The organism is Streptomyces sp. NPDC006458 (assembly GCF_040612135.1).
Classification (GTDB): Bacteria; Actinomycetota; Actinomycetes; order Streptomycetales; family Streptomycetaceae; genus Streptomyces.
Window position 1 is genome coordinate 113,140 of the sequence record NZ_JBEXPR010000016.1, and the last position, 56,927, is coordinate 170,066.

The 56,927-nt window shown below is 70.4% G+C and carries 49 protein-coding genes, 1 tRNA gene and 1 pseudogene (1 of these 51 running past the window's edge); 27 read left to right on the top strand and 24 right to left on the bottom strand.

Annotated features, from left to right (window positions below; genetic code table 11):
* The 10 genes from ABZZ79_RS22475 to ABZZ79_RS22520 all read left to right on the top strand — a co-directional run.
* Positions 1-1,156, top strand: the 3' portion of a protein-coding gene (locus tag ABZZ79_RS22475) for an MFS transporter (protein ID WP_356691311.1). It extends 233 nt beyond the left edge of the window; 1,156 of the gene's 1,389 nt are visible here — the last part of the coding sequence; its start codon lies off the left edge, out of view; it ends in the stop codon at positions 1,154-1,156.
* A 113-nt stretch (positions 1,157-1,269) separates the two neighbouring features.
* On the top strand, positions 1,270-2,757 hold the full coding sequence (locus tag ABZZ79_RS22480) for an NUDIX domain-containing protein (RefSeq protein WP_356691313.1): 1,488 nt from the start codon (positions 1,270-1,272) through the stop codon (positions 2,755-2,757).
* Positions 2,754-4,055, top strand: a complete 1,302-nt coding sequence (locus tag ABZZ79_RS22485; protein WP_356691315.1) for a methyltransferase domain-containing protein — start codon at positions 2,754-2,756, stop codon at positions 4,053-4,055. Before ABZZ79_RS22480 ends, ABZZ79_RS22485 begins: the two co-directional genes overlap by 4 nt.
* Positions 4,052-4,921 carry a methyltransferase domain-containing protein gene (locus ABZZ79_RS22490; RefSeq protein WP_356691317.1) on the top strand — a complete coding sequence of 290 codons (870 nt, stop codon included), beginning with the start codon at positions 4,052-4,054 and terminating at the stop codon, positions 4,919-4,921. The genes ABZZ79_RS22485 and ABZZ79_RS22490 overlap by 4 nt, the downstream gene beginning before the upstream one ends.
* Positions 4,918-6,363, top strand: a complete 1,446-nt coding sequence (locus ABZZ79_RS22495) for a phosphotransferase (protein WP_356691319.1) — start codon at positions 4,918-4,920, stop codon at positions 6,361-6,363. Before ABZZ79_RS22490 ends, ABZZ79_RS22495 begins: the two co-directional genes overlap by 4 nt.
* Complete coding sequence (locus ABZZ79_RS22500) at positions 6,360-7,400, top strand: GNAT family N-acetyltransferase (RefSeq protein WP_356691321.1); 1,041 nt, start codon at positions 6,360-6,362, stop codon at positions 7,398-7,400. The genes ABZZ79_RS22495 and ABZZ79_RS22500 overlap by 4 nt, the downstream gene beginning before the upstream one ends.
* On the top strand, positions 7,397-8,050 hold the full coding sequence (locus tag ABZZ79_RS22505) for a M15 family metallopeptidase (RefSeq protein WP_356691323.1): 654 nt from the start codon (positions 7,397-7,399) through the stop codon (positions 8,048-8,050). The genes ABZZ79_RS22500 and ABZZ79_RS22505 overlap by 4 nt, the downstream gene beginning before the upstream one ends.
* 43 nt (positions 8,051-8,093) lie before the next feature.
* On the top strand, positions 8,094-10,409 hold the full coding sequence (fxlM, locus tag ABZZ79_RS22510; protein WP_356691325.1) for a methyltransferase, FxLD system: 2,316 nt from the start codon (positions 8,094-8,096) through the stop codon (positions 10,407-10,409).
* Between the two features lie 40 nt (positions 10,410-10,449).
* Entirely contained in the window at positions 10,450-11,208 is a 759-nt protein-coding gene (locus ABZZ79_RS22515) for a PIG-L deacetylase family protein (protein ID WP_356691450.1), read from the top strand.
* 64 nt (positions 11,209-11,272) lie between these two features.
* Positions 11,273-12,202, top strand: coding sequence for a carbon-nitrogen hydrolase family protein (locus ABZZ79_RS22520; protein ID WP_356691327.1), 930 nt, complete (start codon positions 11,273-11,275; stop codon positions 12,200-12,202).
* A gap of 190 nt (positions 12,203-12,392) precedes the next feature.
* Here the strand turns inward: ABZZ79_RS22520 and ABZZ79_RS22525 are convergent, their stop codons facing one another.
* The 4 genes from ABZZ79_RS22525 to ABZZ79_RS22540 all read right to left on the bottom strand — a co-directional run bounded on the left by ABZZ79_RS22525 (position 12,393) and on the right by ABZZ79_RS22540 (position 17,142).
* Positions 12,393-13,229: a sugar nucleotide-binding protein gene (locus tag ABZZ79_RS22525; protein WP_319656493.1), complete on the bottom strand. Its 837-nt coding sequence runs from the start codon at positions 13,227-13,229 to the stop codon at positions 12,393-12,395.
* 67 nt (positions 13,230-13,296) lie between these two features.
* Positions 13,297-13,872 carry a MarR family transcriptional regulator gene (locus tag ABZZ79_RS22530; protein ID WP_319656488.1) on the bottom strand — a complete coding sequence of 192 codons (576 nt, stop codon included), beginning with the start codon at positions 13,870-13,872 and terminating at the stop codon, positions 13,297-13,299.
* Positions 13,856-14,632: a hypothetical protein gene (locus ABZZ79_RS22535; RefSeq protein WP_356691329.1), complete on the bottom strand. Its 777-nt coding sequence runs from the start codon at positions 14,630-14,632 to the stop codon at positions 13,856-13,858. The genes ABZZ79_RS22530 and ABZZ79_RS22535 overlap by 17 nt, the downstream gene beginning before the upstream one ends.
* On the bottom strand, positions 14,629-17,142 hold the full coding sequence (locus ABZZ79_RS22540) for a hypothetical protein (RefSeq protein WP_356691331.1): 2,514 nt from the start codon (positions 17,140-17,142) through the stop codon (positions 14,629-14,631). The genes ABZZ79_RS22535 and ABZZ79_RS22540 overlap by 4 nt, the downstream gene beginning before the upstream one ends.
* Positions 17,143-17,912: 770 nt before the next feature.
* Between ABZZ79_RS22540 and ABZZ79_RS22545 the strand changes: the two genes are divergently transcribed.
* The gene (locus ABZZ79_RS22545; protein WP_190148894.1) at positions 17,913-19,163 is read left to right on the top strand and encodes a Fic family protein; all 1,251 of its coding nucleotides are present in this window, start codon (positions 17,913-17,915) and stop codon (positions 19,161-19,163) included.
* A 176-nt stretch (positions 19,164-19,339) separates the two neighbouring features.
* Here ABZZ79_RS22545 and ABZZ79_RS22550 read toward each other — a convergent pair whose 3' ends face one another.
* From ABZZ79_RS22550 to ABZZ79_RS22605, 12 genes and pseudogenes are all read right to left on the bottom strand, one after another.
* Positions 19,340-20,554 (bottom strand): hypothetical protein, encoded by a 1,215-nt coding sequence (locus ABZZ79_RS22550; protein WP_356691333.1) that lies wholly within the window; start codon positions 20,552-20,554, stop codon positions 19,340-19,342.
* A complete protein-coding gene (locus tag ABZZ79_RS22555) occupies positions 20,551-21,642 on the bottom strand; it encodes a ParA family protein (protein WP_356691335.1) in 1,092 nt (363 codons plus the stop codon). Before ABZZ79_RS22555 ends, ABZZ79_RS22550 begins: the two co-directional genes overlap by 4 nt.
* A 1,239-nt stretch (positions 21,643-22,881) precedes the next feature.
* Positions 22,882-23,571 (bottom strand): hypothetical protein, encoded by a 690-nt coding sequence (locus tag ABZZ79_RS22560; protein WP_356691337.1) that lies wholly within the window; start codon positions 23,569-23,571, stop codon positions 22,882-22,884.
* Entirely contained in the window at positions 23,568-24,095 is a 528-nt protein-coding gene (locus ABZZ79_RS22565; RefSeq protein ID WP_356691339.1) for a hypothetical protein, read from the bottom strand. Before ABZZ79_RS22565 ends, ABZZ79_RS22560 begins: the two co-directional genes overlap by 4 nt.
* Before the next feature lie 63 nt (positions 24,096-24,158).
* Complete coding sequence (locus tag ABZZ79_RS22570) at positions 24,159-24,611, bottom strand: hypothetical protein (RefSeq protein ID WP_356691341.1); 453 nt, start codon at positions 24,609-24,611, stop codon at positions 24,159-24,161.
* 83 nt (positions 24,612-24,694) lie between these two features.
* On the bottom strand, positions 24,695-24,955 hold the full coding sequence (locus ABZZ79_RS22575; RefSeq protein WP_356691343.1) for a hypothetical protein: 261 nt from the start codon (positions 24,953-24,955) through the stop codon (positions 24,695-24,697).
* 66 nt (positions 24,956-25,021) lie between these two features.
* A complete protein-coding gene (locus tag ABZZ79_RS22580; protein WP_356691345.1) occupies positions 25,022-25,519 on the bottom strand; it encodes a hypothetical protein in 498 nt (165 codons plus the stop codon).
* A 318-nt stretch (positions 25,520-25,837) separates the two neighbouring features.
* Entirely contained in the window at positions 25,838-26,425 is a 588-nt protein-coding gene (locus tag ABZZ79_RS22585; RefSeq protein ID WP_356691347.1) for a hypothetical protein, read from the bottom strand.
* A gap of 104 nt (positions 26,426-26,529) precedes the next feature.
* Entirely contained in the window at positions 26,530-26,955 is a 426-nt protein-coding gene (locus tag ABZZ79_RS22590) for a GFA family protein (RefSeq protein WP_037830062.1), read from the bottom strand.
* A gap of 515 nt (positions 26,956-27,470) precedes the next feature.
* Positions 27,471-28,085, bottom strand: coding sequence for a hypothetical protein (locus ABZZ79_RS22595; RefSeq protein ID WP_356691349.1), 615 nt, complete (start codon positions 28,083-28,085; stop codon positions 27,471-27,473).
* Between the two features lie 143 nt (positions 28,086-28,228).
* Positions 28,229-28,613 (bottom strand): annotated as a pseudogene (locus ABZZ79_RS22600) (DUF6354 family protein).
* Positions 28,614-28,685: 72 nt separating this feature from the next.
* Positions 28,686-29,318 carry a hypothetical protein gene (locus ABZZ79_RS22605; RefSeq protein ID WP_356691351.1) on the bottom strand — a complete coding sequence of 211 codons (633 nt, stop codon included), beginning with the start codon at positions 29,316-29,318 and terminating at the stop codon, positions 28,686-28,688.
* Positions 29,319-29,594: 276 nt separating this feature from the next.
* On the opposite strand from ABZZ79_RS22605, the gene ABZZ79_RS22610 reads away from it, so the two are divergent.
* Genes ABZZ79_RS22610 through ABZZ79_RS22620 form a run of 3 tightly spaced genes read left to right on the top strand, consistent with a single transcriptional unit; the run spans position 29,595 to position 35,142 of the window.
* Entirely contained in the window at positions 29,595-32,102 is a 2,508-nt protein-coding gene (locus tag ABZZ79_RS22610; protein WP_356691353.1) for a transcriptional regulator, read from the top strand.
* Positions 32,103-32,123: 21 nt separating this feature from the next.
* Complete coding sequence (locus ABZZ79_RS22615) at positions 32,124-32,702, top strand: terminal protein TpgA1 (RefSeq protein WP_356691355.1); 579 nt, start codon at positions 32,124-32,126, stop codon at positions 32,700-32,702.
* 37 nt (positions 32,703-32,739) lie between these two features.
* Positions 32,740-35,142: a Helicase associated domain protein gene (locus ABZZ79_RS22620; RefSeq protein WP_356691357.1), complete on the top strand. Its 2,403-nt coding sequence runs from the start codon at positions 32,740-32,742 to the stop codon at positions 35,140-35,142.
* Between the two features lie 224 nt (positions 35,143-35,366).
* Here the strand turns inward: ABZZ79_RS22620 and ABZZ79_RS22625 are convergent, their stop codons facing one another.
* Positions 35,367-36,290: a hypothetical protein gene (locus ABZZ79_RS22625; RefSeq protein WP_356691359.1), complete on the bottom strand. Its 924-nt coding sequence runs from the start codon at positions 36,288-36,290 to the stop codon at positions 35,367-35,369.
* A gap of 154 nt (positions 36,291-36,444) precedes the next feature.
* The gene (locus tag ABZZ79_RS22630; RefSeq protein ID WP_356691363.1) at positions 36,445-36,942 is read right to left on the bottom strand and encodes a hypothetical protein; all 498 of its coding nucleotides are present in this window, start codon (positions 36,940-36,942) and stop codon (positions 36,445-36,447) included.
* A 255-nt stretch (positions 36,943-37,197) separates the two neighbouring features.
* On the opposite strand from ABZZ79_RS22630, the gene ABZZ79_RS22635 reads away from it, so the two are divergent.
* From ABZZ79_RS22635 to ABZZ79_RS22645, 3 genes are read left to right on the top strand one after another with little or no spacing between them, the layout of a single operon-like run.
* Positions 37,198-38,538, top strand: coding sequence for an IS21 family transposase (locus ABZZ79_RS22635; protein ID WP_356691365.1), 1,341 nt, complete (start codon positions 37,198-37,200; stop codon positions 38,536-38,538).
* Complete coding sequence (gene istB, locus ABZZ79_RS22640) at positions 38,535-39,344, top strand: IS21-like element helper ATPase IstB (protein WP_356691367.1); 810 nt, start codon at positions 38,535-38,537, stop codon at positions 39,342-39,344. The genes ABZZ79_RS22635 and istB overlap by 4 nt, the downstream gene beginning before the upstream one ends.
* Positions 39,334-39,825 (top strand): hypothetical protein, encoded by a 492-nt coding sequence (locus ABZZ79_RS22645; RefSeq protein ID WP_356691369.1) that lies wholly within the window; start codon positions 39,334-39,336, stop codon positions 39,823-39,825. The genes istB and ABZZ79_RS22645 overlap by 11 nt, the downstream gene beginning before the upstream one ends.
* Positions 39,826-40,310: 485 nt before the next feature.
* On the opposite strand, the gene ABZZ79_RS22650 is transcribed toward ABZZ79_RS22645, so the two are convergent.
* The 3 genes from ABZZ79_RS22650 to ABZZ79_RS22660 all read right to left on the bottom strand — a co-directional run bounded on the left by ABZZ79_RS22650 (position 40,311) and on the right by ABZZ79_RS22660 (position 43,197).
* On the bottom strand, positions 40,311-40,661 hold the full coding sequence (locus tag ABZZ79_RS22650) for a DUF6300 family protein (RefSeq protein ID WP_319656778.1): 351 nt from the start codon (positions 40,659-40,661) through the stop codon (positions 40,311-40,313).
* Between the two features lie 229 nt (positions 40,662-40,890).
* On the bottom strand, positions 40,891-41,166 hold the full coding sequence (locus tag ABZZ79_RS22655) for a hypothetical protein (RefSeq protein ID WP_053679643.1): 276 nt from the start codon (positions 41,164-41,166) through the stop codon (positions 40,891-40,893).
* Positions 41,167-41,217: 51 nt separating this feature from the next.
* Positions 41,218-43,197, bottom strand: coding sequence for a hypothetical protein (locus ABZZ79_RS22660; protein ID WP_356691372.1), 1,980 nt, complete (start codon positions 43,195-43,197; stop codon positions 41,218-41,220).
* A gap of 156 nt (positions 43,198-43,353) precedes the next feature.
* Between ABZZ79_RS22660 and ABZZ79_RS22665 the strand changes: the two genes are divergently transcribed.
* The 3 genes from ABZZ79_RS22665 (at position 43,354) to ABZZ79_RS22675 (ending at position 46,561) form a co-directional block, all read left to right on the top strand.
* Positions 43,354-44,097, top strand: a complete 744-nt coding sequence (locus ABZZ79_RS22665; RefSeq protein ID WP_356691374.1) for a TIGR02391 family protein — start codon at positions 43,354-43,356, stop codon at positions 44,095-44,097.
* A gap of 222 nt (positions 44,098-44,319) precedes the next feature.
* Positions 44,320-45,879 carry a hypothetical protein gene (locus ABZZ79_RS22670; RefSeq protein ID WP_319656781.1) on the top strand — a complete coding sequence of 520 codons (1,560 nt, stop codon included), beginning with the start codon at positions 44,320-44,322 and terminating at the stop codon, positions 45,877-45,879.
* Between the two features lie 148 nt (positions 45,880-46,027).
* Positions 46,028-46,561, top strand: a complete 534-nt coding sequence (locus tag ABZZ79_RS22675) for an AAA family ATPase (protein WP_319656801.1) — start codon at positions 46,028-46,030, stop codon at positions 46,559-46,561.
* A 495-nt stretch (positions 46,562-47,056) separates the two neighbouring features.
* Here the strand turns inward: ABZZ79_RS22675 and ABZZ79_RS22680 are convergent, their stop codons facing one another.
* Positions 47,057-49,804 carry a sel1 repeat family protein gene (locus ABZZ79_RS22680; protein WP_319656782.1) on the bottom strand — a complete coding sequence of 916 codons (2,748 nt, stop codon included), beginning with the start codon at positions 49,802-49,804 and terminating at the stop codon, positions 47,057-47,059.
* Positions 49,805-49,997: 193 nt separating this feature from the next.
* On the opposite strand from ABZZ79_RS22680, the gene ABZZ79_RS22685 reads away from it, so the two are divergent.
* The 4 genes from ABZZ79_RS22685 (at position 49,998) to ABZZ79_RS22700 (ending at position 51,326) form a co-directional block, all read left to right on the top strand.
* Complete coding sequence (locus ABZZ79_RS22685; RefSeq protein ID WP_319656783.1) at positions 49,998-50,228, top strand: hypothetical protein; 231 nt, start codon at positions 49,998-50,000, stop codon at positions 50,226-50,228.
* Positions 50,229-50,509: 281 nt separating this feature from the next.
* Complete coding sequence (locus ABZZ79_RS22690; RefSeq protein WP_319656784.1) at positions 50,510-50,791, top strand: HU family DNA-binding protein; 282 nt, start codon at positions 50,510-50,512, stop codon at positions 50,789-50,791.
* 200 nt (positions 50,792-50,991) lie between these two features.
* Positions 50,992-51,195, top strand: a complete 204-nt coding sequence (locus ABZZ79_RS22695) for a cold-shock protein (RefSeq protein ID WP_319656785.1) — start codon at positions 50,992-50,994, stop codon at positions 51,193-51,195.
* A 57-nt stretch (positions 51,196-51,252) separates the two neighbouring features.
* Positions 51,253-51,326 (top strand) — tRNA-Met (locus ABZZ79_RS22700).
* A gap of 175 nt (positions 51,327-51,501) precedes the next feature.
* Here ABZZ79_RS22700 and ABZZ79_RS22705 read toward each other — a convergent pair.
* Positions 51,502-51,924, bottom strand: a complete 423-nt coding sequence (locus ABZZ79_RS22705) for a hypothetical protein (RefSeq protein ID WP_319656786.1) — start codon at positions 51,922-51,924, stop codon at positions 51,502-51,504.
* Positions 51,925-52,200: 276 nt separating this feature from the next.
* Here ABZZ79_RS22705 and ABZZ79_RS22710 point away from each other — a divergent pair, with 276 nt between their 5' ends.
* From ABZZ79_RS22710 to ABZZ79_RS22720, 3 genes are all read left to right on the top strand, one after another.
* On the top strand, positions 52,201-53,748 hold the full coding sequence (locus ABZZ79_RS22710) for a serine/threonine-protein kinase (RefSeq protein ID WP_356691378.1): 1,548 nt from the start codon (positions 52,201-52,203) through the stop codon (positions 53,746-53,748).
* Positions 53,745-54,161: a hypothetical protein gene (locus tag ABZZ79_RS22715; RefSeq protein ID WP_319656788.1), complete on the top strand. Its 417-nt coding sequence runs from the start codon at positions 53,745-53,747 to the stop codon at positions 54,159-54,161. Before ABZZ79_RS22710 ends, ABZZ79_RS22715 begins: the two co-directional genes overlap by 4 nt.
* 133 nt (positions 54,162-54,294) lie before the next feature.
* A complete protein-coding gene (locus ABZZ79_RS22720; RefSeq protein ID WP_319656789.1) occupies positions 54,295-55,821 on the top strand; it encodes a hypothetical protein in 1,527 nt (508 codons plus the stop codon).
* A 54-nt stretch (positions 55,822-55,875) separates the two neighbouring features.
* Here ABZZ79_RS22720 and ABZZ79_RS22725 read toward each other — a convergent pair whose 3' ends face one another.
* Positions 55,876-56,901: a hypothetical protein gene (locus tag ABZZ79_RS22725; protein ID WP_319656790.1), complete on the bottom strand. Its 1,026-nt coding sequence runs from the start codon at positions 56,899-56,901 to the stop codon at positions 55,876-55,878.
* Between the last annotated feature and the right edge of the window lie 26 nt (positions 56,902-56,927).

Genomic DNA, 56,927 nt, shown 5'->3' on the forward strand with positions numbered 1-56,927 from the left:
CGGGGCCCTCGCCGACCGCCACTCCAAGCGGAAACAGATGATCACCGGTGACCTGGTCAGCGCCGCCGCGCTGAGCAGCGTGCCGGTGGCGGCCGCGCTGGACCGGCTTTCCCTGACCCAGCTGATGGTGGTCGCGGCCGTGCAGGGTGCGGCGGGCGTGCTGCATGATGCCACCGCGATCAGTCTTCTGCCCAGCCTGGTCGACCGGTCCCTGCTCCAGCGGAGCAACAGCCGCATCGGCGGGCTCTTCGCCGTCGCCGCCACTGCGGGCAGCAACCTCGGCGCCGCCCTGACCGCGCTCCTCGGCCCGGCCCGGGCGCTTCTCGGGGATGTTCTGTCCTACCTCGTCAGCGCCTGGTGCACCGCCCGCATCCAGGCCCCCGAAAGCCCTCGGCCGGCAGCGGAAGGCCGCCGGCTGCACACCGAGATCGGTGAGGGCCTGCGCTACGTGAACGGCGACCACCGGCTGCGCACACTGACCCTCGTCAACGCCTCGACGTCGTTCGCTCTGGCGCTCCTCAATACCTTGTGGGGGCTGTACCTGCTCCGGTCCCTCGCGATGAGCGCGACCGCCTTCGGCGTGGTCCTGGGACTCGGAGCGCTGGGCGCGGCGGCCGGGGCTCTGACGGCCCCGTCACTCGCGGCGCGGTACGGGCCCGGTCCTATGATGCTCGCCGCGCTCGCGATCACCCCGCTCACCCAGATCCCTCTACTCCTCGCCTCCCCGGGCCTGGTCTGGCAGTTCGCCATCGGTGCAGCCCTGTTCCTTCAGCTGGCCTGCGCCGGGGCGGCGGGGACGACCCAGCGCACCATTCGCCAGGTCGTCACCGCCGACGGCATGCAGGCCCGCATGCAGGCCGTGAGTACCTGGCTCACCTCCGGTGCACGGCCGGTGGCCGCGCTCCTCGCCGGCGGGCTCGGCACCTGGATCGGCGTGCGCCCCACCCTGATCGCCGGTACCTGCCTCCTCGTCGTCCCCCTGGCGGTTCTCTACCGCTCCCCGCTGCGCAGTCTGAAGGACATGCCCAGCTCACCCGCCGTGGCTTCTCCTTCAGCCGAAGCCGTCACACCTCCGACGCAGTCGGGGCCGATCGTCCCGAATCCCGCAGTCGCCGTGGATGTGCGGCACGACCGCTCTTCGGAAGGCGGCCCGTGAACACGAACCCGGACACGGCCCCTGGCCCGGAGCCGTCATCGGCGGCCCCGCCATCGGGCGCGCCCCTCCTGCTCAGCACCAACTCCCTGCCCTTCAACGTCCGAGGTGATCACGTGCCGCCCTCCCGCTCTCATATCCGCGCGACCGTCGAGGCCTATCTCAGCCGGCATGCCGAGGAACGGGACGCTCTGGAGGGGTTGCTGACAGTCCTGGACGGCACCGGGGAGCCATCGAGCCGGGCCGCGCTGCCCGGTCACGTCACCTGCAGTGCGGTGGTCATCGACCGCGACCGTCGGGTGCTCCACATCGGACATCGGGTGACGGGGCTGCTTCTCGCTCCAGGCGGCCACGTTGAGGCGGGAGACCGTACGCTCCTGGCCGCGGCCGTGCGCGAGGTGTGCGAAGAGGCCGGGCTGCGTCCCGGCGACCTGTGCCTGACTCCGCAGTTCCTCGACGAGCCGATCGACGTGGATGTGCATGACATCGACGCCAACGCGGCCAAGGGCGAGGCCGCTCACCAGCACTTCGATGTCCGTTTCGCGTTCTACCTCACTGCCGAGCAACCGCCCGCGCTCGCTCTGCAGGACGAGGAAGTCGCCGGGGCCCAGTGGCTCCCGTACGCCGACGTGCGCTCGCCCACACTGCGGGCCAAGCTCCTCGCTGCCGAGCCGCACGGCCTGGATGGGCGCCCGGAGCCCGTCAGCGCCAACGCCCTGATCCACGACGGAGCTGGCCGGTACCTCCTTCATCTACGAGATGACCGCGAAGGCATGTGGGAGCCCTGGGTCCTGGCCCTCGTGGGAGGCAAACGGTCGCGGGACGATGCCAGCCTCGAGGCGACACTGCGGCGCGAGCTGGCAGAGGAGACGCCGGGCCTGGAACCCACGGGCCTGATGCCGTTCGCCGTCCAGGAGGCGACGAGCATCGACGGCCTTGCGGTGCCCATCAGCGTCTACGCCGGGCGCTGGAGTGGGGATGCCGCAGCGGTGGAGCTCCGCGAAGGTGTCCTGCTGACGTGGTGCACCGTGGGCATGCTCGACCGGCTGCGCCTGAGCCCCGGGCTCGGGGAGCTGATCCGGCGCCACGCGGCCGAGCACCCCGCGGCCGAGGGACCGCCGGACGACACCGATCCGCTGCCCGGCGAGGCCCCGCGGGGGACCGAGCTGCACATCGTCGGTGTCCACCTCCATCTCCAGGACGACCAGGGTCGGATCCTCCTCGGCCTGCGCCACCCGGACTCCGCCTTCGCGCCGGACACCTGGCACTTCCTGGCCGGCCACTGCGAGCGGGAAGCCGCGATCGACTGCCTGGTCCGGGAAGCGAAGGAGGAAGCAGGCCTCACCATCGCGCCTGAGGACGTCGACCTTGTGCACACGGTGCACCACGTCGACTCGCCCAACGTGCGGCCCAGGATTGCGCTCGTCTTCCAGGCCCGGTCCTGGACCGGCGACCCGGAGGTCCTGGAGCCCGACCGGTGCGTGGAGTGGCGGTGGTGGAAGCCGCAGGACCTGCCGGACGCGGTCGTGCCGTATACCCGCATGGCGATCGACGGGATTCTTCGGGGGCGCCGGTACTCCGAGCAGGGCTGGGGCGAGCGATGAGCACTCTGGACACCTGTCCCGCCGCCGGTGACCAGGCACCGGAGCGGACCGCAGGCCCAGGCCCGGTCGGGGGAGCCACGCCGGCGGGTGCGGAAGCGGATCCGGCAGCGGCGCGGGCGGCGATGGTCGCCCGGCTTGAGGAGGAAGGGTCTCTGGGGCCGGGCCCGGTTCGCGACGCCCTCCTCGCGCTGCCCCGCGAGGTGCTGATGCCGCAGGCGTACGTACGGCGCAGCGGGCCGGGCGAGGAGTCGCCGCGGTGGGATCTGCTGGACTGGTCGGCGCCGCAGGACCGCCCCGAGCTGCTCGGGCTGTTGTACGGCGGGGCCAGTGTGCTCGTCCAGCATGACGGGGAGCCGCTGCTGGGCCGGGCGCGTGGGACGCGGTCGGGGGCGTCGATCACGTCGATGTCGACGGTGATGGGCCTGACCGCCTCGCTGCTGGAGGAGCTGGATCTGCGTCCGGGGCTGCGGGTGCTGGACGTCGGGACGGGCGCGGGGGTGACCGCCGCGGTGGCCTGCCAGGTCTGCGGTGACCAGGGGGTGGTCACTCTCGACCGGGACCGGCACCTCACCGACGCGGCTGCCGCCCGGCTGGCCGACCTCGGCTTCCGGCCGCAGGTGGTGTGCGGTTCGGGCGAACAGGGCGTGCCGGGCCGGGAGTTCGACCGGATCTTCGTGTCGTACACGGTGGAGCGGGTGCCGATGGCCCTGGTCGAGCAGCTCGCGCCTGAGGGCAAACTGCTGGCGCACGTGACCAGCGCGTCCCCGTCTTGGCCCGGCCTCGCTGTCGTCGGGCGCACCGCCGACGGGCGGCTCACGGCGGAGCTGCGGGCCGTGGAGTTCGCGCACCGGGCCGGGTACGGCATGGCGCGGATCTGGCTCAGCGAGGAGTTCCGGCAGCGCATGGCCACCGAGCCGGGCACGTGGACCCAGCGGAGCATGCTGGCGCCGCCCGCGGATAGCGACCGCGGTTTCTGGCTGGCGGCCGACCATCTCCTCGGCGGTGGTCTGGTGCGGGACTTCGGGTCTGAGCACCTCGCGATCGGCGCACCCGGCTGCGGATCCTGGATGCGCGCGGAGCCGGTGGGCCACCGGCGCTGGAGCGTCACCGTCCAAGGGCCGCGGGACATCTGGAAAGAGATCCAGGACCTCACCGACAGGTGGCGAGCCGCACGCTTCCCCGACCGCTACCGGCTCTACTTCGACGCGGACGGCAAGCAGCGCGCCGCGTCCGAGTGCGGACGCCTGTCCTGGCAACTACCCGCCCGCCGCCCGCTCGATGAGGGAGCCACCTCGTGACCTACCCCGACGGGCCCCTTCCGGGCCTTTCACCGGAGCAGGAGACCATGTTCGAGGGCGCGGCGTTGACCTACGCCCGCCACCGCCCCGGCCTGCCGGACGCGGCGGTGCGCCTGCTCGCCGACACGCTGCGGGGCCGGCCGTTCCCGGTGCTGCTCGACCTGGGCACCGGAACCGGACAGGTGCCCCTCGCGCTCCTGTCCGCCGGCGCTGAACTGACGCACATCGAAGCCGTGGACGTCAGCCCGCAGATGCTGCATCAGGCCAGGCAAGTCCTCACCCCCGTGCTCGGCCACTGCACCCTCAGCCTGGTCCACGCGGCGGCCGACGCCTACGAGCCGCTCGCGACGCTGCCCGGCGAACGGGGCTCCGGCCCGGACCTGATCACCTGCTGCCGGTCCTACCACTGGATGAACGGTCCGGCGGTCCTGGAGATGGCCGACCGGGTCGCCACAGCGGGTGCCGCAGTGGCGATCATGGGCGACGGGAGCCTGTGGACCCACGACGCCGACTGGACCCGTGCGCTGCGCGAGTTGATCCAGCTCTACCTGGGCCCCGAGCGCCGGGCGGGCGCCCGCAGTTCCTACGCCGAGCCCCGCCGCTCGTACGAGGAGGACCTCGCCGCCTCGGCGTTCAACGACGTCACCGAACATCTCTTCCCGGTGACCCGCACGTGGGCGCCGCAGGAGGTACTCGGCTACCTGCGCACCACGTCCTTCGCCGGGGCTGATCTCTTCGCAGAGCGGCACCAGGCGTTCGAGGACGAGGCCCTCGCACTTCTCCACGCGCACGCGGTGGACGGGCCTCTGGTCGAGGAAGCGACGTTCAGGGTTCTGCTCGCCCGGCGCCCTGGTGGTACGCGGTGAGCGGCGGGCAGCGGCACACCGAGCCGGTGGACGTCCACCTGATCCTGCGCCGGGAGACAGCCGACGGGCCGCAGGTCCTGCTGTCGCGGCGGGCCGGGCAGGTGTACGCCGCAGGACTGTGGCACCTGCCGTCGGGGCATCTGGACGGTCCGCACGAGGACGTGGTCACCGCCCTGATCCGCGAGGCGTGGGAGGAGACCGGTGTCGTCATCGACCCGGCCGACGTGCGGTCCGCCGTGACCGTGCACCACCGCAGCCCCGGAGGCGCCAGTCGTACCGGGCACTTCTTCGAGGTCCGGCGGTGGAAGGGCGAGCCCGGGATCGCGGAGCCGGACGTCTGCGACGCGATGGACTGGGCACCCCTTACCGCCCTGCCCGTCCAGCTGGTGGCGTACTGCCGTGCCGGCCTGGACGCCTACAGTGCCGGCGTGCGCCTCGCGGTGCACTTCCAACTGCCCGGCGACAGCATCGCCTTCGACCCCGGCGCCGACCGGCTGCGCCTCGTGCCGGACGTGACCGGCCAGGCGTCTGGTGCCCGTCCCGACGCCGCGGTCGTGGAGTTCGCGGAGCGGGCGGTCGGCCGGATCGCGCAGTGGACGGATACGTCATGGGCGCGCAAGGAGAGCGGCGTGTGGCGGGTCCACGGCGTCCAGGGCGGCACCTGGTACGTGAAGGTGCACCAGAACCAGCGTTTCCACGGCCGGGAGGTGCGAGGGCTACGGACGTGGGCGCCGGAGCTGGGGGCGGCCGCGCCCCGGCTGGTCGCCGCCGACGAGACACTGCGGGCGGTGGTCCTCACTGCGGTGCCGGGCCGCCCGCTGCACGGCACCTATTTGGCACCGGGGCGGGAGAGGGCGGTCTTCCAACGGATCGGCGCGCTGGCCCGCCGCATCCACCAGTCCTCTCCCCCACGGCCCGCTCCCGCCGGCAGCGGCCCCGCCGTGGCCAAGGCCGACCGACACCTGGCCGGGGCGCGGGCGCATCTGCTCCCGGGTGAGGAGGAGTTCGTCCGCGAGCTCGTCCGCCAGGCCGAGGACCTGCAACCGCTGGAGTGGGTGGAGACCCACGGAGATTTCCAGCTCCGCAACATCCTCTACACCCCCGACGCCGCGGACGAGACGGACGACCTTGATGTCTTCGTGGCGGTGATCGACCTCGAGCGGAGTGAGCCGGGGCCGGCTGTACGGGATCTGGTCCGCCTGTCCGACGCCTGGGCCGGCCGCCCCGACCTGTTCGAGGCGTTTCTGGCCGGGTACGGCAGGTCCCTGACCGCCGCCGAGGAGGCCCGCCTCGTCATCGACGCAGCGCTCGATTCCGTGAGCGGGATCGCATACGGCGCTGCCCACGGTGACCCCGAGCTGGTCGAACGCGGCCGGCGGACGCTGGCCCGGCTGCGCGCCGAGCACCGTGCAGCCCTCTCACCGACAGGAGATGCGACGTGAACGCCGACACGGCACCCACTGCCGCGGCCGAGCCGCGCGACGCCGCCGGGCGGCCGCCGGTCCGCGCGGCAACCGCCGCTGACGCCGAGGCCATCACCAGGATGCGCTCCGAATACGTCCTGTCCTCACCGCTGACCGAGGACTGGGTCCGGCAGTGCACGGACGAGTTGGCGCCACGGCTCGCGCCGGAGGGAGACGTCCGGGCCTTCGTCGTCGACGCCCCGGACGGCACGATGGCCGCCTGCGCCCTCGGCCTGATCCACCCCGTGCTCCCGGCCCCGGCCTACCCCCGAGGCCGGGGCGCCCGCGTGCAGATGGTCGCCACGCACCCGAACTACCGGCGCCGCGGCTACGCCCGGGCCGTCGTCTCCACACTCCTCGACCACCTCGTCGACGTCGAGGACGTCACGCTGTTCGAGCTGCACACCAGCCCGGAGGCCGCGCCCCTGTACCGGGAGCTCGGCTTCAGCGGCAACCCGGCGCTGATGCGGATGACCCGCCACCGTCAACGTGCCGGTGCCGTGCCCGGCGCGCAGCCGGACTCGACGTGGGTGCCGCCGCAGCAGTACGCCGACGCCCTGCCCCGGGCGGCCGCGTACGTGTGCCTCTACGTCACCGACGAGGACGACCGGCCGCTCCAGTTGCACTCCGTCTACTCCCCCGGCCACCCCTGGCACATGATCGGCGGCGCGATGGATCTGGGCGAGCGGCCCTGGGACGCGGTGGTGCGCGAGTGCCGGGAAGAGACCGGAATGACCGCCGTAGGTCCGCCCCGGCTGCTGGCCACCGTGTACGGGCAGCCCCGGGCGCAGCGTCCGTACAGCACGCTGCAGCTGATCTTCGACGGCGGGCGCCTCACCGATGCACAGATCCGGGGCCTCACCCTCAACCCGCGCGAGCACGACGAGGCCCGCGTCCTGCCCCTGGCCGACTGGGAGGCCTTGATGCCTGCCCGGGATTTCGCGCGGCTGCGCGCCGTGGAGGAGGCCCGCCGCACCGGCGTGGCCGCATACGTCGACACCTGGGGGAACGCATGACCATCAGCAGCATCGTCTTGATGTCCGACCGGAGAGTCGCCGCGATCCCTGTCCAGGAGAGCGGCGAGGTCCTCCTCGACGCCCGCGTGCACGGCCTGATGGTCGACGACCGTAAACAGGACGCTGCGGGCGCCTGGGCCCACGTCCGCCAGGGCGTGCTCACGCGGCTCCAGCAGGCGCAGGCGCTGCTCCCCGTCGGCGTGCAGTTGCTGTTCATCGAGGGCTACCGGCCCCCGTCCCTGCAGCGCCGGTACTTCGAGGAGTACTCCGACGAGCTCGCCCGCGCCCACCCGGACTGGCAGGCCGCCGAGCTCCGGGAGGCCGCCAGCCGCTTCGTGTCACCGCCGGAGATCGCGCCGCACTCCGCCGGCGCGGCCGTCGACGTGACGCTGATCGACCACCAGGGCCGCGAGCTGGACATGGGCACGCGCGTCAACGCCTCCCCCGAGGAGTCCGAAGGCGCCTGCTACACCGACGCCCCCAACCTGAGCGCCCGGGCCCGCACGAACCGGGCCACCCTGGGCGGCGCGCTGTCCACCGCAGGCTTGATCAACTACGGGACCGAGTGGCACTGGTCGTTCGGCGACCGGTACTGGGCGCTGCAGACCCAGCAGCCAGCCGCCCTCTACGGCCCCATCGAACTGCCCTGACACCGCACCACCACCCCCGCCTTTCACGAACGAGGAGCGACCTGTGGGATACACCCGGACTGACTGGTCCGAGCACTACAACGGCGGGCGAGGCTTCCGGCGGCTCGGGGACGAGGAGAAGAGCCTGCTCGTAGAGCATGCCCCGGCACCCGAAGGGGGGCGCGCGCTCGACATCGGCTGTGGGACCGGCGAGATGTCCGTCTACCTCGCCTCGATCGGCTACACCGTCGACGGCGCGGACTTCGCCGAGGGCGCGCTCGAGCGGGCTCGCGCAGAGCACGCCGGGGTGGAGGGGGTGCGCTGGCTGAGCCTGGATGTCGAGCGCGACGACCTGGCCGCTCTCGACGAGGACGGCTACGACCTGATCGTGCTGCGGCTGTGCATCGCGTTCATCCGCGATCGCGCCCGTGTCCTTCGCCGTCTGGCCGCCCGGCTGCACGAGGGTGGGGTGCTGGTCATCATCACGCCGATCGTGGAGAACACGCCGGAGGAGCGGCGCCACATCGCCTTGGACGAGAACGAACTCGCCGCGCTCACCGACGGGTTCGAGGACGTTGAGCAGTTTGACGCGGAGGGCCTGGCGGTGCTGGTCCTGCGCGGACCGGCCGGATCGTTCAGCGCGGAGGAGAAGCTGCGGCCCGAGCCGCAGGCCGTCTTCGGTGCCGCAGTGGTGGTCACCGACACGTTCGGCCGGGTTCTGCTGGGGCGCTCAACCCGGGGCATGTGGGAGCTACCGGGCGGCCGCATCGAGACAGACGAGGCCGCACCAGCGGCCGCCGTGCGGGAGCTGAACGAGGAGACCGGGCTGACGGCGCGCGTGGAGGACGCTCACGTCATCACCGTGCTGCACGACGACCGCCTGGATGTACGCCGCGTCACCGCCGTGGTCCGCATCTCCCGCTGGGACGGTGAACTCGCTCTGCCCGAGCCACACCGCTTCGTACGCTGGGAGTTCCACGACCTGAACACCTTGGTGACCCTCGGAAAGATCTTCGCGCCCAGTACCCTGGCTCTGACCGCGGTGTGGCCCGGGGTGCTGCCGGGGCTCCCGCCGGTCCATTCCTACGCGTGCTCCGCCGCCGTCCCTCCGGTGCCCGGGGAGCCAGCCGAGGCGGTCCGGCTGCGCGAGCGGATGGCGGACATCGTGATCAGCAAGGGCTGGGCGCCCTCGCCGCAGGTCCAGGCCGCGTTGCGTGAGGTGCCCCGGCACCGGTTCGTCCCGGAGACCCGGCTGGAGACGGCCTACCACGACGACCTCGCCGTGGTGACGGTCCGGGAGTCGCCCCAGACTGCGCTCAGCTCCGTCTCCGCGGCCTGGCTGCAGGCTGACATGATCGAGCAACTCCGGCTGGAGCCTGGGATGACCGTGCTGGAGGTCGGCTCTGGCGGATACAACGCGGAACTCCTGGCCCACGTCCTCGGGGAACGCGGGCGCGTGGTGACCGTGGAGGTCGACCCGTACGTGGTGCACCGGACGCAGCGGCTGTGCGCGGAGGCGGGCAGCGGTCGGGTCACCGCCGTCCTCGGCGACGGCCGGCTTGGCGCGCCGAGCCACGTCCCGGCCAACGGGTTCGACGGGATCGTGATCACGCACAACGCGTCCGACATCGCACCAGCATGGCGAGAGCAGCTTGCCGAGGGGGCCCGGTTGGTCGTGCCGCTGGAGATGGGCGGCTACACCCGCTCCCTCACCCTGGTCCGGCGCGGCGACGTGCTGCACTGCGAGCACTGGACGTACTGCGGTTTCGTGCGGGACCGCGGTGCGGCCGCCCGTACCGCCCCCGCCGTGCGGCTGGCCGACGGCAAGGTCACGGTGCGGTGGGAGGACGGGACGCCCGCCGACACCGCCGGTCTCGACGAGGCTCTGCGCGGGCCCCGGCACGAGCGCTCCACGGGCCTGGTCGTCCGGGGGATCTTCAACTTCGAGACGTTGCAGGTCTATGCCGCGACGACCCTGCCGGGGTTCTGCCGTCTGTCCGCGCCGAAGGGGTCCACGTTCGTGGAGCAGCAGGACGCGGCCGCGATCCTGGCGGACGGCTCGCTCGCCTACTTGACCTACCGGAAGGTCAGGGATGCCCCGGAGCCGGCCGACCGCATGACGGAGTTCTTCATCCACGCCTACGGCCCAGCAGCGGAAGAGGTGGCAGAGCGCTTCGCCGAGTGCGTGCGCGTCTGGGACCGCGAGGTGCGCGAGAGCGGCTATCCGCCGATGACCGTCCACCCGGCCGCAACGCCCGACGACCAGCTGCCGCCCGGCGACGTGCTCGACAAGCCCAGCGCACGGCTTGTCCTCCAGTGGCGGGGCCGGACCCCCGCCGGCGCACTGAGCCTCTCGACCGCAGGGGGACAGCGTGCCTGACTACGACGAGTTGATCCCCGAGAAGGCGGCGTCCTCCACGATGCCGTCCCTGCTCGGCGTGTTCGCCCATCCCGACGACGAGAGCCTCCTCGCCGGCGGTGTCCTCGCCCAGCACGCCGCCGCGCACGCGCGCACCGCCGTCGTCACCATGACGTGGGCGCCCGACAGTCCGCGGGCTTCCGAACTCGCCGACGCCTTGCGGGCGCTCGGCGCGGGCGCCCCTCGCATGCTCGGATACGGCGATGCCCGCAACCCGCAGGCGGCTCCCGGCCGTCCCCGGCTCGTCGACGCGCCACTCGACGAGGTGGTCGCCGCCCTGGTCCAGCAGATCCGCTCGTTCCGCCCCGACATCGTGGTCACGCACGACGCCCTGGGCCAGCTGACCGGTCATTCGGACCACCGCCGCACCCACCAGGCCGCTCTCCTCGCCGCTCAGGAGGCGGGGCTCCCGCACCTTCACCCCGAGGCCGGCAAGCCCTGGCAACCGCGCGCCGTGTACTGCGCCACGCACCCCGAGTCCGGTGTCGGCGAACTCGGGCCGCTGCTGGAGTCCGTCGGCAAAGCCGCGCTCGCGGTGCCGGACGCGTACGCCACCACCACCGTCGACGTCTCCCCCTGGCTGGAGCAGAAGTGGCGCGCGATCCTCGCGCACCGCGGTGAGGTCGCACGCGAGCGGCCACTGCCCGGCATCCTCGCCCGCCTTCCCGAAGCCGACCGCACCCAGATCATCCAAACCGAGTACTTCACTCGCCTCACCCCCGGCCCCACAAAGGGCGACTCCGCCGCGCTAACCATCTGACACCGCAGCCCCGTGCCGACCACCCTTCACCGCCCACGAGCAAGCACTCACCGATCGGAGAGAGATGACGACGACTTCTGCACCCGACGAACGCCCCAGTGTGGCCAGGACATTGCGGCTGGCAGTCGCACAGAGCACGGTGCCGGAAGACCCCACTGATCGAGGAGCACTGCGGGCGGCCGGGCAGGAGATCCGGGCCCTGATGGTTGAGGCCGCCGAGGCTGGTGCGCGGTTGGTGCAGTTCCCCGAGGGGGCAGTCACCTATCCGAGCAAGCACGTGATGGCGGCGGGCCCGGCGGGCGAGCTGGTGCCGGCTGATTGGAGCCGTGCCGCGTGGGATGTCCTGCGCGAGGAAGCGGAGTCGATCACCGTCCTGGCGGGAAGGCTTGGCCTGTGGACGGTGTTCGGATCGATCCACCCGCTCACACCGCCGAACCGACCGCACAACAGCCTCTACATCGTCTCCGACCGCGGCCAGCTGGTCGCACGGTACGACAAGCGGTTCCTGTCGCACACCGAGGTGTCCTACTTGTACTCCCCAGGACACCAGCCGCTCGTCGTCGAGGTGGACGGGATTCGGTTCGGCTTCGCGCTGTGCATCGAGGCCAACTTCCCGGAGGTGTTCGCCGAGTACGAGCGCTTGGACGTCGACTGCGTCCTGCTGTCGGTGATGGTCGACGACGCGCCCCGGGCCCGTGTCGCCCAGGCGTACGGGACGCTCTACAACTACTGGCTCGGCTACTCCATCCCGGCCCAGTTCAGCGCTACAGTCCCGTCCGGGATCGTGGCGCCCGGCGGAAGGTGGCTGGCGCGCTGCGCCGCAGACGGACATCCTGCCCTCGCGATCGCGGACATCGACCTCGACTCGCAGGACGAAGACATCGACCTGGCCGTTCGCTGCGCCCGCCCGTGGCGGCGCACTGCGCGAGCCGGACTCTACGAGGGACGGACCCCCGTCGGGGATCCCCGCAGCGATGCACGCACAGCGTTCTGAGACCGCCCTACTGCCAGATTCCCTCGGCATCCCCACGGGCCCCTCACCAGCCCGTCACCGAACTCGCCGGCCCGGCTGGCCCGAGTCAGTAGTCAGGGCGAGGGTCTGGGGGTTGTCGTCGGTGGTGGCGGCAAGCAGGTCGCGTTGCCAGTTAAGGCAGGCGGGGAAGAGCGGGCCCCGCGCCGTCGGATCAGCGGTCAGGGTTTTGGCACCGGAGGAACTCCCGGGCTCCGCGGAGGCGGGTGGCCAGGTATGCCTGGGTGACCCGGTTGTCGAGGTGGACGCGGAGTCCACCAGGGAGGCCGCTGTCGGCGCGAAGGCCGGTCGGCAACAGCGATGCGTCAAGGCCGTCCCGCTGCGCAATGAGGATGCCGAGTTCGTGGCGAGTGACGGCGTCCGGGCCGGCGAGGTGAAAGACGCCAGCCGCATCGGACAAGGTGAGCTCCCACAGTGCGGCGGCCAGATCGCCGACGTGGACTGGGCATCGGACATCGTCCGTGAACAGGGCCCCGTCCCGCGTGCCGGCGGCCAGGGCGTGCACCATGCGTTCGTGCTCGGACTGGCCATCGCCGATGATCAGCGAGGTCCGTGCGACGACGGTGCCGTCCAGGAGCCGCACGGCGGTCTCGGCCGCCGCCTTCGCCGCCCCGTACGGCGTTACCGGGTCGGGTAGACACGTCTCGTCGTACAGGTCGTGGCGGCGGCCGGAGAAAACGGCGTCACTCGAGACGTGGACCAGGCGGATGCCCCGTTGAGCCGCGGCTTGGGCCAGGCGCATCCCGCCTTCGGCCGTGACTCCCCACTCGGATCCGCCACTGCTCGCGTTGACGACCGCCGTTGGGCTGACCGCATCCAGGACCTCCCGCAGGCTCGCAGGGTTGCGCAGGTCAAGGCGGTGCCACGTCACTCCGGCGATCTCGCCGGGGTGTGAGTGGAAGGTGGCGGCCGTCTCCCGGCCCGCTGCACGTCCCTGGCGGGCCAGCTCAGCGCCCAGGAACCCGCTGCCGCCCACAATCAGTACCGTCATGCTTTCCACGCTAGGACAGCAAGGTCCGTCCTGAGGCCGAACCGTCTGTGCCGTCCTGGTGGCGAGGTCATCCACACACCACCTCGGGTGATCCGTCGTCGGGCCAGGTCGGGCGGTACGGGTCATCGATGATCCAGCCCCGCCATGCGGTGTCGCGGAGCTCGCCCGTGCTCTCGTCGACCACCCCCTCGGGCACCAGCCGCAGCCGCGGCCTGGCGGAGCGACGACGCTCGACGGCGTGCTGCGTCCGTGCGGTGAGCCACTGCCGGTAGGAGCGCCGCTGATCGCCGTGCCGTTTACGGCGCCGTGCCCCCAGGCCGGCAGTGCCTCGGGCGAGGGCGACTTGCTCGAGCTGGTCGGCATCGGGACGAAGGCCTTCGTCGGCGGCCAGGTGGTGAGGCAGGTAGACCAGGCCGTCGGCTTCCTCGGCGAGACCGTCCTCGACGAGCTTGTCCACGCGGCGGCGCACCGTGGTGCGATGCAGGCCGGTCGCCGCGGCCAGGTGCGCAACGTCGGCTCCGTCCAGCGGGTCGAGGGCGGCGAGGATCCGGGCACCGGACGTGCCGTGGGCGTAGTGGTGACAGGCGTCGGTACCCATCACGGCGCCCAGCGCGCGGGTGCTCACCTCAAGCCCGTGGTGCACGTCCGGGACACTCCCTGCCCCCCTCTCCCCCGGGGGCTGGACGGTGTCCCGGGCGCGCACACGACTCCTGATCTTCAGGCTCTGTCGGGGGGATTCGCAGGGACCAGGTCGAGCTGTGCTCCCCGGTGCCGGCCGCGACCAGGAGCAGCCACCGGGCCGCACGCAGGCGGGCGTTGCTCGCTTCCACGGTCGAGCGGGCGCAGCCCATCAGCTCGGCCATCTGCCGTACCGAGACCTCGTGCTCGAGTCCGCCGGCCTGTTCGGCCAGCTGCAGTCGCGCGGTGAGGTTCTTGAGGTCGGTGCCGCCGCCGGGCCCTGGCCATACGACGGCTTCCACGGCGGCCCGCAGGCGGGCGATCGCCACCATGGCATCGGCCCGGCACACGATCGCGCCCGAAGTGCCCACGAACGCGCGCGCCTTGTCGAGCATCCCGGCGAGCTTGCCCTCGGCGTACCGCTCCCCCTTGCGCGAGCGCAGGGACCGCGCCCAGGCGCCGCCCACCATCGGGCGCAGCACCAGGGCCTCCCACCACTGCGCGAGGGTCCACTCCCGGCCGGGCTGGGAGACCGCGACCGCCAGGGCCATCGTCAGCCGGTAGCCGGAATCGGCGGCCGTCCTGCCCGCGTACCGGCGTTCGGTGTCGCCCTCCAGCAGCAGTCGGCGCGCCCGCCCCGACAGACCCGGCAGCCCTTCCACCCACTCGGTCAACGACGGCCGCCGAACAGGCTGGTGCGCGACGGCGCGTACGGGACGGTTCATGCCCCCACCCCCGCCTGCCCCCCGCTGCCACCCGCCGTCGAGCCCGGCAAGGCCGGGGGCCGCCGTACGGACACGGCGCGCTCCGACGGCGCGGGGCGGATCAAGCCACGGACCTGAGCGGCCGCCTGCGCATACCAGTCCGGTTTGGCATCCGCCTCGGCCACCGGCCGGGCGGCCCGCAGCGTACGCAGCCGGTCGTCCAGGAGTGCGTGCGCCGTGTTGAACCGGGCCGTCTGGGCAGCCTCTTCAGCGGCCTCGCGGGCCTCATCGAGGCTGCCGTGGAGGTGGCTGCGCCGCATCTCGGTGGCGAAGACCTTCTCGTACTCGGCCTCGGCTTGCGGCTGGTAGGCGAACCGGCTGACAGCCCGGCGCCGCAGTGCGCCCAGCTGGAGTTCCGCGGCCAGCCGCGCCGCGAGCGCCACCGACTCGGCGAAGACGCCTCCGCCCGCAGCGAGCAGGTCCGTCACCGCCTGGTCGACCGCGCCCCGCATGTCCCGCTCGGTCCGGCGAACGGCATCAAGCCGGTATGCCTCACCGCCCATGCCCCAGGTGGCCACCGCCACGTCGACGGCCTCGGCCACCAGTTCCTCGACGCGGCGCTCGTCGCGGCACCGGCCGCACAGACCGGCTGTCTCCGGTTTCCCGCACACCGTGCAGGCAAGCGCCTGCCGGGCGGCCTCCTGGGCCGCGTGCCGGGCCCGTTGCTCGGTCCACACCCGCTCACGGGCGTGCCGCTCCTGGACGGTCTGCTCGCGGCGTGCCGCCGCCGCGGCTGCCTCGCGCTGCCAGCACGCGTTCAGCTCCGCCTCGAACACCGGCCGGTTGACCCGGCCGTCGGCCAAGCTCTCCGTCGCCTTGGCGAAGGCGCGGGAGCGCAGCGCCCGGCCGTCCAGGACCAGCATCTGGCAGGCGGCGCAGTCGGCCCGGGTGTCCATCCGCCGTCCGTCGTCACACCGGCCGTCGGGACACACCGCCCGGCGCGGCAGAGCACGGCCGACCAGCCAGCCCACAGGGTCGGTGACCGGCACCGTGCCCTGCTCAGTCAACCGGCGCTTGAGCCGCTCCCGCAGAATCCGCTCGGCATCCACCTGCGGACCGCACGCCCCCGAGATCTCGCCGAGCCGCGCCCGGACCACCTTCGTGACGTACCGCCGCGTCGTCAGCCGGTCCAGCCGCCCCCACACCATGGCCACCGGCTCCAGCACACGCTCCAGCCCCTTGGGCACCTGAGCCCACACCGGCGGCGGCCCCCCCGACGCATCCCGCCACGCCTGAAGCGTCGACACCGCGGCCGACGAACCCGACTCCCCCTCCGCCAGCAGCAGATCAGGTTTCTCCCCGCGAAGCGGGTCGGCCCCGCCGTCGACGACCGTCACGTCAACGTGGAGACCATCCTGCGACGCCGCGGAGTTCCCGCCCTCGCACGCGCGTACCGGCTGACGGCAGTACCCCGACGCGGCTTCGCCGGAAAACCCGAGACCTCCAGCACCCTCACCACGTACATCAGCCACAACAGCGTGGTCGGCGTGAGGGTCTGCAGCAGCACGACTCGCCTCGAACGTCTCAAAGACGGTCTGACCTGCGAAAAGATCGCTGCCAGCGTCGTCGAGATCCCTGGGTGCAGTTCCGGAACCCTCCTCGGCGCCCTCAACGTCATCCCAGGACAGCTGCCGCCACCCATCGCCTTCCACCACAAGGACGTCGGCCTCGTCGTGCCCGGCACACCGAACGCAGCGCGCCGCATCACCGGCGGCCGAATCAGCAGATGTGGAGCTCTCGAGCTCGGCAGTGTCCGGGACCGCGGCCGCGGACCCATGGGCGGCCGCCACCGCCGGCACCACAAGTCGACCCGGTGCGACCGCCACCGCTTCCGCTGCCACGAGCCGACCCAGCACCGTCGCGGCCACCGGCACACGGCACCCCAGCATCCGCGCCAGCGTCACCGCCTCCCGGCCATGCCGAGCCACCGTCTTCGCCAACGGACCACCGACCAACGGCACCCGCCCGTCCGGCCGTGCATGCAAGGCCAGCAGAACCAGAGCCAGCCGATCCGACGCCGCACCCCTCCCCCGCCGCCCCTTCTTCACCAGCAGACCAGGAGGCGTGGCGCACTGCTCACCCCAACCCGGAGCGAACAACCCCTCCAGGAGCCGCAGCAGCGTCGCCAACTCGGCCTTCGACAACCCCAAGGGTGCGCCGACGTCGTTTCGGGCCTCCCACAGAGCCTCCACTCGATACTCGACACCGGTCGGCAGACCGTCGCCGCCCCGCAGCACACGTGCGGCGACAGCATCAACCTCACGGAGAACGCTGAGCACTTCGTGGTCGACGGTCGACTCCGACACCCCGAGCCAACGACCCAGCTCCCGTGCCGTGATCTCAACGCGGCACCTGCCGTAACTGGCCTTCGCCATCAACACGAGGATGCCGAGACGCACAACATCCTTGCGGCCGGCGAGCTTGGGATCGGCAAGCAGAGCGCGGACGGCCGTCAACAGCCGGAACTGCATGCCGCGCCCCAGCTGCAGTGGATGGCTCGGTGAGACGGAGGCCGCCGATGAGGAGTGCCTCGTGGGACCAATGGTCTTCTTTGTACTGGAACGGGCGTTATCTTCCCGCGACGCGGAGGAGCCAGATTTTGGCAATGGAAGACTAGCCCTATGGCTGGCGGCTATGATCTGCTCCAGAACTGCATAGGGATGAAGGCACAACGCAACCGACCGCTCGACCGATGGACGGAGAATTCCTGGTCAGCGGGGGTGAAGTTGAGATCCGCTTGAGGGCGGAAGGGTCAGGTCAGGTTGCCGTTGGCTTCTCCTCCCCTTGCGGCATGCGGGTGGCACCGCAGGCTGCAAGTGACGCCGACCAAGTCGGCTCGATGTGGCAGACACGGAAATGCTCGAGGTGGCGACCCCGAGCGGTGGTGATGGGTGACTTGGCGAAGTCACCCGGTGAGGCGACCCGTTGGGTCGCCTTTTCGCTTTTGCCCAGAGCCTGAAGACCGCGGTGTGACCGTGGCGACGGTCCCAGCGTGGATCCCGCCGAGGCATGGCGTGCCTCGAACCGGCTCGAAGCCCGTGAGTTCAGAGTCCCCACAGGCCGGCATCCGGCGAGAAGAGCGCGAGCCCGACTCTCCGGAACCACCCCATGCATCACACCAAACATCACGGGGCACACACTATCCTTAAATGGATCTGCTTGAGGCTGAACCTTTGGAGCGTGTCTAGTGGCAAGGTTTTCGGAACGGCCCTGGCCGTCACAGCCTGGCGCGATGCCTGGTGTGGAGGAGCAGGACCTCCGGACGTTCGCCGCGTACGAGCCGGATCTACTTCGGGGGCGCCAGCTCCGCCTGTCAGCCGAACTTGCTGCAGAGGTTGCCGAAGTGGACCGGCTGGTTCGTGCCTTCAACGACGCCGCGCCGACCAGCCCCCATTTGGAGTCTCTGGCCCGCTTCCTTCTCCGATCGGAGGCGGTGGCGTCCTCGCGCATCGAAGGCGTGGTGGCTTCCGCCCGAGCAATCGCCCACCTCGAGTTGATGCTTGCAACCAAGGCCGGCGATGATCAGCGCACCCACCGCGGCATCAGCGACAGTGCACGCGAGGTGGTTAACAACGTTCTGGCTCTACGCCGCGCTGTCACTGCGCTGTCAGAGACCGAGGCGGTAACGGTTGACGACATCAACGGCCTGCAAGCCGCCCTGATGGTGGAAACAGAGCAAGACGAGTCATCGGGTTTCCTCAGGACCGTTCAGAACTGGGTCGGTGGCAACGCCTACGGGCCCCACGGAGCGGAGTACGTGCCACCCACCCCTGAAGCGGTAGGTCCTCTCATGGACGATCTCGCCGCCTTCATCTCTGAAGATCACCCACTGCCTCTCGTCCAGGCCGCGCTAGTGCACGCGCAGTTCGAGACGATCCACCCCTACCACGATGGCAACGGTCGAACCGGGCGGGCCCTGATTCACACGGCACTCGCTAGGCAAGGCCTCGCGGTTGGACATGTCCTGCCGATCTCCATGTCTCTCTTGGCTCATGCTCGCGAGTACATCGCCGGCCTCAACGCGTTCCGATACGTGGGTGAGCCCGACAGTTCCGCCGCGGCCGTCGGCGTCGATGCGTGGATTCGTGTGTTCCTGGCCGCTACTCGCGATGCCGTCGCAGAAGCTCGGCGCTTCACCGACGAGCTAAGCCAGATGCGCAGGGCCTGGTATGCGAAACTTGCCCACTACAGGGAGGGCCAAGGACTCCGTGGGCAACCCCGAAAAGGTGCTGCAGTCGTGCGGTTGATGGAGCAGCTCCCTGGCGTGCCGATTGTGACCGCGAGGGCTACGCAGTCGTTGCTCGGCATCTCCTTTGTCTCGGCCTCGAACGCCTTGGAGGAGTTGGCTGGGGCCGGGGTCGTGCAGGTAAAGGAGGTGGAGCGCGGGACGCGTGCCTACTTGGCCACCGACGTGCTCGACTTGATCAACGGCGCCGAGCGCCGACTGACGTACACGAAGTGGGATCTTCCCGAGCTCGACGCGTGGGTGTGACAGTTTCCTTTAACCCGATGCGGCCCCGGTTAAAGGTAAAAGTGACTCTCGGTAGCGAAGGGATTGCCCGATGGGGCTCCCGACGCGCCTGGGCAGTGCACCGGCAGGCACTCGGCCCCCGCCCCACAGATTGAGGGCGGGGGCCGAGAGAGAAGCAGGCGGACTGAGTCCGACGCTTACTGAATCGTCGTGACCAGGTGCTTCTGGAAGAACTCCGACAGGTGCGTACGCTCACCAGGCAGGCCGGCTACGTACTCAGCAAGACAGGCACTGACGATCTCGAAGGGCTTCGCCTGGATCCCCTGGATCGAGTCCATGAGGTCCATCATGCGGGTGAGGCGAGCGTTGACATCTTTTCGCAGGGAGCACACGGGCCGGTAGTTGTCCATGTTGGCGCTCTCGGGATCGCTGAGGATGTACCTGCGGTAGGCAAGACCCTTCTGGGCGAGCTGCCACACGTAGTCCCGCTCGTCTTCCATGGCGTCCATGTCGATGCCATCCGGATCGAGCGGCCGCAGCACCGGCTCCAGCGCGGCATCGACGTAGTGCGCCGGAGTGAGCTTCGGACGCTGGAGCGTCAACATCTTCAAGAGAGCCATGTCGGCAGTGCGCTGGGTGCCAACCTGGTCTGCAGTGAGGCCGTAGAGGTTGATGTTGCGATTCTCGAACGGAACGGCGTTCAGCTGAGAGGCGCTGTACACGGTCAACAGCGAGGCATAGCCCGGTGCTTGCTGTGACAACTCGACCATCGCTTGCTCATTGCGCTGGCGCGGTTCGTCCGGGTTGAACGGCTCGGCGGGCCTCCGTCGGCCAGGCCGCCGGGCGGGAAGCCCGGACAAGGAAGCTGAAGCGCGCAAGGCAGGTGCCGCATGCCGGTCAACCCTGGCCAGCTCCGCCAATCGCTCGGTGGGAGCTTCCTGAGCCTCGGCTGCGGGCCGACTGGGGACGCCCTCCAACGACAGGGGGTCACTTACTGATCCGGCGCTCGGCTCCCCCGACCCGTGCACCGCCTCCCGCCCATTCTCAGCGGAATCCCTGCCGGGGTGCTCAGGCTCACCGCGGAGAGCGGCGGGACCGGGTACCGGAGCCGAAGGCACGGTGACACGGCTAGTAGTGGACGAAGGCTCAGGCCCGTCGGCAATAGGGCCGCGCTCCGTCTCTTCGCCCTGCTGCGGAGGGACAACAGCCTTAGCAGCGGTCGGTTTCGCCGCCGTCGGCGGCACGAAGGCCCGGATCGGACGGAAGTCGTCCTCGTCTTCGTCATCGTCGTCGCCCCCGAGGTTCAGGTCGGGAACGATGAGATGCTCTTTCTTGTCCGCTGCCTCGCCCCGTTTGGCGTTCGCCTTGGGCCCGGTTCCATTGCCCGTCGTGCCGGCGGTGGACTTACTCATGACGCTCCCTGCATCTGCTTCTCACGGAGTTCGGCGTTGCGCTGGCGCACCCGGGTGATCACTCCTCGTGCCAGGTTCGAGTAGTCGTCCGCGAGATTGACGGACGATTGTGCATCCACGTAGCGCCCGTTCTCGTCCCGAGGCCGGGGAACCAACTCGCCGTTCTCGTCTCGAAGTTGGCCAGTAGCCGCCAGCGCGAACTCGCGGGCGGGGCGACCGTGGTTGCGGCACAAGGTAGCGATGGAGCGGGCATCGCGTACGTACTCGTCCAGAATCAGTCCAGGGTCCATGCCAGCGTCTGTAAGCAACTTCTCGATCTTGGCACGAACGTTGGTCAGCTCCGTGGTTGCCTCGCCCTTGACCTTTCGGAAACCCAGGAAGGCGATCGCGGTGAGCTGCGCCTCAGGGTTGAGACGACGGTTGGCGCGAATAAGCCGGGTGACGGTGGACAGACCTCGCAGAGCAGCGTTGTCCGTGTTGTGAATGGGCGACACGAGATGAGTGGACGCTGCCAGGCCAGCTCGCTGGATGGCCTTGTCGCCCGGTGAGAAGTCGAGCACGATCCAGCGGTACAGGTGGGAGATCTGTGCCAGAAGAAGAGCCAGCAGGAGGTAGGCGGCGATGGCGTGAGTGTCGGCGAGCTTGTTGATGCGACCGGCGATGTCGGAGCAGTGCTTACCCGAGATCGTGGCATCCAGGAACGGCCGAACGTTCTTGACGACCTTCAGGGGGCCGTCGTGCGTGATTGCATCACGGAGGGCCTTCCCGTGGTCATTGAAGACCGTTGCGTCCAGACCCAGGTCGGTCCTTCCGTCCCCGTTGGCGTCGATCTCCATGTATAGGACCGGTAGGGCGGACTTCCCTTGGCTGTGACGGTTGGCTTGTTCCTCAGCCAACATGTAGGCCAGGTTGGTGGCCAAGGTCGTCTTTCCCTCGCCGCCCTTGCCGATGGTGGAGCCGATGACGTTCCGCAGGTATGGGCGCAGTTGCTCGACGAGCGCCGCGAGCATGGCGTCATCTGACATGTCGTCGAACTCGGCGATCGCGTCGAGGCGACTCTGCAGTTCGTTGTACTCGTAAAGTTCCAAGGCTTCTCCGCCGTCGCGAGATGGTCACGAGAACCACGCGCTGGCTAGCCCACAGTGGATGCTCTGATCCGCAATCGGCCCGCGTGTCCCTTCATGCTCGGGCGTGACCATACACGGGGCAGCAAGCTCGTGTCACGTCACGTCACATCGACGTGGCTTGCGGCGTGTTGCGACCCACAAGATCATTCTTTACCTTCCGTATTTCTCACCCCTAGGAGCCTGGAAATGCCAGCAATGTATTGACCCAAACTCTGTTTATGCACGCAGAGTATTTCGAAGACAGGTGATTATGGAGCCCTGGACCTGCCTAGGTGAGTATCGGAGTGAGTAAGTGAGTGATGTATGTGATTTTGTGAAACATGCAGGTCAGAGCCCACTTTGCCGTTTCTTGAAGGTTGGCTGGATGGCGGGAGGATGAGCTCAGGCGAGACGTGACGTCTTGTTTGGGCGGCACTCTGGCAGGTGAGCCGAGAAATTCTGTGAGTGAGGAACGGTCAAGCGGCGACGCAGCGCCTAACTCGCCGATGCTGTTGGGTGAGCTTCGCCGGTCGCCTCGAATTTCTTCACTGCCGGGGGGAGCGGTTCGTTGATGACTGCGCCTAGGAATTTGCGACTTGCAGATCCCAGGGGCTGGCAGCCACTCACATGCGTCGGCCGGTCGTGGCCGCCGTCCACCTTGTGCTGCCGTACGCGTTCAGGCTGCGGCCTGTTCTGGTTGCCCGCCGGGCAGCGGTGTTCGCGGTCCTGTGGGCGGGGACTTCGGGGTCGACGCCTTCGGTCCCTGGTCTGGAGACGGACCTCGACGCTGAGCTGGGCGGTGGCCGGCTTCGGGTTGTGCACCGTCGTCTCGGCGTTGGTCGTTACGGTGGCGATCGTGGGGTCCGCGGCGAACGCCTGCCGTCGGCACGTCGGTTGCGGCCGGTGGCGGCGGCTGAGCAGCCGGTGCTGCGTGAGCTCTTGGATGCTGCAGGCCAATGACGCGCAGGCTGTTCTGCGTGACGGGCACGTGCAGCTGCACGCGGCGGCCCACGCGTTGTGTGCCGCCGGCGGCGGGGGAGCGGCCGGTGGCAGGGCGGCGCAGGTCCGTGACCGATTCGAAGCGGCTAGCCGGCAGAAGAAGCTCTTCACCGCCTCCGGACGGGACTTTCGCTCGGTGTCTGAACGGCAGAGAGCCCGGTCCGCGCTGAACAGCGCGGACCGGGCTCTTGCGTGAGTGAAGGGGCGGACGCCTGGTGGAGGTTAGGGCGGGGTGTCGTCGTAGACGAGGTGGGCCAGGAGGAGGACCTCGGGGCGGCTGAGGAGGTCGTCGGGGTCTCCGTGGGTCCGGTACAGGGCGAGTGCTGTGTCGGCGAGGGTGAGCAGCTCGGTGCGGGAGAAGTCGTCGTCGATGTCCGGGGCGCTGGGGAGGCCGCTGTCGAGGGCCTCCGTGCTGCTCGCGAGGCGCTCCAGCAGCAGCGCGGCTTCGGGCGGCACGACCGGCTGGGGAAGGGGGTGGGCTTGGCTCAGGGTGAGGCAGGTGCGGGCCAGTGTCACCAGGTCGGAGTCGGTGAGATCGCAGCGGGCGAGGGGCACGAGCGAGGATCCGGAGAGGCCGAGCAGCCGCCACAGCCCTTGCGGTGCCCGGTCGTCGGTGGCCGGCTCGGCGGGGCCCGGGTCGTCGTCGCCCAGGGTTGTGGCGGTGAAGCGCAGCCAGAGTCGCCCGTCGCCGGTGTGCATGTCGAGGGTGTCGGGGTGGGTGCTGCCGACGTGGCCGGCGGGCCGGGCGCGCAGGAGGCGACGGGCGGCCAGGAGGACGTCCAGGCCGGGCAGTTCCCGGTGGTCGGGGTCGGCGGGTTGCGTCCAGCCGGTTTCGGTGCGGACGCGGACGGTGTAGTCGGCGTTGGGGTCGATCAGCTGGCGTGCGTTGGCGTAGGCGCGGTCGGGGGTCATGCTGGGGTCTCCTCGGCGCCGGTGCGGTGCTCGTGTTCGCCGCTGTTGTTCACCTCGACGAGCAGCAGGCCGGCCTCGTCGCGCTGGTCCTCGATGTGGATGTAGGGGACGTCGGTGGCGGGGCCCCATTGGGCGCGCCGGCGGATGAGGACGCTGACGCCGAAGACCTGGATCTCGTATACGTCGCTGGGGGTGTTGTCCTCGGGGGAGGCGTCGACCACGGTGATCGACGCGTCGCGGATGCGGTGGAGTTCGGGGTCGGCCATTGAGGTTCCAGGGGTCGTCGGCGCGGGGGTGGGGGAGTAGGTGGCGGGGTCGAGTGCGACGAGGGCGTCGGCGATGGCCGAGGCCAGGTGGGAAGGGACGAGGCTGGAGTTCTGCAGCAGCGCGAGCTTGCCGTGCGGGGTGTCGGCGCGGTCGATCGCGTCGAGCTGCTCCCGGTCCTCGGTGTCGTCGGACGCCCACTGCTGGGCTTCGGCGAGGAGGGCGTCGAGGAGGGCGGCGGCTGCGTCTGTGGGGTTCATGAGGGGCCTTGGGTTGGGGTGCCGGGCCCTGCGGGCCCGGCACCGGAAGGGCGTGGGGTGATGTCAGGGCTTGTCGGGGAGGAAGTGGACGAGGCGGATGGGGGTTTGTGGTCCGCGCTCGTTGAAGGTGCCGACACAGCCAGAGCAGGTCGCCAGGCGGGGATCTGCCGCGATGGGCTGGAGGGACTCGGCGCCGCACAGGGTCCAGCCCCTGTTTGGAGGAGCCAGCGGGGCGGTGAGGGCGCCGGGCTCCCAAGTGGTGGGGTCGGTCGTGGCCGCGATGCACGCTTCCGTGGTGGGGACGGGCGGGGCGTTGCGGACGGCGTCGGCGAGCCGGAGGAGGAGGTCGAGCACCTTGTCGCGGTTGCCGTAGAGGGCGATGCCGTCGGTGCTGTCGTAGACGGCGGCGACGATCTCGCCGGGCTCGACGAGGGCGTCGTCGGAGGTGAAGCCGGGGTAGAGCAGGACCGGTGTGGCGTTGGCGGAGACCCACTCGAATTCGGTGTTGCCGAGCATGGGAGAGCCCTTCAGGTGCGGGTGCGGGACAAGGGGGAGAGGGCGCCCGGCGCGGAGCCGGGCGTGCGTGGTTGTGGGTGAGGTCAGGGGGTGACCGGCTCGACGTGCTCGACGGTGTCGTCGAGCCAGGCGTCGTCGTCGCGGGCGAACTCCTCGTACGCGCGCTGCACGGCGTGGCGGTGGGTGTCGACGGGGAACGTGCACGCCCAGTTCGCGCTGTTGGCGAACGCAGGCCGGGTGAGGGCATCGACGGCGGCCTGGTCCTCGTCGTCGATCGGGTGGGACGCGGTGATGCTGAGGGTGGTGTTGTCTTTCGACCAGCGGCCGATCAGCAGAGTGGACATGGCGTGGCTCGCCTTCGTGGCTGCCCCGGGAGCCGGTGGTTCACCGGGCCCCGGGGACGGTGAGGTTCAGGAGGCCAGGACGACGCGGATGTGTTCGCCGTAGCCCGGCTCCGACCACCTGGTGAGGGAGTCGAGGGCGGCGGCGATGTCCGCGAAGCGGTCCCGGTCGCGGAATCCGCCGGTGACCTCTTCGGCCCTGCCGCCGTACATCTCGGTGACCTCCGCGCCGCGCCAGCCGGGTCCGCCCCAGTAGTCGAAGACCACGGCGTCGGGCATCGGGGCGTCGGGGCCGTAGTGCTGGAGCAGAGCGCGGCGCAGTGCGGCCCATCGGCGCTCGGTGTACATGCACGGGTGGAGGTCGCCGACGGGCTTGCCCTTGCGGCCCCATCCGCAGCCCTTGCAGTAGCGCTGCCCCCGGTTGTTGTAGGTGGGGCAGGCCGGGTTGCCGCAGCGCCACAGGTAGCCGGCCTGTCGTGCGAGTTCGTGGATGAGCTGGGTCTGGGGTTCGTCGGCACAGGTCACGAGGCGGGATATGACGGCGCTGGCAACTTCGGCTTCGGTCATGGGAGTTCTCCGGAAGAGGGCGTGGGGGAGCGGCGGTGCGGCTCCGAGAGGTGTGTGGGGTGGAGGGAACGTCATCCTCAACACGGTCAACATTACATATTGGAACGCGAATACGCAACAAAAAGGGGAGGGGTGAGCCCCCCGGAGTCACCCTCAGGGGAAGCGATCCACTGTGCCCGTTCTCGGCGGATTACGGGGGCATTCGAGATACCGCCGCTCAGGCCGGGAGCGAGGACGCGTACTGATCGCGGCCCGGAGCCGCCTCAACCGCCCCCGCGCGCTGCACATCGCGGGGGTGGCCGCCGGTCGACTTGGTGGTCAGGAAAGGCAGACGACGCCGAGGTGAACGGTCTGGCCGCACGGCAGGCTTCCCCGCCCGTCCAGTCCGCTGTCGGTGCGCCATGTCCGGACCTGCTCCAGCCCTGCGCCGGCGGCTGCGGCGACGCTCTCCAGGTCGTCGCCGCACGCGGCTGTCGTCAGCAGCCGGACCGTGAAGTCCTGGCCGTCGTCGTCCACCCACAACTGGGCCCCCGGCAGCAGCTCTTGGTCCAGTGCGGCCGTCCACGGGGCCAGCGTCCGCAGCAGCCCGGCCGCCGCCGACGTCGACGTCGCGCGGAGCCTGGGCGCGGCCCCGCGCACCGGAGTGTCCACAGCGGCGACCAGGACCACTTCGTCTTCCAGATCCGCCGTGATCACACCGTCGTGACGGTCGTCCGCCCGCCCGGCGACCTCGCCGCCCGTCGCCGATGCCAGCCGCGCCATGCTCACCGAGGCGGCCGGCCTTCTCGCGCATACCTCCACCTGCACGTCCCGCTCGCTCATGCACAGCCGGACCGGCTCCAGCGGGCCGCAGCCATCCAGCAGGCGGGCAACTGCTTCCACGCAGCGAGCCAGGGAGAGTGACATGGCCGCCATTCTCGCCTCCGCCAGGCCGAGGCGCTGCGTTGTCCGGCCAACGGGCGGCCCGCCCGACCAGCCCGCCTGACGCCGGGCAGGTGCCCGGTCGGCGGTCAGCTGCCCGCGGCGGCCGCCGGCCGGGTGTCGGTGACCGGCCTGAGCCACGGCACCGCGTCGTGGGCGTAGCTCTGGAACGCCGGGACGAGGTCCAAGGAGTCGTCCAGGGCGCTGAAGGTGAACGCGATGCTCGTGGCGCCGTCGTCCAGGGCGCACAGCTGGCTCCCGCAGTCGGGGCAGCGCCCGCGCCGTGTCTCCTGCGGGTAGGTGTAGAACCAGACCGGCTCCCGGCCAATCCACACAAGACCCGCCAGGGGGAAGCAGACCCATGACATCACCGGGCCGCCGCTCAGTTTCTGGCAATGCCGGCAACTGCACAGGTGGGGCGCGTCAGGAGCATCGGGCACCTCGAAACGGACGGCCCCGCACAGGCAGCCGCCCTGGCGTACGGCGGACGACGACGAAGAAACGGTGGTGGTCACGGGCTGCTCCCAGGATCGAAGACCAGCAGCGCGAACGTACGTGCTGCTCACGTACACCTCTACCGATCGGGCAGCAGTTCGGTTGCTGTCTTGCGGGCCGGTTCACCAGGACGTGTCTCTTCGGCTGAAATCCGCTGCGGGAGGCAGGCGTTACGAGCTGCGCCAGTCTTCAGGGAGGACCTCGTCGTACCAGTCGTCGGGGAGCGCGAGCAGCGCACCGGCCTACTCGACGTCTAGGTGCCAGCTTCGGGCGTGAACGAGCAGCCTGCTCGTCAGGCGGTTACGGCCCGCACGCCGACGCCGAGCGCCCGGTAGCGGCCTTCGTGCCCGAAAACCGGTTGGTGAAGGCCACGGCCTCTCCCGTCGACGCCTGCTCCCGGATTGCCGGGGCAGCTGCGTAGGCGTCGTCCATCGTGGAGAAGGCGGCGGAGCGGCCGTACCCGAACCCCAGATCTCCACGAGGAAGGGGTCGGCGGGGGAACCTTGATCCGTTCAGGAGGAAGGAAACAGGGACATTACGCGACGCTGCCGACGGCATGTCCGGAGACGTGCCAGTCCCACAACTGGTGGGCGCTGTCCAGGCTGGGGCACCAGGTGACCTTGCGTCCATTGCGACAGATTTCGCCGGCACCCGGCGCGCACCGGCACACCACCCGGAACTGCCCGGCGCGCGCGGTCACGACCGCCTGCACGATCCGGCCCACGTGCGTGCCATGGACGACATCCAGGCGGATGGCCGCGGCGAGCTGTTCCGCCGTGACCACCTCCAGTCGGTCGACCGAGTCCAGCGCCTGGCAGACACCGCCGTCAGGGAGCGTGTACGACTTCACCGCCACCCACTGCCCGAGCCGGACCACGGCGCCGACCACTGCGGCCCGCTCCTGCTCGGGGTAGCGCTGCATGACCAGGTCGCCCCGCCGGATGTGAGGGGCATCCGCCAGACGCTGGAGCGCGCTCACCGAGACCTTCGCGCTGACGCGGTCCTCGAGCCGCGCGGACTCCACGGTCCACACACCCGGACCCGGCCCGGGCTTCATCAGCTCCCACTCGCCCGGCCGGCCCTCGACCTCCACGATCTCACCGGCACTGAACATCCCGCCGTCCGGCGGAGCGTCGGGGGTCCAGAGCATGGCCTGATTAGACGTCACCACTTCTTCCCAGCTTCCTTCCGTATTCATTCGCGTGCCCTCGAAGCCGCGAGCCGTCGGCCCGGCCCGCTTTCTCGGAGGCGGGCCGGGCCGTAACTGGGCAAGCGCGCTTCGCGGGGGGCCGGTCAGTGGGCCTTCGCCGCCTCGGCGGTGAGTTCGTGGTGCACGCGCAGTGCCGCGGTCGCGTACGCCACGGGCGACGGGTTGGCACCCTGCACGTCCGTCATGGCCGCCAGGAAGCGTGCGTAGGGCCTGGTCGGCGTCGTCGACGACGTCCTCGATCAGCTTGAACGCCCGCATTGTGAAGCGCCGGATGGCCAGCGGCCGGGCCTTGCGGCCGGCCGTGCCCTGCTTGTCGCGCTCGACCACACACTCGGCGTGAGTGTCCGTCAGGGCGAGCACGCGCAGCATCCGCTCGCGGTCAACCATGTCGGGGGCCATGTCCTGCCACAGCTGCCCGACCCGGACGGGTCCGACGGCGGAGGAGACGGGGGAGGGGCTGGTGCTCATGAGGAACTCCTCAACAGGGGCGAAGGATTGGTGCCGGGCGGGCGCCCGGGGGCGAGCGGAGGAACGGGGGACTCAGGCCGCGGTCCCGGAGGCGGGAGCCTTGAGGATGCGGAGGTTCTCCGCCTGGATCTCGGCGCAGAACCGGCAGATGAGCACCCACAGCGGCATGGACAGCCCGTCGAGCTGGTCATGGAGCAGCTGGGCGGCTTCGTGCATGCCGTGCTGCGCGCGGACCACGTCCATCGAGTCCAGGCCGCGCGCGCTCCGCTCAAGGGACCGGCCGGCGCCGAGCAGGAGGTCGTGGGCCTCGCGGCTGACCGTCTCCAGCCGCAGCGGATGCGCTGGGGTGAGACGGGACGGCGGCGGCGGGGCCGGGTCGAAGGCGGTCGGGCGGGCCCCGCTGTAGCGCGTCGCCCACAGCTCGACCATGTAGACCGAGGCGGCCTGCCAGGCCGCCTCGTCGTGCTCGCCGGTGCGCTCCTGGAACGTCGCGATCGCCCGGTCGAGGAGGACTTCGGCGCGCTCCAGTACCGTGCCGTGGCCGAGGCGGAAGTCCTCTAGGGCCTTGGCGGCCTCGATCACGTGCACCTGGGCCGCGGGGGCGTGATCGGTGAGACTGCGGCGCATCAGGATGTCGCCGGCCTCCACGACGATCCGCGAGCCCGGCGCGGCGGGCTCCCCTGGTTCGGGGGACAGATAGGGCATGGCTGTCGTTCTCCTCAGGTGTCATGTCGGTCGCGGGAGGCAGATCCCGGCGGGCCAGGAGACGGGCAAGTCCCGGCGCTTGCCGCGTCGTTGCGGACACGGCCGCCCTCTCGTCTCTCTCCGGGCGGCCCGGCCAAACGATCAATGACAATACATCTTGAAATCCAATCAGGCAACAATCAAAATACATACTGGAACATCAACAAGACGCTTGCATCCGTCGGGGCAGGTGCGTTAGATTCGCGTTAGATTTGAACTCTGAGGGTGGAGGTGGAGATGGGGGGCAGCGACCCGGTAGCCGCTGTACTCGACCGGATCTCGTTCGACGGCCCGGTGCCGCCACTGCCTGACCCGGCGGAACGGGTCAGGCTGCGCGAGGCGTTCGGCTGGACCGTGACACAGATGGGCCAGGCCAACGACGTTCGCCGCGAGACGGTGTGGACCTGGGAATCGGACCCGCCCCGCACGCCGCGCGGTGAGAAGGGGCAGCGGTACGCGAGGATTCTCAACTACTTCGCCGCCGAGCTTGCTCGCGCCGGCGCGGAGGGTGGCTCCGCCACCTTGGAACCCGAGCCCGAACGCGAGCCCGAGTGGGAGCCGGATGCGGTCGCCGCGGAGGCGACTCCTCTCGAGTTCGAGTTCGACATCGAGGACCCTCCCGAGCTCGCCTGGCCGGACTCCGAGCCCGCCCCGGCCCTCGCGGAGACGGCGGTACCCGAGTTCGACGCGCCCGGCTCCTGGATCGACCTGCCTGAGGGCGTCACCCGGCTGTGCATCCGCTGCGGGCACCCGACGTCGTCCGTCGTAGACGGCCAGCCCCGCCACGTGTACCTCCAGGCCATGGCCGCCATGGGCATGCCCCGCTGCGGCACCCGGCCCACCGCTCAGGCCGAGCCCGCCTCCACCCCGCGTACCGAGACGACGGCGCCCGCGTCCGCCGTGGGCGCCCCAGCCCCCGTCGCACCGGTGGCCACCCCCGCACCGGCGCTGCCCGCTGCCGCTGCACCCTCCGTGCGTCCGCCGGCCGCGCCGCGCCGCCCGGCCACCGCTCCGGCCTCCCGCCGTACGACCCGCACGGCGAAGAAGCCGGCTGCGAAGCCGGTGCCGCCGGAGTACGCCGACGGCCCGCTGGCCGTTCTCGACATCACCGACGGCGCCCTGACCGCGTACCTCGCCGACGGCCGCACCGTGCCGTGCCCGGCCAAGTCCCTCCAGGCCCTGGCCGCGTGGGCACTGGACAAGCGGAAGATCCGCCTGGGCGCGGCAAAGGTCCATGACAACGGCTTCGACCAGGACCCGCTGATCATCCTCACCGAGGGCGCCGTCGCACACTTCGGCCTGCCCACCGACCTCGCGGACCAGGAAGACCTTCGTCTGCCGGCCGACCACAAGGCCCTCAAGAGCCTCACCAAGGCCGGATGGGAACTCACCAAGGCGGGGTTCGGCCCGTGGCCGCGGATCTTCAAGCGCCTCGACGGCAAGCGCCACTGCATCCAGCTCTTCCTCACCCCCTGGGGCGCCCTGGAGAACCGCGTCTGGGGCCAGGCCGGCGAGTTGCCCGCGGGCGACCTCGCCAGGATGCTCGGCACCTACGCCCGCCTGGTCATCACCCCCCGCGGCACCGTCGCCGTCACCGGCGAGGAACTCATGACCTCGCTGCGCCCGCCCACCAAGGCCGAATGGAGCGAGAAGGAAGGGAAGTACGTCTCGGCGAAGGTGCCCCACACCCTCCACACCCTCGTCGACCCCGCCCCGCCCGAGGCCCCCGACGAGCACCCCGTCGTCGCCGCCGACTACCCGGAGGAAGGCTCCCGGCCCGCGAGTGAGGCCCTCGACGAGGAGGCGTGCATCTGGGTCCGCCCCGCCGAGCTGATCACCGACGCCGAGCGGGCGTGTACCCACGTCGCCGCCCTAGACGTGCAGGTGGCCTTCCTGGCGGCGTGCCGCCGGCTGCACGTCGGCACCGGCCCGGCCATCCACTACCCCCGCAACCCCGACTTCGACCCCGACCTGCCCGGCTCCTGGTACCTCGACCTCTCCCACGTCGAGACCGACCCGCGCCTGCCCAGCCCCTTCACCTCCAGCGGCGTACGCCCCGACGGCCCCGGCTGGTACGCCACCCCCACCGTCTCCTACGCCGTCGAACTCGGCGCCGACGTCCGCCCGATGGAGGCATGGGTCCGGGAGACCCACAGCCCCTACCTCCAGCCCTGGTACGACACGCTGCGCGACGCCTACCTGACCGTGATGGCCGACCTCGGCGTCACCAAGGACCTCGACGACGAGGACTTCCTCGCGGCCATGGCCGTCTACAAGGACGGCGACCCGCTGCTGGTGACCCTGTCGAACGCGATCAAGGCCACCGCCAAGTCGGGCATCGGCAAGCTGCGCCAGCGCCCGAACATGGGCGTCGACCACGTCTTCGGAGACCCGTGGCCGGCCCTGAAGAGGCTGACGTGGCGGCCCGACATCCGTGCCATGATCCTGTCGAAGGCACGGACCAACATGCACCGCAAGATGCACAACCTCGCCACCACGGCGGGCCGTTACCCCCTCGCGGTCAACAACGACTGCGTCGTCTACGCCACCGACAGCCTGTCGCCGCTGCCCCTCCTCCTCGGCCCCGATGGCCAGCCGATCCGCGGCGGGTTCCGCCTCGGCGTCAACCCCGGCTCCGTCAAGCACCAGGGCTCCCAGACCATCGACTGGGCGCTGGACCTGCTCGCCGACGGAGTGAACATCGCCAACGAGATCAAGGACGCCTCGCTCGTCCGCGTGGCCTGAGACCAAGGAAACTGACTAACCGTGGGACTGATCGAAGACCGCCTGGAAGAGGCCGCCGAGACCGCCTACTCCCAGCCGATCCCCAAAAGCCTCGGCGCGCGGATCCGTTTCCTGCTGAAGCAGGAGAAGGGTGTCAGCCGTGCCGAGGCTGCCCGTGCGGTCGCTGAGAAGATCGGCAAGTCCCAGCGCACCGTCGAGCGCTACCGTGACGACAAGATCAAGACGGCGAAGCCGGAGACCGCCGCCGTCGTCGAAGCCGAGGTCAAGAAGCTCTGGCAGCCGATCGTCAAGGCGAAGAAGCTCCAGGCCGCCATCACCACCGGCGGCATCAAGGTCGACGTACGCGGCAAGTTCGGCTTCACGTCCCCCAAGGGCACCACCAACGACCCCCGCTACCGCCGCCTCACCCGCCGCCTGGACGCCACCGTCGCCGCCGCCCTCTTCGAAGCCAAAGTGGCCGGCGCCTCCGAGGAAGACCTCGCCCAGATCGTCGCCGACGGACTGCGCGACGACTACTTCACCGACGGCGGCACCCGCGCCACCTCCCTCCAGCAGGTCGAGCTGACCGGCATCGACCACATCCGCTTCAGCATCACCTGACCGCCGACCGCCCCCGGCTGAAAGGACCGGCCACCCGGTGACCGCGACCATCACCACCCCGCCGCTCAAGATCAGGCTGCGCCCGCACCAGTCCAAGGCCGTCCACGCCGCGCACACCGCGCTGCGCCACACCGCCCGGACCTCCGTCGTGATGGCCTGCGGCACCGGCAAGACATACGTCGCCGCGCGCACCGCCGCCCGCGTCGCCCCCCAGGGCACCCGGCTGGTGCTGCTGCCCACCCTGGAACTCCTTGCCCAGACCATCGACGACTGGCGCACCGCCGGCATGAGCGGCCCGGTCCTCGCCCTGTGCTCCAAGCGCCCCAACACCATGGGCGAGTCCGTCGCGTTCACCACCGACCCGGCAGCCCTGGCCGCCACCGTCCACCAGAACCCCCGCCTGACGGTGTTCGCCACCTACCACTCGTTGCACCGCGTCCAAGACGCCCACGCCCGCTTCGCCCTGCCCGCCTGGTCGCTGATCGCCATCGACGAAGCCCACCGCACCAGCGGTGACCTGGGAAAACGCTGGGCCGCCGTCCACGACGACGAGCTGATCCCCGCACACAAGCGGCTCTACCTCACCGCCACCCCCAGGATCTGGTCGGCCGGCGAGCCCGGAGACGACGAGGACGACTCACTCGTCGCATCCATGGACAACCCCGACCTGTACGGCGACACCTGCTTCCGCCTCCCGCTCGCCGAGGCCATCGACATAGACCTCCTGGCCGACTACCGCGTCGTCGTCATGGAAGTCCACGAGGCGACCATCCGCACCCGGCTCGGGATCTCCGACAAGGCCACCGAAGCCGAACTGCGCCAGGCCGCGCTCCAGATCGCCGTCCTGCGCGCCATGGCCGAGCTCGACCTGCGCCGCGTCGTGAGCTTCCACCACCGCGTTGCCGACGCCCATGCCTTCGCCGGCACCCTCCGCGAGACCGCCGCCCTCCTCTACGCCCTCGACGAGACCGGAACCAGCTGCCCCGACCCGGGCGAGCTGTGGGCGACCGGCCTCGACGGCACCCAGGACCCCGCCTACCGCCGCGAACTCCTCGACCGCTTCGACGGCCGCCCCGGCGAGTTCATCGAGCCCGCCCACCGCACCTTGATCGCCAACGCCCGCCTTCTCGGCGAGGGCGTCAACATCCCCAGCATCGACACCGTCGTCTTCGCCGACCCCAAGGAGTCGATCGTCGACACGGTCCAGGCCGTAGGCCGCGCCCTTCGCCAAAAGCCCGGCCAGGGCAAGAAGGCCACCCTCATCGTCCCCGTGTACGTCGCCCCCGGCGAAGACGCCGACGACCTCATGGGCTCCAACCTGTACCGGCCGCTCTGGCGCGTCCTCCAGGCCCTGCGTGCTCACGACGACCGCATCGCCGACCGTCTCGCCGTCCCCCAGCAGCCCGCCCACCCGGTCCCGGACGACGAGGACGAGGAGACGGGCGTGCCCGTGGACGTCGTCTTCGACCGGCCCTTCCCCGCCGACACCATCGCCCAGGCGTTCCGGCTGCGCGTCCTCCACCCCCGCGAGGCATCCTTCCGCCGCGGCCTGGAAGCCGCCACCGCCTACCAGCAGACCCACGGGCACCTCGACGTCCCCCGGCTCTACGACGACGAGAACGGCTTCGCACTGGGCCGCTGGATCAACCGGGCACGCAAGGCGTACGCGGCCGGCACCCTCAAGCCCGCCCAGATCAAGTCCCTCGAACACCTCGGCATCATCTGGAACCTCCAGACCCAGGCCGCCGAACGCGGACTCCTCCACGCCCGCAACTGGGCCAACCGCCACGGCCATCTCGCCGCCCCCACCAGCGAGATGGCCGGCGACTTCGCCCTCGGCCGCTGGCTCACCAACCGCCGAGCCGCCGCCCGCACGCGCACGGACAGCGGACTCGAACCCGACCCCACCGACACCGCGCTCACCGAGATCGACCCGTACTGGAACCCGCCGTGGCCGATCACCTGGCAGCGCCTCTACTACACCGCCCGCACCTACGCCAACGCGAGCATCACCCTCGACGACCTCCCCGCCGATTTCATCACCGACGACGACGAGCCCCTCGGCGAATGGGTCCGCACCCAGAGCACCGACTACAGCACCCTCCACCCCGAACAGCTCCGGCTCGTGCGCGAACTCGGCATCACCCTGATCGAACCCGCCGAAGACGAACCGCCACAGCCCACCGGCCGCGCCGCCCGCCAGCAGCGGCAGCTCGACCAGGGCCTGGCAGCCGTCGCCGCCTTCCGCGACCGCGAAGGCCACCTCCACATCCGCCAACGCGACACCGTCACTCTCGACGGTGACGAGTACAAAGTCGGTCAGTGGCTCAAGAACCTCCGCAAACGCTGGGACGAGCTGCCCCCCGAACACCTCCACGCCGTCACCGCCGCAGGCCTCACCCGCCACCCACAGACACCCGAGGCCACGATCAGCGGCTGAACGTCCCACCCCACCGAGGCCCGGGGTTCCGCCGGCGAAAGGGCCCCGAGCACGAGAGGCACGTATACCCACCATGCGACAGCCATCGGAGAACGCCCGCAGCATGACCGCCTCCGTCGCCCAGGCCCTCATCGCCGCAGAAGACAGCCTCATCGCTCATACGCCAGCACGCCGAGCTCATCTCGCGGACGACCTACGGCGTACCCGACGACTGGACCTGAGGTTCAGGTGAAGGCTGCGCGGTTCATTTCGGAGATGGTCTGGCGGCGGCGGTCATCGAGTGTGCGTCCCCACTTGGTGTTGGAGTAGTACACGAACCGTCCGGTGGCGGGTTCCCGGAAGTCGATATTGCATCCGACGGCTGTGTGCGTGTGGTCGCACAGGCAGGTGCAACTCTTGTCGTCGACTTCCCAGCCGAGTCCGGTGGGGCCGTTCCCAAGGAGCCGAATGAGGTCCGGGCACGGAGGACCGTCGGTCGTCTCCAGGCGGAAGTTCCCGCCGATGGCGCTCCAGGCGTCGGTGCTGTTGATCGAGCCGGGGCCGGCGGTCGCCCGGATTCGGCGAAGCAAGGGTGAGAAAAGCGAGGCGGGTTCGAAGGACGAGGCTGCGGTGGCGGCGTAGGCGGCGCGTTCCACAGGTGTCCAGTCCGGCTCGCTTTGGAGCAGGTCGTAGTCGGCGGTGAGCCGGTCGACGATGCGTTGCCACCACCACGGATTGAACCCGGTCAGCATGATGCGGGCTGGCATTCCAGGCCGGTGAAGGCAGATCTGGCTGCCTTCACGACGAAAGCGGAGGCCGGCCACGCCGCCGACCTGGTCCCGGGGGTCCAAGGCATCTTCGCTGCTCAGGCGGGGGAGGAGGAACTCAGCCCAGTAGTGGACGACGTACGGCTCGTTGACGACCCGGATCGTCAGTTGATCTTCCTTGGGTCGGACGCGGACGATGCCCAGGGGGTGCTCGGAGAGGCCGCCGATCTTGCAGCATGCAAGGAAGACCGCGGTCTCCAGCTGCGCCTGCTCCGGGTGACGGGCTGCGGGGATAGGGAGCGCTTGGCCGCTTTCCCCGAGGAGTGTGCAGAGGGCCTGGTGGGATTCGCCGGTGCTGCGGCGGCGGTCTTCGGTGAAGGCCAAGGCGGCCAGAGGGGGCATGATCGCTTTTCCGCGCCGGACCGGCCCCCTGATGACGCTCTTTGAAATCGGCCACCCCCTGCTCAGGGGTGGCCCCACACCTGCTCGCGATTCCCCAGTCTGGAGTGAGATGACCTCCGTGGGGCAGGGGGCCGGTTTGTTCCTCGGCCGATGATCAGGGCTGGTTCGCGATCCGCCGGCCGAGCTGTTCGAGGAACTCCTGCAAGCTGGACGCGGCGACCTCGAAGTCGTCAAACCAGGAGGCGGTGGTGGACTTCCAGACTTGTCCGCTGTCTCCGATCGCAAACAGATGGCCCCCGCCGTCGCTGGCGAAGACCAGTGCGATTGATTCGCCGTCGATCGGAGCGGGGCCGTACTCGCGGAAGTGTTCCGCAGCCGTCGCAGGTGAGTGGATGAAGTACCCGTTGTCGACATCGGGCAGGGAAGCCTCGCTGATCACCCAGTAGAGCGTGGTCAGGTCGGATGGGATCGGTGTCAGGTCCACGAGTGCGTCCGTCGCCTGGTGGCTGTCGTCGGTTGCAAGCGTCACGGCGTTGTGACCGGGCGGGAAGCCGTGCGTCGGGAGGAAGGACTGCATCAGCTTCGTCAGCGCCGCGTCGGCCTGTTCCCGCCAGGACCGGACCCACTCCGCGTCAAGCCGTTCACCAGGCACGTTTCCCCCTCGCATGCGAATGGGACCCGCCGGCGCGAGCCCGGAAGAACATATCGGAGGGCTCAGCATGGAGTGCGATGGGAACCGCGCTCTTCCGATCCGCGGCTCCTGGGTCGGCCAAACCTGCTCAGGCGATCTCCCCACTCATCGTGTGATCTTGCCCGGCGTGTCGAACTGGGATCGGTGTGTCGTGGAGAGCCTGCGTGCGCAAGTTCGGCCTGGTCGGGGGCCTGGATGCTCACGCGGGAGGAAGACGTGGATGCTCATGCACTGCGTCGTCAGGGTTGGACGATCTCGGCGATCGCACGTCATCTGGGACGTGACCGCAAGACGATCCGTGCCTATCTGAACGGCGACCAGGTCCCTGGCCAACGACGGCAGAGCCCGGACGCCTTCGTGCCCTTCCTGCAGTACTGCCGGCAGCGGCTCGCCGATGACCCGCACTTGTGGGCCTCGACCCTGTTCGACGAGGTCAGGGGCTTGGGCTATGAAGGCGGCTACTCGACCTTCACCCGTGCGCTTCGCCGCTACCAGGTCCGCCCGCACTGCGAACCGTGTCACGCCGCCACGGGCCGGAACGTCGCGGTGATCGCGCACCCGCCGGGCGAGGAGATCCAGTTCGACTGGCTGGAGCTTCCGGACGCGCCCGAGTCGTGGGGAGTGGGCGAGCACGCTCACCTGCTGGTCGGGGCACTCGCGCATTCGGGCCGGTGGCGGGCGGTGCTGGCGGAGTCCGAGGACCTCCCGCACCTGGTCCAGGCCCTCGACCAGGTGGTCCGCAAGCTGGGCGGGACCGCAAGGCGGTGGCGCTTCGACCGGATGGCCACGGTCTGTTACCCCTCCAGCGGGCAGGTCACCGCATCGTTCGCTGCTGTCGCCAAGTACTACGGCGTCGGAGTCGACATCTGCCCGCCTCGTCGCGGCAACCGCAAGGGCGTCGTCGAGAAGGCCAACCACTCGGCAGCCCAACGCTGGTGGCGCACGGTTCCCGACGCGCTGACCGTCGTCCAAGCCCAGTCTGGCATCGACAAGCTCGCCGTCCGCATGGATGAACGCCGCCGGTCGGTGGACGGGATCAAGGTCACCGTCGGTGAACTCGCTGCCGCTGAAATGCTGCTCGACGTCCCGGTCCGACCGTTCCCGGCCGAGCTGGAGGTCGAGCGGACCGTGAGCCCGCAGTGCCTCGTTTCCTTCGACGGGAATCTGTATTCCGTCCCGCCGGGACTCGCCGGCGCCCAGGTCAGGGTCCTGCACCGGCTTGGTGAGAGCCACCTCGACATCGCCACCGCCGGGCGGGCCGTGGTTGCCCGCCACCGCCGGGCGCCGCGCGGCGCCGGCCAGACAGTGCGGGATGCCGGACACGTCGTCGCCCTCGAACGCGAGGTCCTCGCCTCCTTCTCGGACCGGGCTCCCTGCAAGAACAAGGTCCGCAGGCCGCCCTCCGAGGCCGCGCGGGCGGAAGCTGAGCGGCTGCGCGGCCAGCAGGCCGCCGCTGGTGATCCTGCCGAACGGGTCGTGATCGACCTGTCCCACTATGCCGCCGTGGCCGACCGGCTGCGGACCGTTCCCTCACCGAAGGAGGAGAACACGGAGTGAGTACGTCCCCGATGCAGATGAGCGAAGCACGCCGCTTCCAGCAGCTGCGAGGCCACCTTTCCTACCTCAAACTCAACGACGCCGCCGAAGCACTCAACCGGGTGCTCGACCAGGCCCGCGCCGAACGGATGTCGCTGACCGCCGCACTGGAACGACTCCTGGAGATCGAGGTCGAGGCCACCGAAGCCCGTCGGCTCGCCGCCCGCCTCCGGTTCGCCTGCCTGCCCGAACCCTGGACGCTGAACGACTTCGACTTCGCCGCCCAGCCCGGTGTCGACGAGAAACTCATCCGGGACCTGGCCACCTTGCGCTTCCTCGACGACGCCTCCAACGTCCTGTTCGTCGGCCCTCCTGGCGTCGGCAAGACCATGCTGTCCGTCGCCCTCGGCCGGGCCGCGGTCGACGCCGGCCACCGCGTCTACTTCACCACCGCCGCCGAGCTCGCGGCCAAGTGCCACAAGGCCGCCCTCGAAGGACGCTGGAAGACCTGCATGCGCTTCTTCGCAGGCCCGAAGCTTTTGATCATCGACGAGCTCGGCTATCTCCCGCTTCCCGAGGACGGTGCCTCCGCTCTGTTCCAGGTGATCAACCAGAGGTATCTGAAGTCGAGCACGATCCTGACGACCAACGTCGGCATCGCCGACTGGGCCGGAGCCTTCGGTGACGCCACCGTGGCCGCTGCCATGCTCGACCGGCTCCTGCACCGGGCGGCCGTCGCTGGCATCGACGGGCCTTCCTACCGGCTCCGCAATCACCAGACCCAGGCCGACACCATCCGCAAGGGAGTGAACGCCCGTGTCTCCTGACAGCGGCACCACCTCTCTCAGTCCCCGATCCACCAACTGCCCTGTCTGCCAGAGCAAGTTCGTTCCCCACCCGCGGCAGATCTACTGTTCTCCCCGCTGCAAATCCGCAGCCCACCGGCTCCCGCCCGCACCCCCAGCAGCCCACACCTGCCCCGTCTGCCAGGGCGTCTTCACCGCCCATCCCCGCCTGCGGCAGATCTACTGCTCACCCAACTGCCGCCGCGACGCGGAGAAGCAGCGCAACCAGGAACGCGACGAACTGCGGGCCATCCGACTCGGCGAACAGCAGCCCCGACAGACTGCGACGGCCGCAGCCGGCTCCGCTCGGCAGGAGCAGGCCCTGACCCCCACCGCCGTCCGGAACTGCCCGCACTGCGATCAGCCCGTCACCATCGTCGCCCTGCTGGCCACCCCGGAAGCGGCCCGTCCCACCATCGCCAGCAGGGTTCCCGAGATCACATCCCTGCGGCGGACTCCGTGAACACCGCGGGCAACGACTTCAACTGACCGTCACCAATCAACAGGGCCCGGCGACCTTCGGTCGCCGGGCCCTCACACGCGCTCTTCGCTCCCCAGATTCCCCACTCACTTCAAACTGCACCGAAGTGGAGGGAAGAGCGTCCCTGGCCGATTTCAGAGATCCTCATCACCCCCGGCGGCGAGCGCTTAGTACGGTGGTCCTGTCGGTGTGGTGCGAGCGGTGAGACTTCTGGCCGGTCCTCGGCGAAGGAGCTGCGGGGGCTTCTTCCATCGCGCGGCCGGGCGTTCACGTTGCCCAAGCTGATGACATCGGGAGCCCGGCGGCCAGTCAAGGAGGCGCAACGGCCGGTGCCCCATCCGGCAACGAGGTACGCCCACCTCTTGCCGCGCCGCCCGGCGGCTTTCCCCGACGTGCGACTTCCCCACCGCACAGGCCGACGGTGATGAGTTGCGTCCGACGCGCGGCCCGCGCGCATGAGCAAGCGGTCAGCCGACGCCCTTGGGGGGCGTTCCGATGTGGGGTGGATAGTCGGAGGACCCGGGGGGCGAGTTATCCATCAGGACGTAGCCGTGTGCGGCCATCACTTCCTTCTGGAACTCCACGATGAGCTCGGCACCCTCCTTGGCTCGGGAAGTGTCGTTGCCCGCGCCGGAGGAGAAGAAGCGGACCAGAGCGCCAGCCGCGGTGTCCCCGGCATCGCAGGTTCGGCACAACTCCAGGCTGATCGGTTTTCCGGACGCATCGAGTTGGGGCATCTGCGCGGCGAGGATGAGCGGGCCGTTGCATCGGGAGCAGGAGGGCAGGTCGCTACTGCGCTGGATGGACACGTGAGCCATGGCGCCCCCTTGATCGCTGGGAGCGCCATCCAACCTCCAACGAAAGGGCTGGTCAATGGTTTTGGTGGGCCTAGAGCCGAGGGCCAAGTCGAGGACCGCCCGCGGAGACCAGTCAGCCCTTGCCCTCGGGGGTGGGGATGTGGCTCCGGCAGTGTCAGGCCCCCGTGTCCAGTGGAAACGTTGTCCAGTGCGTGCGCCAGTTTTCGGCGTCGGCCATGGCTGCTGCTCCTCAGCTGTACTCGTAGCGAGCGGCCCGGTCATCCATCTCGCGGTCGTACTCTTCGAGCCGGTGGAGGAAGGGGGCGAACGCCTCCTGGGCCTGGGCCGCGGTGATCTGACCGGTCTCGATGGCGGCGAGGAGTTCCAGAACGGCGGGGAGCTCCACGGCGGCGCCGTAGCCCGGCTTGTCGGTGCGGTGCTCGGAGTAGACGGCGCCTACGGATCCGCGGACGCCGGGCAGGACGAGGGGGCCGGCGTTGATGTCGCGGGTGACGTCGTACGGCATCGGGTGTTCCTCCAGGTTGGTCAGGCGGGGCGGATCACGGCGCCGGTGGCGTCATACCCAGAAGGGGCCGCCGCGCTGCGACAGGACGGTGGGGGTGAGCGTGCTCTCGAGGACGGCTTGCCGCCACAGGGTGCGGTTCTTGTAGGAGGCCTGGTCGATGTCTTGGGGGTTGTGCTGCCACTCGGCCAGGTGCTGAGCGACAGCGGCGAGGACAGCGGCGTCACCAGCCGCGGCCTCCTGCGGCCTCGCCGCGTGCAGCGCGGTCACAGCGGCATGGGCCGGGTGGTAACTCAGCCCCATCACGGGCTCCGGCGCGTCGATCCCCTGCCGGAGCGCGGTGATCGCCTCCTGGAGGTGCGCGTCGTCTTGCGGTGCGGGAACCGTCAGCAGCGCTTCGAGGAGCACCGCGGCCTCGGTGGTGTTCAGCAGTGTGGTGGTGCTGCCGCTGAAGGTGTGGTGGAAGACCCGCAGAAGCACGTCGGTGAGGCGGGGCTTGGCCCGTCGGTCGAACAGGCAGTGGGCGCACAGCCAGGCCATCGGAACGTACGGCCGGCGCGGATGGGGCATCCGGCCGATGAGTTCGCCGGCCATCACCGGCGCGGCGCACAGGTTGCAGGAGGAGTCCGTGACGGCGTTCTTCGTGCGCATCGGCGCGGCCAGGCCGTCGGGCTCGGGCGGCTCCGGGTGCGTGTATGCGCGGTACGAGTCGGGGTTCTCGATCCAGGCCCGGGCCTGGATGATGGCGTCCCGCAGTTGCTCGTCCGTTGCCTCGGCGCGGCTGGGCGCGCCCATCCATTCGTTCAGCTGTTTCTGGACGAAGGGGATCGGTTCGCGCAGCGCGCCCGCCAGGGGCCCCACGTAGGTGGCGAGGAGCTTGCGCAGCTCGGCCCCGTGCAGCTTGTCGAGATCCTCGGAGGAGGGAGCGGGGAGTCCGGTCGGCATGGACGACGGGTCTTCCAGCCACCGCTCGACGTTGGTGAGCGCGACGCCGAGCTGGGCCAGCGAGATCCCTGACCGCGTCTTCGCCCCGATCGAGTCGTTGACGATGCCGTTGACCCGGCGTCCGTGGATGCCCGTCGCGGCGGCGAGCTGCTCCACCTTCCAGTTGAGCCGCTGCCTCGCCTGGTTCTCGGTGAGCAGGACGACCGGCTCGCACGTCCGGCATGGAACACCGGCTGCGGGGGCTGGCCGTTCGCCGCACTGTCCGCAGACGAACCCCGGGCATGCCGAGCACAGCGTTTCGAGGCCCTCGCTGTCCCCAGCGGCAGGCGGGCACAGCTCATGGCGCAGCTGATCGGCGAGCGACCGGCACTCGCCCGCGCAGTTCGCGGCGGCGGCCGCGGCGCCGGGCTGATGGACCAGGGCCTCGCGCACGGTGGGCCACAGCGCGGTCGCGTGGGGGTCGGTGAAGTCGTCGGCATGCCATTGCTCGAGCTGTGCGGCCCGGTAGGCGGCCAGCAGGCGTTTGTCGCTGCCGCCTGCGACCTTGTGGTGCTCGCGGTCATCGAGGCAGCCGCAGGGCAGCCGCTCGGCGTATCCGCAGAACTCGGCACCGAAGGCCCCGCACTGCGGGCACATCGTCCACTGGTAGGGCTCGTCGTCGTAGACGCTCATCCCGTTCGCCTCGTGGAACCGCCATGGCCCGTTCCACGGGTCGGGGCGGCCCCACGTGTCGACGCCTGCCGTGTCGTCCGGGAAGAACGGACCCTCGGCCAACAGGGCTTTGCCCTGCCACTCCTCCGGAACCTTCACCGGCAGGCAGCTGTCGGCCTCCTCGTCCCGGTCCCCGAACCACTCGTCGCAGCCGGAGGCCGCCATCGCGAACCGGGCCCACCACACCGGGGCCTCGACCTCCGCCATGAACCAGATCCGCTGCTCCGGCAGCCAGAACGCCGGCGTGCGCGGCGAGCCCTCGCTGTCGTAGAAGGTCGCCGGCTCGTACGCCCACGGCACCCGCAGATGGTCGAAGAACACCGACCAGCGGGCGTGGAGCTCCGTACGGAACCCCACCCTGATCACCTCGTACGCCACGTGCCGCTCCCTGCCGATGCCTCTGGGCTGTTGCAGGGCCTTACCTTCCACCCGGCAGGACGAGCACCGATGCGCGCCGTCACCGGTTCGGCCCATCGGTGTCCCTCTGCCGAGGTACGGCACTCGGCTGTCGGTGCCACGCCGTAGCGTGCGCCCATGAGGTACACGTTCACGCCGCCGGTTCCGGCGGAACAGATCCGGCAGCTGCCCACCCGGGACGTTGCGCTCCTCCTCCTGCAGCACCTCGCCGGCGGAACCGGCTTCCTGCAGTACGGCGGAACGATGGGCTCGGCCCGCCAGACGTTCCAGGACGAGCCGGACACCGAGGTTCTCGTCGACCGCCTCTCCGATGCCTGGGCCTGGCTGGAGGCACATGCGCTGCTGTCCCGGGTGCCCAGCCAGTCGGAAGCCTTCCGCCAGCTGTCCCGCGACGGCAGGAACCTGGCGGAGGATCCCGAGGGCATCACGCGGTTCGAGGCCCGCCAGCGGCTGTCCGGCCCGCTCCACCCGGCGCTGGAAGACACGGTGCGCACCAACTTCGACCTGGGCGACTACGAGACCGCGTGTTTCGCCGCGATGAAGGCGGTCGAAGTCGCCGTCCGGAACGCGTCCGGCCTCGACAACTCCCTGGTCGGCGTGCCGCTGATGCGCAAGGCGTTCCAGCCGCACCAGAACGGCAAGGCCGGCGGCCCGCTCGCCGACGCCGGAGCCGAAGGAGGCGAGCAGGAGGCCGCTTCCGCGCTGTTCGCCGGTGCCATGGGCGCGTACAAGAATCCCGCCAGCCACCGCACCGTCGACTTCGACGACCCCATCGAGGCAGCCGAGATCATTCAGTTCGCCGACCTGTTGCTGCGGCAGGTCGAACGCGCCAAGCGCCGCCAGACTGCCACGACCACGTAGCAGAAGCGCGGGTCCGGGGTTAACCGGGACCGGGCGCGTGCCGGAGCGAGCGGATCGCGCCGACGCTGCGGCATATTCGCGCTCCTGTGTCAGTCCCCGCTGCCACACTGCAACCATCCCCATTGCGGGGGTGGTTGACCTGATCGCCGACGAGAGGACCGATGCGTGGCGGCCGACTGGGATGCACTGGACTGGACATGCCCCACGTGCGTGGCTTCGCGCATGACGACGTGCACCACGAAGGACGGCCGCCCCCGGCCCACGCACTTCGCCCGCCGCTTCACCTCGATCCTGTTGCAGTTCGCCGTACGCCGCGGCCGCGGCCAGCCGCCCGCCGAACGCGCCCAGATCGTACGGTCCCTCACCACGGTCCAGGAGTCGGACACGTCTGCCCGCGAGGGCTACCTGTGGCACCAGACCACGGACGAGCTGTACCTGTGGGACCAGGTGGTGGCCGCGGCCGGCCGGCATGCGGCGGTCGCCGTCGAGGGCCACCTCGACGGCGACGAGATTCGCGACGCAGCTGAGCAAGCCGCACACCGCATCGCCCAGGCACGAGAACTCCTGCGTGAATGGCACGGCGAGCGCGCAGATTATCCGCTCGACGAAGAGTTCCTGGCGGGTGTGCTGCGCCCCGCGCCGAGCCTGCTCGCCCGTGCCCGGCGCCGCGGCGACCTTCAGCGACTTGAAGCCGACCTCGCACGCCGGCCCGTGCACCTTGACCGGCCGGGCGGCACCTGGGCAGCGACATGGCACAGTGACGGCAACCTGACCGCGTACCGCGACGACGGTCTTTGTGTGCGCGGCTGGAGCGCCACCCCCGACGCCACCGAGCAAGTTCTCCAGTCGTTCGAGGCCACCAGCCGCCACCGCCCACAGATCACCCTGACCTTGCATGGCGAACGGCCAGAAGCCCCCGCCGCGGGCAGTGACCCACCCGGCATCAGTCGGATGGATGTCCTGCGCGCCTTCGATGCCGACCGCGCCGCGCTCGACGCCACCGTCGCCGCCATCACCCAACTCCAGCGGGCCTGGCCCGAGCACGAGATCAGCGATCGGGTGCGCGCGGCCACCACCCAGCTCCAGACCAGTGCGCCGCAGTCGCCGCATTTCAACCTCTACAACCGCCAGCGGGAGCACGACTGGGCAGCCGGCGAGAGCGCCGCCTGGGTGCGTACCGACGCCATCGTGCAGGCCATCGACAAGGTCTGGGGCGACTTCGACCGGTCCGAGGCGTCTCGCGGCCCCAGCTGGATACCCCGCGCCACCCGCGAACTGCTCACCACCAAGCCCGAGCAACTCGCCGCGTTCCTCCGCCACCACCTTGCCGAGGAACCTCCAATCTCCCTCAGCGTCATCAACGGGCCGGCCGGACCGCTCTACAACGTCTCCATGGGCGGCGCCCACCGCACACACCTTTTCCGGATCTTGGGCCTGCCCTGGATGATCGCGAAGCTCTATGCCCGCATCCCACCCCGCCGCTTCGACGTCGCTTCCGTCATCGACACCGCCAAGGGCATGACCGAGGTCGAGCGCGTCGGGCGCGGCTGGCACACCCTGCTCGAGCGCGGCCTCCTCCACGGCCGCATCCGCTACGAAGGCGACTTCGCCGTGCTCGACCTCGACCACGCCCCTGCGCCGTGGCTGCTCGGCGACGCCGCCCTCGCCAGCGCCTACAACACGGCCTACGAGCGCGTGTACCCCGGCGCGCTGACCGAACTGGGCATCCCCGCCACCGCCTTGACCGGCCGCAAAGCCTGGGAGAAGTGGCTGTACGGCTGACGAGCACCAACGACGCGGCATGGGCCGTCGGCGTACGCCCGTGGTCGGGTAGCCGGGGCACGGCAACGTGCCCTGGCTACCCGACGGTCGACGGTTGCCGGAAACGCCCCAGGCGACGTCGGTGGCTACCGGTAGCGTGATCGCCGTGATGGTGGGCACCGACGAAACGCGGCTGGTCGTACTACGTGGCAACAGCGCCTCAGGGAAGAGCTCCGTCGCGGAGGGCCTCCGCGGAAGGTTCGGCCGTGGCCTGGCCCTCGTCGGTCAGGACAACCTCCGCCGGATCGTGCTCCGCGAGCGGGACCGGCCAGGTGCGGCGAACATCGGCCTGATCGATCTGACGGCCCGCTACGCCCTGGACGCCGGATACCACGTCGTGGTGGAAGGCATCCTGTACGCCGACCGCTACGGCGACATGCTCGCCAAGCTGCGTGCTGACCACCGCGGCCCGACCCACAGCTACTACCTGCATGTGCCGCTCGGCGAGACCCTCGCCCGCCACGCCACCAAGCCGATCGCCAACGACGTAAACGAGGCGCAGCTGCGCGACTGGTACCGGGAACTGGATCTGTTGCCCGGCGCAGTCGAGACCGTCATCGACGCCAACAGCAAGCTCGACGAGACGGTCGAGCGCATCATGCTCGACACCGGCCTGGTCGGCCTTCCCCCGCTCGAACTCTGACCTGTCCGACGTCCCGCGAGCCCTCGGCCATGGCTGGGGGCAGCGTGGTGCACGGGGTGGGGAGCCGAAGGGCTCCCGACGTTCCGGACGGGCGCTGCACCGGGCGAGCAGCTGAACCGTTTGGTGCACGGACCTCGACGGCAGGCAGCCGGCGCATGCGGTGAAGGGTGTGATCAGGGGGCAACGACGCCTGATACAACTCCCGGCCCGAGTGGGTCTGCCAAAGGACCCAACCTGCCACCGCGCCCTGTCTGTTGAGGCATCATGGACACGCATCGCGCCTTGAGGTTCTGGAAGGCACCGCGGAATCCTCGTGCTCAGCTCTATGGAGGAGACCGCAGGCTCCTGCCCGGCTGACTGTCGGGCAGGGGCAACAACCGAGCAGGAGCGGTCGCGCCCGCCGCCTCACCCGAACCGTGCGTGGCTCCAACGGGATGACGAAAGGCGACCGCTGACCCGAAACGAGGCTCCGCGCCGACTCCGCGGCGTGACCGGTCAGAAACCAGGGCACACGGAGCCGTCGGCTTCCAGACCGAACCGCCGGATCAGCTCTGCACTCGCTGGATCCCCGGCCCGCGCTCGCAACAGGGCCAGCTCCGGCAGCGCCCAGTGGTACCCGCAGTTGGCGGCCTGGAGGGCCGACCGCTCGGCTCCGTCCCGGTCCCCGGCCTCGATCTGCTCGTCCAGCAGGTCGCGCAGTACGCCGGGTTCTCCGGCGCGGACCGCCTCCCACGCCAACCGGTGAGCGCCTTCCCTGTCTCCGGCCTCTGCACGTGCCCGCGACAGCGTCTGAAGCGCGGAAGGGTGTCCGCTGGCGGCGGCCTCCCGGGCCAGCCTCTCCGCGCCTTCGCGGTCGCTCGCCTCCCGCAGCAGTGCCAGATCGAGCAGGGCGTCTGTGTCCCCGGCAGCAACGGCGTCGCGGGCCAGCAGTTCAGCGAGTTCGTGTTCCCCCGTCTCCTCACGCAGCGACGCGAGTTCCTGGAGAAGGCCAGTGGAACCGTAGGATCCGGACTCCCGGGCCAGCCGCTCCGCCTCTGCCTGATCGCCGGCTTCTTCTCGTTCCATCGCCACGTCGTAGAGCGCGGAGATGCTCCCTTCCTCGGCGGCTTCCAGAAGCAGCACCCTGGCCCCTTCATGATCGCCGAGGTCGCGACGCAGCTCCATCAGCGCGTAGAGGGCCTCGGAACGCCCCACCGCGGACTCCCGCAACAATGCCTCCGCCGACACTAGATCCCCGGCCGCCCCCCGCATATCTGCGAGCTTCTGCAACGCCCATCCGTCGCCGGCGTCACCTGCTGCACGCAGCAGGATCTCGGCTCCCGGGGAGTCGCCGAGCGCCCGCCGCAGATCCGCGAGTTTCACCAAGATCCACGTGTGACCGTCGACACCAAATCGTCGGGCCAGTGACTCGGCTTCGTCCCGCTCGCCTCTTCGTTCCAGGTACTCCACGAGATCGTGGAGGAGGCCGAGATCGCCTGTGGCAGCGGCCTGCCGCAGCGTGGCCTCGGCGCCTTCTGAGTTCCCGGCCTCCTCCTCAAGCCGAACGAGCGCCCGCCACGCCCAGGGATGACCAGCAGCGGCGGCCTCCTGGTACAGCTCGTACGGCGATTCCGCCTGTTGGCTGTCCCCGGCCAGCTCCAACAAGTTGGCCAGCCGCCCGGCAGCGGCGCTCTCCCCGGCCCCGGCGGCCCGCCGGTAGAGGGCGGCGGCGATGCGTCGCCGGCCGTGTTCCTCCGCGGCGGAGGCGAGGCCCGTCAACTCAGCGGTGGGCACGTGGTGTTCGACGGCGCTCCAGAAGATCTGGGGAGGGAACCGGTACTGGCGGGTGGTTCGGGCGTAGTGGTCAAGATAGTCGGCGAGCCGGTACACGCCGGAGAGTGAGCCCATGCCGCTGGGGTGGGCCACCGCTTCCAGTGCCGCCGTCACCTCCATCACTCTCGTCCGGGCGTAGCGAAGGGCGCCGGCGAACCAGGTGTCGGGATCTGCGGCGGCTCGCTGTTGGTCGGTCAGATATCCCGGTACCGCCGCTTCCAGAAATGCCTCCGTCAGGGGGGAGGTCAGCCCGAAGCGGCGAGCGTCCATCGCGGCAGTGATGATGGCTTTGCCATAGGGGCCGTCCGGCGCGACGGCGCTTTCGTAGTGGTCCACCAGCTGCGGAGCGGCGGCGAGGGTCTGGGTGATTGCGCCGGTCGGGCTGGTCCGGGCGGCTGTCTCCAGGGACGGATGGCGGCTCGTTCGCAACGCCCGCAGCTCCAACTCGGTGAAGGACGGGGGGACATCGACCGGTGCCACGGGGTCCAGGAGTGCGCGGGCGTGTTCATGCAGGCCAAGTGCGTCCACGCCGCCTTGGGGCGCGGCAGTCAGGGTCCGGTGATCGGCGGGCCACATGGTCGCGATGATGACGGTGGGTCCTGGGCCTTCGAGGCGGCGTTGCAGCGCCGCCGCTGCGGCCTCACCCTCGGTGTTCCGGAGGAAGCGGTGCGCGTCGTTCAGCCACAGGACGGTTTCCGGCGCGACGGCGTCCGCTGCGAGGAGGGTCAGCAGGCTGTCGACCCCCTTGGGGTAGACGAGGTCCCAGTCCGCCAGGCACGCCCGGACTGCTTCGTACGCGGTGCGCGTCTTCCCTGTGCAGGACTCGCCCCGCACGACGATCAAGGTCGGGTGGGTGCTGGTCTTCGCCGCTTCGAGCCGTGCCCGAAGGTGCCGGTCGTGCTCACGCTCGACGTAGTCCGGCAGTACGAACTCGTACTGCGGGACCACGATGGAGTCACCGCGAATCGCGGGGTGAATGCCGAGTTGCTCCGGTTTCCATGCGGGGAACGGCCGTGGTCTGTCGGCGAGTTCACCCAGTCGCGTCCGCGAGGCGGAGGCATCAAGGGCAGTGCGGGCGTGAGCGCCTCGTACGCCCGCCCCGCTTGTCTGGTTTCGCAGTCGCATGACGGCGGTGTGGCGCTTGCGCCATTCGTCAGCATCGAGCAGCCGGAGATCCGCGGGCGGAACCTCGACCCCCGCCCCTTCCAGCCGGTCCGCCAGGAACTCGACCAGTTGGACCAGCTTCTCCTCCTGCGGAGTGACGACCTTGCCTTTGAGCCATTGGCCGACGGTCGTTGGGACGGCGTTGATGACGCGGCCGAGCTGGCGCTGGGAGACCTTCTTGGCCACATGGGTCCGGTAGAGATTGCCGAGCCTTCGCAGGTCCGCCCGGAACTCCTCTTCCTGGCTGCTGACCTGCTTGCCCGTCACGTGCGCCCCCGCCCGATGTCCACCTGTCCAGAGCGCCCTTCCTGGACACCCAGGCAGCTTAGGCCGTGACCAGCCCCTTCGGCGGGGAATCGTCCAGGACCGCAGGGACGGCTGAAGGACACCCCGATGGACAGAGAGCGTCGAGCACATCAACCCCGGCAGCGGGCCGGGGCCTCCTCAGGAAGGTCACGACATGTCGATCACCGACATCCTCAGGCAGCTCGGCGGCGACACGGTCCAGGCGCTCGGCCCGGTCGGCGCGGCCATGTTCGCCCTGTTCCTGCTCCTGTACATCGGCGTGGTCCTGCCGACGGTATGGTCGCGCCATGCCTACCGCCGAACCGCTGCCCGCCGCACCATGATGATCCTGCTCGACTACCTGGACCGGCTGACGCTCGTCCTGAGGTTCTGGCAGCGCCGGTGACTTGGGCCCGGAGGTGTACCTCGGTGCGCCTCCCCTGGGCTGGCCCCCGGAGGCCTTCCGCCTGGTGCTCATCCCGAACCCGATGGGCAGGTCGCCCTGGAACTCGCCCGGCTGTACCCGGCGGGTCTGGACGACACCGACCGGGCCGCGTACGAGACGCGTTACGGAGCGCTCCGCTTCTGGTGCCGCGTGCAGCATTGTCGGACCCCGGTGACAGGATGGCGTCAGAAGCGTCGCGTCCGCGCAGCGGCCGCGACAACCCGAACGTCACGGAGTACCGCATGAACCGCAGTGAGCTGGTCACAGCCCTCGCCGAGCGCGCCGAGGTGACCCGCAAGGACGCCGACGCCGTTCTGGCCGCCTTCGCTGAGATCGTCGGCGACGTCGTCGCCAAGGGCGATGAGAAGGTCACCATCCCCGGCTTCCTGACCTTCGAGCGCACCCATCGTGCCGCCCGTACGGCCCGCAATCCCCAGACGGGCGAGCCGCTGGAGATCGCAGCCGGATACAGCGTGAAGGTCTCGGCAGGTTCCAAGCTCAAGGAAGCCGCGAAGGGCAAGTAACCCCGCCCTCACTCGTGCCGTGACCACTCCAGGACCGCGACCTGGCTTCACCAAGTCGCACTCCGTCAGGCGAGCACTGCGTCAAGCCCGGATAGTTGCGGCGCCGACGGGGTAGAACGGACGCCGGGTGCCCTCCGTTTGCAGGGGGCTCCGACTCCAGACCAGCCGGGATTCCTCGGCAAGATCGAAGGACACGCAGTATGGCCAGCGGCACCGTGAAGTGGTTCAACTCGGAGAAGGGCTTCGGCTTCATCGCCCAGGACGGCGGTGGCCCGGACGTCTTCGCCCATTACTCCAACATCGCCGGCAGCGGCTACCGCGAGCTGACGGAGGGCGACGCGGTCACCTTCGATGTGACCCAGGGACAGAAGGGCCCCCAGGCCGAAAACATCGTCCGGGGCTGACGGCCGTACGCGCGCCGCCCCGCCCATGAAGATCACTGTGTAGAGTGGCCTCACCGACGCGGGGTGGAGCAGCTCGGTAGCTCGCTGGGCTCATAACCCAGAGGTCGCAGGTTCAAATCCTGTCCCCGCTACTGACTGACGGGCCCGGCATGCAGCCGGGCCCGGCTGCAGCGGGGCCATGCGTCACCCCGGCGAACGATGCTGGCCGGGGCGATGCGATGCCAGGGCGGCGGCGGGCGCCAGGGCGCCAACGATCTCCTCGCCACCTCCGGCGCAGCTGACCGGGCCCCTCTTCACAGGCTGGCGTCACTCCGGCCTCGGCGGAGGCCACAGGAGCCGGGCCCGGCCGTACCGGGCCCTGGCCGCGTCCGCGCTCAGACCGTGCGGGCGCCCGATCTGCTCCCAGGTGGCGCTCACCTCCCGATCCGCGATCACCGCGCACCGCACCAGCTCGCTGGTCAGGTGGCGGAAGTCCGCGGCCGCGGTGCTGTGCAGCCCCGCGTCGGCCCGCTCGTTGCCGACCGCGTCGGCCACCAGCAGCTCCAGGGCCTCGCATCGGGCCCGGATCTCGCGCGAGATCTGCAGCAGAGCGATCCGTGCCCGGAGGGCAGCTGCCGCCCGCCGCCGCTCCCGGTACGCCTCCTGCCGGCAGGAACGCGGACGAGGGCAGTACCGGCGACGCCGACCACCGGGCAGCTCGGCGCCACACCACGCGCATCTGTCGTCCATATCCGAAGGATCCCCCCGGAATCCGATGACAGCACCGCCACCGTCTGGGAGCACCGGCGCCACCTGCCGCACACGCCCGCACAGCCACAATCGCATGGCGCTGACTTGCAAAGACTCCCTTGGAGAGCTGGACGCAGCCGCGGCGCCGACATCACTTCACCCGGCACCGGCAAGGCGTTTTCGTATGCTCCCCCGCACCGCGGGCACGGCCCTCGCCCGCGGTGCGCCTGGAGCCGGCCGGCCCCAGCGCCCGGACATGCAGGGCTGGAGGACTTGATGCGCGGCACGACGGTCGCCGGCCGGTACCGGCTGAAGGAGCCGATCGGCAGCGGAGGCATGGGCACCGTGTGGCGCGCCGAGGACCTCCACGAGAACCACGGCGTCGCCCTCAAGATCATCCCGGTGGGGGAGGGGGACCCGGTTCGGGAAGCGGCCTTCCGCCGCGAGGCACAGGTCGCCGCGCGCCTGTCCCACCCGAACGTCGTCGCCGTCCGGGACCACGGCGCCGCCGACCTCGACGGCCGCCGGATCCTCTTCCTGGCCATGGGCCTCGTCGACGGACGGCCGCTGAACACGCTCACCGGCCGCCCGCTCCCCGTCAATCAGGCCCTGACCTGGGCGATCCAGATCAGCCAGGCCCTGGAGGCCGCCCACGACCGCGGCATCGTCCACCGCGATCTCAAGCCGTCCAACATCCTCCTCGACCAGGCCGCCGGCAACGCCGCGAAACTGTGCGACTTCGGCATCGCGCGCCTGGCCGAGGCCACCCACCACACCCTGACCGTGACCGGCGTCGCCATCGGCACCCCCGCCTACATGTCGCCCGAGCAGGCCCGTGGCGACACCACCCTGAGCGCACCCAGCGACCTCTACTCGCTCGGCTGCCTCCTCCACGAGCTGCTCACCGGCCACGTCCCCTTCACCGGCACGGGCTGGCAGGTCCTCAGCCAGCACGTCCACGACGCGCCGGCCCCGCTGTCCGCCCTGCGCCCCGGTGTTCCCCGCGAGCTCGAGCAGCTGGTCCTGGAGCTCCTCGACAAGGACCCCGACCGCCGGCCGACCGCGGCCGACACCCGCACGCGGCTTATCCGGCTGCACACCGCGCTGGCCGCCTTCGCCGACGCACCCACCGCGACAGCGCCCCGGCACCCGCCCACGCTGGTCGCCACCACGACCTCCGCCGGCCCCGCCGGCCGCCAGCGTGAGCCAGGCGCCCGGGGCACCACCGTGTGCGCGGCCGGCCTGACCGCGGCCGCCATTACGGGCGCCCTCTCGCTCACCACCACCGTGCCGACTCCCTGGACGACCGGCCTCGGCACGCTCGCCGGGCTGCTGCTCGCCGTCCTCTACCTGCTCGACCCGCCCCAGCCACCGCATCCAGGGCAGCTGAGGATCACCACGGCCGCCCTCATGACCCTCCTGCTCCTCACCGGCGGCGCGGCGCTCGCCGTCCTCGTCACCGACTTCTCCCGGTGGGCGGCCGCCCTGGTCATCAGCGTCCTCGGCGGGCCCGCCATGGTCGCCTGCGCCAGCGGTGTGCGCCGCCTGGTCGAGCACACGCTCCACCGCACGGCCTGGCACGGCGACCTCGCCTCGACCGCCGGCGCCCTGCAGACCGCCACCCTTCTGCTCGTCGCTCACCACGCCGGCCTTCCGTCCCTCACCCTCATCGCCGCCGGCGCCGTGCTGTGGCCGGCCACAGCACTTCTCACCGCGTTCCTCACACCTCGCCGAACCCGCCACGAACCTCTTGCGCCGGCCCGGACCGGAATCACCGAGCTCCGGCGTGTCACCCGGCCCCGGTCCGCCGTTAGTCCCACGTGAACGACGCCACCACCGTCTCCGGCGAGATCATTCCCGGCTCCGTGATCGACCAGTTCCTTGCCACCGTCGACTGCTCCGACGGTGAACGCGCCCTCGCGAACAGCACTCTCGCCGAGGAAGCGGCCTACAAGTACGGCCTGGCCTACGGGCTGTCCGGCGGCCGCGACCTCCACCACGATGCTCACAGCGCCGGCATCGACAACCTTCTCGGTCACGCGGTGCCCGCAGCCGTCGCCTTCGCACTGCACCACCTCGGTGCACTGCTGCCCGACTTGACGAGCGAGCAGTGGGAGCGCCTCGATGCCGTCGCCACCACTCTGCACCTGAAGATCTGCGAGGACCTGACAGGAGCGAACGGCACCGGCGACGAACCCTGCGCCCCTGCCGATGCCGTACCCGAGGCCGTGAACTGAGCCGGCCGGCCCCCGGCACCACTCCCCCGGCGGCAATTACGACACCCGGCGTCGATGTCAGTGGCCGCCTCTATGCTGCGCCGCACAGCGAGGCAAAACCCCGCTCACCCTTGGAACGCGGGGAGTTGAACTCATGGCGCGCACCGGCAGACCGCGGAAGGACCCTCGCGAGCCGGAAGAGATCATGCGGGCGGCGGGCCTGGAGCCGCTGGAGCCCTACCCCGGCAGCTCTGCCCCGTGGCGGTGCCGCCATACGGCGTGCGGGCGGGAGGTCACCCCCCGCCTGAGCAACGTCACCACGGGACAGCGCGGCTGCGTGTACTGCTCCGGGCGAGCCCGGATCGACCCCGAGGCCGCAGCCGCAGTGATGCGGGCGGCCGGCCTGGAGCCCCTGGAGCTCTATCCCGGCAGCGACCGGAAGTGGCGGTGCCGCCACCTCGGGTGCGGACGCGAGGTCACACCCACCTACGTCCGGATCAACTCCGGTACCGGGCCCTGCCGGTGGTGCGCACCGAACGCGCCGGTCGACCCGGACGTCGCCGCGGCCGACATGCGGGCCGCGGGCCTGGAACCCCTCGGCCCGTACCCGGGAGTGGACACACCCTGGCCCGTCCGCTGCCGGACGTGCGGAGAACCCGGGACCCCCACACTGGGCTCCATCCGGCAGGGGCAGGGCGGCTGCTACCCCTGTGGCCGGCGCAAGGCCAACGAGTCGATGCGCCACGACGCCGAGACCGCGGCCGCGGTGATGCGGGCGGCGGGCCTGGAGCCGCTGGAGCCGTACCCCGGGACCGCGTTCCCCTGGAAGAGCCGCTGCACCAAGTGCGGAGCCATCGTCTCCCCGCGCCTTGGTTCCCTGACCGGCCAGAGCCGGCGTCCAGGCTGCAAGCCATGCGCCGACCGGGCAACCGGTGCGGCACAGCGCCACGACGAGGACCTGGCCGTCGCCGAGATGCGCGAGCACGGATTCGAACCCCAAGAACCGTACCGCGGGGTCAAGTACACCTGGCGGTGCCTGTGCCACGGCTGCGGCACCATCACCTCACCGACCTTCGGCTCCATCCTCGCCGGCCAGAGCGGATGCCGACGCTGCGCCGATCTCCGCTCCGCCGCCGCACGACGGGAAGACCCCGACCGCGCCGCCGCCTCCATGCGCGAGGCCGGTCTCGAGCCCCTAGAGCCCTACACCACGACCATGACGCCCTGGCGCTGCCGCTGCACCACCTGCGGCCGCACCTCGACCCCCACCCTGGCCAAGATCCGCAGCGGCCGCAGATGCAAGTACTGCGCCCGCTTCGGCTTCGATCGCGCGGCGCCCGCCCGCGTCTACGTCGTAACCCATGCACAGCACGGCGCCGTCAAGATCGGCGTCGCCGGCGCTCTCCAGCGCAACGACCGCATCGCCCAGCACCGCCGCCTCGGATGGGCCCTGTTCTACGAACACCACGTGCCCACCGGCGACGACGCCCTGTCCGTCGAGCAGACGATCCTGCGGCGCCTGCGCGCCGCCGGGCACGGCATCTTCCTCACCGCCGTCCAGATGCCCAACGGCTGGACCGAAACGTTCGACGCAGCCCGCGTCACCGCCGCCCAGCTTCGGGACGCGATCCGAGAACACCAGACCACGCCGACCCCTCCTCAACCGCTGACCCTGTTCTAGCCGCGCAGCTCGGCCCGGTGAGCGAGCCGACCTCGGGGGCGGCGATGGGGTGGGCTATGCCGGGCCCCGTAAGGGGCGGGCCGCCGCGGCGGCCTGCTTGGCGGACTCCAGCGCCTTGGTGAACGTCGAGGCGACGACGGCGGCCTCGTCGGTCAGCCTGTCGATCTCGGCGACCGCCAGGTCGTCCGCCGCGGTGCGGGCAAGCAGGTCGAGGAGCTCGTCGCTGCTCGCGGCCAGCCGCTCGATCTCCCGTACCTCGGCGTAGCGGGCGTCGGCCTCGGCGACCTGTCCGGCGTAAGCCTCCAGTGCCGCCACCCGCCGCTCGATGCCGTGCAGGCTCGTCGCGAGCACACGTCGGCGAGAGGTGAGCAGCTCGGCCACCGTGGCGTTGTCCGTCTCCCGCGGTGCCCGTTGATCCTTGTGTGTCACTCGGCTGTAGTTCCGCAGGTCTTGGGCGATCGCCCACTCCTGACGGGGGAAGGCCGCCTCGTTTCGCTGGGCGTCGAGCCACTTCTCGCGGTGCACCTTCGAGTCGAGCACGGCCGTCATCGCCCGCTGGGCCCGGGCCAGGAGTTCCTGGGCGTCAGCGGTCAGGTCCTTCGGATGCACGAGGTGCTGCTGGGCGGAGGCGAGCCGGCGCAGCTGCCCGTTGTAGAGCGCCCGGTCGGCGACCAGACCGGCGCAGAGCACGGCCACGACGCCGGCGGCCAGAGGCCACAGGGCCAGCAGCGTGTGCACCAGGTCGACGGCCTTCTGCAGCTTCTGGTCCAGCGCGCCGACGAGGGTGGAGGCGTCCGCGGCGGAGTCCGCGATCTCGAGGCCACCGGTCCACCACCACCCCACGGCGGCAACCGTGACCCCCGCTCCGCCGCGCGCCAGAAGCGGGACGGCCGCCCACAGCGGGTAGGCCGGGCGGTCCACGTAGCGGCGAGGGTCCTCCATGGCCTGCCGCAAGGCTCTCCGGGTAGCGTCCGAGAGCTCCGCATCCGGGTCGAGGACCGGGTGCACCGCGCTGTCCGAGGGCTTCTTGGACTCCGTCACCGCTTCCTCCCCCTGTACGAACACAGCCCGCTCGGCCATGCTCTGCCTGTCCCGGCAGCGACCCC

Excerpts from the sequence above, each read along its gene's own strand:
- ABZZ79_RS22520 (WP_356691327.1), top strand. The coding sequence starts at position 11,273 with ATGACGACGACTTCTGCACCCGACGAACGCCCCAGTGTGGCCAGGACA.
- ABZZ79_RS22575 (WP_356691343.1), bottom strand. The coding sequence starts at position 24,955 with ATGTCCACTCTGCTGATCGGCCGCTGGTCGAAAGACAACACCACCCTC.
- ABZZ79_RS22675 (WP_319656801.1), top strand. The coding sequence starts at position 46,028 with ATGGTGGGCACCGACGAAACGCGGCTGGTCGTACTACGTGGCAACAGC.
- ABZZ79_RS22705 (WP_319656786.1), bottom strand. The coding sequence starts at position 51,924 with ATGGACGACAGATGCGCGTGGTGTGGCGCCGAGCTGCCCGGTGGTCGG.
- ABZZ79_RS22535 (WP_356691329.1), bottom strand. The coding sequence starts at position 14,632 with ATGAACCGTCCCGTACGCGCCGTCGCGCACCAGCCTGTTCGGCGGCCG.
- ABZZ79_RS22720 (WP_319656789.1), top strand. The coding sequence starts at position 54,295 with ATGGCGCGCACCGGCAGACCGCGGAAGGACCCTCGCGAGCCGGAAGAG.
- ABZZ79_RS22710 (WP_356691378.1), top strand. The coding sequence starts at position 52,201 with ATGCGCGGCACGACGGTCGCCGGCCGGTACCGGCTGAAGGAGCCGATC.
- ABZZ79_RS22650 (WP_319656778.1), bottom strand. The coding sequence starts at position 40,661 with ATGGCTCACGTGTCCATCCAGCGCAGTAGCGACCTGCCCTCCTGCTCC.
- ABZZ79_RS22690 (WP_319656784.1), top strand. The coding sequence starts at position 50,510 with ATGAACCGCAGTGAGCTGGTCACAGCCCTCGCCGAGCGCGCCGAGGTG.
- ABZZ79_RS22525 (WP_319656493.1), bottom strand. The coding sequence starts at position 13,229 with ATGACGGTACTGATTGTGGGCGGCAGCGGGTTCCTGGGCGCTGAGCTG.
- ABZZ79_RS22540 (WP_356691331.1), bottom strand. The coding sequence starts at position 17,142 with ATGCAGTTCCGGCTGTTGACGGCCGTCCGCGCTCTGCTTGCCGATCCC.
- ABZZ79_RS22585 (WP_356691347.1), bottom strand. The coding sequence starts at position 26,425 with ATGTCACTCTCCCTGGCTCGCTGCGTGGAAGCAGTTGCCCGCCTGCTG.
- ABZZ79_RS22665 (WP_356691374.1), top strand. The coding sequence starts at position 43,354 with ATGAGGTACACGTTCACGCCGCCGGTTCCGGCGGAACAGATCCGGCAG.
- ABZZ79_RS22695 (WP_319656785.1), top strand. The coding sequence starts at position 50,992 with ATGGCCAGCGGCACCGTGAAGTGGTTCAACTCGGAGAAGGGCTTCGGC.
- ABZZ79_RS22655 (WP_053679643.1), bottom strand. The coding sequence starts at position 41,166 with ATGCCGTACGACGTCACCCGCGACATCAACGCCGGCCCCCTCGTCCTG.
- ABZZ79_RS22580 (WP_356691345.1), bottom strand. The coding sequence starts at position 25,519 with ATGACCGAAGCCGAAGTTGCCAGCGCCGTCATATCCCGCCTCGTGACC.
- ABZZ79_RS22515 (WP_356691450.1), top strand. The coding sequence starts at position 10,450 with ATGCCGTCCCTGCTCGGCGTGTTCGCCCATCCCGACGACGAGAGCCTC.
- ABZZ79_RS22550 (WP_356691333.1), bottom strand. The coding sequence starts at position 20,554 with ATGAGTAAGTCCACCGCCGGCACGACGGGCAATGGAACCGGGCCCAAG.
- ABZZ79_RS22610 (WP_356691353.1), top strand. The coding sequence starts at position 29,595 with ATGGGGGGCAGCGACCCGGTAGCCGCTGTACTCGACCGGATCTCGTTC.
- ABZZ79_RS22685 (WP_319656783.1), top strand. The coding sequence starts at position 49,998 with ATGTCGATCACCGACATCCTCAGGCAGCTCGGCGGCGACACGGTCCAG.
- ABZZ79_RS22560 (WP_356691337.1), bottom strand. The coding sequence starts at position 23,571 with ATGACCCCCGACCGCGCCTACGCCAACGCACGCCAGCTGATCGACCCC.
- ABZZ79_RS22625 (WP_356691359.1), bottom strand. The coding sequence starts at position 36,290 with ATGCCCCCTCTGGCCGCCTTGGCCTTCACCGAAGACCGCCGCCGCAGC.
- ABZZ79_RS22725 (WP_319656790.1), bottom strand. The coding sequence starts at position 56,901 with ATGGCCGAGCGGGCTGTGTTCGTACAGGGGGAGGAAGCGGTGACGGAG.
- ABZZ79_RS22565 (WP_356691339.1), bottom strand. The coding sequence starts at position 24,095 with ATGAACCCCACAGACGCAGCCGCCGCCCTCCTCGACGCCCTCCTCGCC.
- ABZZ79_RS22595 (WP_356691349.1), bottom strand. The coding sequence starts at position 28,085 with ATGCTCTGGACCCCCGACGCTCCGCCGGACGGCGGGATGTTCAGTGCC.
- ABZZ79_RS22505 (WP_356691323.1), top strand. The coding sequence starts at position 7,397 with ATGACCATCAGCAGCATCGTCTTGATGTCCGACCGGAGAGTCGCCGCG.
- ABZZ79_RS22605 (WP_356691351.1), bottom strand. The coding sequence starts at position 29,318 with ATGCCCTATCTGTCCCCCGAACCAGGGGAGCCCGCCGCGCCGGGCTCG.
- ABZZ79_RS22485 (WP_356691315.1), top strand. The coding sequence starts at position 2,754 with ATGAGCACTCTGGACACCTGTCCCGCCGCCGGTGACCAGGCACCGGAG.
- ABZZ79_RS22670 (WP_319656781.1), top strand. The coding sequence starts at position 44,320 with ATGACGACGTGCACCACGAAGGACGGCCGCCCCCGGCCCACGCACTTC.
- ABZZ79_RS22570 (WP_356691341.1), bottom strand. The coding sequence starts at position 24,611 with ATGCTCGGCAACACCGAATTCGAGTGGGTCTCCGCCAACGCCACACCG.